Source organism: Paraburkholderia dipogonis (assembly GCF_042680985.1).
GTDB classification, from domain to species: domain Bacteria; phylum Pseudomonadota; class Gammaproteobacteria; order Burkholderiales; family Burkholderiaceae; genus Paraburkholderia; species Paraburkholderia phytofirmans.
Window position 1 is genome coordinate 57672 of sequence record NZ_JBHUFR010000018.1, and the last position, 57671, is coordinate 115342.

The following is a 57671-nucleotide window of genomic DNA, read 5'->3' on the forward strand; positions in this document are numbered from 1 at the left end:
TGGGTCAGCGTGACGACTTTCGGCTTCGGGTAATGGATGTCGGCGCGGCGCGTGACCACGGCTTCGATCGCATCCGGCGTGAGCTTGCCGCCGATGCCCGGCGCGGTCAGCAGTTTCGAGCCGTTCGAGAAAAACTCCGGGCCGCCGCATTCGTCGGTCTCGATGTGCGCGAGTTCGTGGCAAATCACGGAATGATACGACTGGCACAGCGACGCGAGCGCCAGCGAATTGGCCCCCGTGCCGTTGAACACGAAGAACACTTCGCAGTCGGTCTGGAACAGTTCGCGCAGACGGTCGCACACCTGGTTGGTCCAGGAATCGTCGCCGTAGGCCGGCTCGTGGCCGCTGTTGTTGGCGGCGATCAGCGCGTCGAGCGCTTCGGGACAGATACCGGCGTAGTTGTCGGACGCGAAATGTTGCATGGCGGGCGGCGCGTCCGGCGATGGGCGCGCTGGGATGACGGGAAAGCGGTCATTTTAGTGCGCGCTGCGGTTATTTGTTTTCCGGTGGGTGCAGCGTGGTCAGCGACGCCTTTATCGATGTGCGCTCAGTTGCAGCCGCAATCCGGCATGCGGCCCCGGCCGCGCGGGATGCGCGCGACGGCGATCAACCCGGCCGCGCCCACCAGTAACGCGCCCGCCGCCAGCCACAAGGCCGGCGAAAACGAGCCGGTCTGCTCGGCGATCGGCGCGGCGACCAGTGGGCCGACGATCTGGCCGACGCCGTAGGCCGCCGTCGCGTAGCCCATCAGACCGGCAGCGTCGTCGCCACGCAGACGCCGCGCCTCACGCATCGCGAACAGCGTGATCGCGGTGAACGGCAGGCCGATCAGGATGCTGCCGAACGAGAAACCGCCCGCTGTCGGCCAGACAATGCCGAGGGCGATGCCGCACGCCTGCAGCACATAGCAGCCGGCGAGCAGCGCGCGGTTGTCCCAATGCACCGGCAAACGCGCCGCCAGCAGCGCGCCGACGATCAGCGCCGCGCCGAACATCGGCCAGAACAGGTCGGGCCAAGATGAGCCGGGCAAGGCGTGACGTGCGATGACAGGCAGGAACGTGGCGGTGATGATGTAGCCGAAACCGGGGATGCCGTAGAGGAGAATGAGCCAGAGGGCGTCGGCGCGATGGGTGGTGGCGTGGGTGGTGGCGTGGTGGCTGGCGCGGGTGGCGGCGGGTCGGGCGGCGGCACCTGACGCCGCGCCAAACACCGGCCAAACCACAATCGACAGAACCGCCGCAATCAGCCCGAACCCGAGCCATCCCATCGTGGCCCCGTATCCGCCCGCCACGCTGACCAGCAGCCCCGTGCCGACGATGCCCACGCCCGGTCCCGTATAGATCACGCCGCCCCACCCGTGCGCACCGAGTTCGGCGAGCCGCCGTAAGCCCCACTGGGACGCGAATACGAACGTCCAGGCGCTAACCGCGCCCGCGATGAACCGTACCGCCGCCCAGATCCAGAACTGGCTCGTCACGCCCATCATCAACGTCAGCAACACGGTCGCGGCGAGCCCCGCGCGCACCATGCGCGCCGGCTCGATCCGCAGCGCCGCGCACGTGAGCGCGCCGACGAAATACCCCGCGTAATTGAACGACGCCAGCCAGCCGCCATGCTGAATATCGAGCTGCGGCTGACCGAACCCGTTGCCGTGAAGCATCAGCGGCAAAAGCGGCGTGAATGCGAATCGCCCGATACCGAGCGCGACGGCCAGTGTGACCATGCAGGCAAGCGCCGCGCGGCGGGCGATGTGGCGGTCGGCGAAGCCGCCGTGCGCGGTGGAGGCGAGGTCGTTCATTGGCAAGGGCAAGAAATGCAGTCAACGGGTCGGATGGCGTGTATCTATACTAGCTTGACCTTTCAATCACGAAAAATGAATAATTCGGATATCACTCATCGCTCAGAGAGAATCATGGATCTCGCCGCTTTGACCATTTTTCGCGCCGTCGTGCGGGAAAACGGCGTGACGCGCGCTGCCGCCAAGCTCAATCGCGTGCAATCGAACGTGACCACGCGCATCAAGCAGCTCGAGGAACAACTGGGCACGGACCTGTTCATCCGCGACGGCCGTCGTCTCGTGCTGACGCCGGCAGGCGAGACGCTGCTGCCGTATGCAGAGCGCCTGCTCGCGCTCGCGGATGAAGCGCGCCACGCAGTGCGTGAGGATCGCCCAAGCGGACGGTTGCGTTTGGGCACGATGGAGAGTGTCGCCGCGACGCGTCTTCCCGAACTGCTCGCGCGTTATCACCAGCAGTGGCCCGCCGTCGCGCTGGAACTCGAGATCGGCACGACCGGCAAACTGATCGAGCGAGTACGTGAATTCGAAGTGGATGCGGCCTTGGTGGCGACGCCGTTGGACCGCGCCACACTCGGCGATTTATTCGAGTCGGTGCCGGTGTTTCGGGAAGAGCTGGTGATGCTGACGCCGCGCGGGCATCGGCCGATTCGCGACGTTCGGGATATTGCGTTGTCGACGCTGATCGCGTTCGAGCGCGGCTGTGCGTACCGGTCTTATATCGAGAAATGGTATCTGGAGCACGGCGTGAGGCCGGCGCGCGTGCTGGAGCTGGGCTCGTATCACGCGATCGTGGCTTGCGTGGCCGCCGGCGCGGGGGTTGCGGTCGCGCCCCGGTCGGTGCTGGATCTGCAGACCGACGCCAGCAATATCGCGGTGCATGAACTGCCCGATATCGGCGTGATCGAGACATTGCTGGTGTGGCGGCGCGGACATTTTTCGTCCGCGCTGAACGCGCTGAAGCAGGCGCTGGTGATGCGGCAGGATGCCGTGAATTCGACCGGAATTGCGACCGTTGCGGAAGGCGCAGTCTGATCTTTGGCTGTGCCGCCGGCATCCGTCAAGATGAACACTGCGAGCAATCGAGGGTCAACCGCGCCGCCAATCCAAAACCCGGCGCACCTGACTCTGAAGAAAACTTAGGCCACGCCAGGCGCCCGAATTTCCGGCGCCCCGCGTGGCCCATCCAATCACATCAGCAGAATCAAAGCTGTCCTTCGACCCAACCCTTGACGCCAGCCAGCGCCGCCGGCAGATTCGCTGGCTCGGTGCCACCAGCCTGAGCCATGTCCGGACGGCCGCCGCCCTTGCCGCCGACTTGCTGCGCCACGAAGTTGACCAGCTCGCCTGCCTTGACCTTCCTGCTCGCGTCCGCCGTGACGCCGGCGATCAGGCTCACCTTGCCGCCTTCGACCGACGCCAGCACGATCGCCGCGCTCTTCAGCTTGTCCTTCAGCTTGTCGACGGTTTCGCGCAGCGTCTTGACGTCCGCGCCTTCGAGCGTGGCCGCCAGCACGTGTACGCCGCCGACTTCGATCGCCTGACCCGCCAGTTCGTCGCCCTGGCTCGACGCCATCTTCGACTTCAGCGCGCTCAGTTCCTTCTCCAGCGACTTCACCTGATCCTGGACCTGCGTGATCCGCTGCGTCAGTTCCGACGGTTGCGCCTTCAACACGGCCGCGGCCGCATTGATGCGCGCATCGAGGTCTTGCACGAAGCGCACGGCATTGTCGCCCGTGATCGCTTCCACGCGACGGATACCCGCCGCCACGCCGCCTTCCATCACGATTTTGAAGAGACCGATGTCGCCGGTGCGATGCACGTGCGTACCGCCGCACAATTCACGCGAGAAGCCCAAGTCGAGCACACGCACTTCGTCGCCGTACTTCTCGCCGAACAGCGCCATCGCGCCACCCTTCACCGCTTCGTCGAACGGCATGACGCGCACAATACCGGGCGCGTTCGCCAGCACTTCGGCGTTGACGATTTCCTCGACGCGGCGGATCTGCTCGTCCGTCATCGGCGCGTTGTGGGCGAAGTCGAAACGGGTCTTGTCCGCGTCGACGAGCGAGCCCTTCTGCTGCACGTGCGAACCGAGCACTTCACGCAGCGCCTTGTGCATCAAGTGCGTGGCCGAGTGGTTGCGTTGCGTGCGAGCGCGGCGCACCGCGTCGATCTCCGCCTTGACGACGTCGCCCACCTTCAGCGTGCCCTGTTCGAGCGTGCCGTGATGACCGACCACGTCAGCCTGGACCTTCAGCGTATCGCTCACCGCGAAGCGCACGCTCGCGTTGGCCAGCACGCCCTGGTCGCCGACCTGGCCGCCCGACTCCGCGTAGAACGGCGTGTGGTCCAGCACGGCGACAGCCTGCTGGCCGTCACGCACTTCCTTCACCGAGGCGCCGTCCACATACAACGCGATTACCTTTGCATCGTCGAAGACGATTTCTTCGTAGCCGTGGAACGTGGTCTTCGCGCCCGAATATTCGAGGCCTTGCGCCATCTTGAACTTGCCCGCCGCGCGAGCCTGCTCGCGCTGACGCGCCATGGCTTCGTCGAAGGCGGCTTCGTCGACCGTCACTTCGCGCTCGCGGCACACGTCTGCCGTCAGATCCAGCGGGAAGCCATACGTGTCGTGCAGCTTGAATGCGAGTTCGCCGTCGAGCGTCTTGCCGCCCCTGGCTTCGAGGTCGGCCAACGCGCTCTCGAGAATCGACATGCCGTGTTCGATGGTCTCGAAGAAGCGCTCTTCTTCCTGACGCAGCACGTCGGTCACGCGTTGTTCGGCTTCCTTCAGTTCCGGGTACGCGCCGCCCATTTGCGCGACGAGGTCGGCCACCATGCGATGGAAGAACGAACCCTTCTTGCCCAGCTTGTAGCCATGGCGGATCGCGCGGCGCACGATACGGCGCAGCACGTAGCCGCGGCCCTCGTTGCCCGGAATCACACCGTCGACGATCAGGAACGAGCACGCGCGGATGTGATCGGCGATCACCTTCAGCGAGTTGTTGGTCAGGTCGCTCACACCAGTTTCGCGGCCGGCGGCCTTGATCAGCGCCTGGAACAGATCGATCTCGTAGTTGCTGTGCACGTGCTGCAGCACGGCGGCGATACGCTCCAGACCCATGCCGGTGTCGACGCACTGCTTGGGCAGCGGCGTCATGTTGCCTTGCGCGTCGCGGCTGAACTGCATGAACACGAGATTCCAGATCTCGATGTAACGGTCGCCGTCTTCCTCGGGCGATCCCGGCGGGCCGCCCCAAACGTCCGGGCCATGGTCGTAGAAGATTTCCGAGCACGGGCCGCACGGACCGACATCGGCCATTTGCCAGAAGTTGTCCGACGCGTAGCGCGCGCCCTTGTTGTCGCCGATGCGGATGATGCGCTCGACCGGCACGCCCACTTCTTTCGCCCAGATGTCGTGCGCTTCGTCGTCTTCGTGATAGACGGTGACCCACAGCTTGTCTTTCGGCAGCTGGTACACGCCCGTGAGCAGCTCCCACGCATAGTGGATCGCGTCGCGCTTGAAGTAGTCGCCGAACGAGAAGTTGCCCAGCATTTCGAAGAACGTATGGTGACGCGCGGTGTAGCCGACGTTTTCCAGATCGTTATGCTTGCCGCCGGCGCGCACGCTGCGCTGCGCGGTCGTGGCACGCGAATACGGGCGCGATTCCGCGCCGAGGAACACATCTTTGAACTGCACCATTCCCGAATTGGTAAAGAGCAATGTCGGATCGTTGCCGGGCACAAGGCTCGACGAGCGAACGATCGTATGGCCCTTCGATTCGAAGAACTTGAGGAATTTCTCGCGGATTTCGGCGGCTTTCATAGCGGGCGGGGGACGGGTTTGCCAGTTCCCTGGCTGTTACCGGCGGCATCGTGGGATGCGCCAACTGTTTGTTTCTTAAACGACTGATTATACGGGATCGGCGCCCGTGCGCGGCGGGGCGGGCTGCATGGTTGGCCGTTCGGCCAGGTTTAAGCGGGCGGCGCGGGACATAACGGCGCTTTGCGCGGCCCGTCATTCGTCCTATGCCGTTCGGCCGACTGCGCCTGCGCGCGGGAATCGCTTAAGATTGCCTCCATCCTGCGGCGCCTCGCGCGCCGCCCGGCTACTCGCAACTACGTGCATGGGACCAGACTAAAGCGCTGAAGCGCTAACTCTGGTCGACAAAGGAGACATCGAACAATATGGGCGCTCTCAGTCATATCCGCGTGCTGGATCTCACACGCGTACTCGCCGGCCCCTGGTGCGCGCAGACTCTCGCCGATTTCGGCGCCGACGTGATCAAGATCGAACGCCCCGAGGTGGGCGACGACACCCGCCACTGGGGCCCGCCGTACCTCAAGACGCCGGAAGGCGAGGACACGCGCGAGGCCGCGTACTACCTTGCGGCAAACCGCAACAAGCGCTCGGTCACCGTGGACATCGCCTCGCCCGAAGGTCAGCGGATCATCCGCGAACTGGCCGCGCAGAGCGACGTGGTGCTGGAGAACTACAAGGTCGGCCAGTTGAAGAAGTACGGCCTGGACTACGCGTCGCTCAAGGAAGTGAAGCCGGACATCGTCTATTGCTCGGTGACCGGCTTCGGGCAGACCGGGCCGTATGCGCAGCGCGCCGGGTACGACTTCATCGTGCAAGGCATCGGCGGCTTCATGAGCATTACCGGCGAGCGCGACGGCCAGCCGGGCGGCGGCCCGCAGAAGGCGGGCGTCGCGATCGCCGACCTCATGACCGGCATGTATTCGACCATCGCCGTGCTCACCGCCCTCACCCACCGTGACCGGACGGGCGAAGGCCAGTACATCGACATGGCGCTGCTCGACGTGCAGGTCGCGATGCTTGCCAACATGAACTCGAACTACCTGGCGAGCGGCCAGCCGCCGGTGCGCTGGGGCAATGCGCATCCGAACATCGTGCCGTACCAGACCTTCCAGACGAGCGACGGCTGGATCATCGTCGCGGTCGGCAACGACGGGCAGTTCCGCAAGTTCGTCGAAGCGGGCGGCCGCCCGGAATTAGCGGACGACGAACGCTTTGCCACCAACCCGGCGCGGGTGCGCAACCGCGACATCCTCGTGCCGATTCTCGCGGAGATGGTCCGCCTGCAGGGCAAGCAGCAATGGATCGCCGCGCTCGAGGCGGCGGGTGTGCCGTGCGGGCCGATCAACGATCTCGGCGAAGTCTTCGAGAACGAGCAGGTGGTGGCACGCGGGCTGCAGGTGAATCTGCCGCATCCGTCGGGCGGAACGGTCAAGCTGGTGCGCAATCCGATCAATATGACCGGCACACCGCCTGAAGCGCTCGCCCATCCGCCGACCCTCGGGGAGCACACGGAAAGCATCTTGCGCGACGTGCTGGGCTATGACGACGCGACGATTGCGGCGTTGCGGAGCCAGTCCGTGATTTGAGTCCGCAGGCAAGCCGCCGCGCGGTTAGAAGATGCGACGTGTGCAGAGCCGTGCCGCACCGGGGTGAACACAGCGCAGAAACGGACTTCCAGATCGGCTGCGCGGGCGGCTAGCGCGGCCCGAACGACTCCAGCCACTCACGCCCTTCGTCCCAATCTCCGAGCCCGCTGTCCGCGTTGATATGGCCGCGCGCGCCGAGGTCGATCCAGCGGCTGCCCCACGCGTTCGCACAGGTCTGCGAAAACGGCACGCCGCCGTAGGGATCATCGCTGCTGGCAACGACAATGGTCGGAAACGGCAACCGTTCGAGCGGCACAGGCGCGAAACCGCACGCGTCGTGCGGAAAATGCGCCTCGCCCGGATCGGGCAGCGCAACCAGCAACGCGCCCGCCACCTTCGCAAGCTGCGCGGCGCTCGCATATTGCGCCGCCCAGAAAGCCGCCGTCAGGCACCCGAGGCTGTGCGCGGCGAAGACCACGGGCGCGTCGGCGGCGGCCACGGCGGCGTCCAGCGTGCGGCACCAGGCGTCGCGCTCAGGGTGATCCCAGTCCGGCATCCGCACCCGCACAAATGCCGGATTCAGTTCTTCCCAACGAGTCTGCCAGTGGCCGGCGCCTGAGTTCTGGTAGCCCGGCAGAACCAGCGTGGTGGACTGTTTTCGTACGCTCATCCGCGTTCCCCGTGGAAGGTTGTCAAGCGCAGTTTATTGTTTTTGGCCTGCGTTTTTGCTCGCACGGGCGCAAGCCCGCATCGCCGCGTCAATGCATCACGCGCCCCACGCCCACGCCGCGCGGATCCGCCGCGGGCACGGGCGCCGTGCCTTCGATACGGATCATCTGCACGTCGCCGTTGAACGACTGCCCTTCGAGCGTGTAGCCCTTGGCCTGCAACTGCTCGGCCAGTTCCCCCGTGATCGGACGATACGGCTCGAAATAGATCGTCTTCTGCGGCAGCAACTGATGGTGAAAACGCATCGCGGCGAGCGCGTCGGCGGGCGACATGTTGAAGTCGTACAGGTCGGTCATCACCTGGAAAATCGAGGTCAAAATGCGCGAGCCGCCGGGCGTGCCGATCACGAGCGACACCTTGTTGTCCTTCAGCACAATGGTCGGCGTCATCGACGACAGCGGACGGCGTCCCGGCGCCACCGTGTTCACTTCGGCGCTGCTTGCGCCGGACGCGTTTGCGCCGGCGGGTTTCGTGACGAAGTCGTCCATGGCGTCGTTCAGCAGAAAGCCGGCGCCGTCCACCACCACGCCCGAACCGAAGTCCCCGTTCAGCGTGTAAGTGTTCGACACAGCGTTGCCCCACTTGTCGACCACGGAGAAATGCGTGGTTTGGGCCTTCTCCGGCGCGGCGTCGCCGAGGCCAGGCTTGACCGGCGTCGCGCCCGGCACTTCGTCGGGTTTGACTTCGTCGGCGCGCTGCGCGAGGTAGGCGTCGTCGATCAGTTTGGCGGCCGGCACCTTGTACGCATCCGGATCGCTCAGGTATTGCTGGCGATCGGCGAACACGCGGTCCTCGATCTGCGCGATCAGATGGATGTACGGCACGGAATTCAGCTCAAGGCCATCGAACGCCTGCTTCAGGTCGGCCTTCATCTTCAACATCTGGATCAGACCCACGCCGCCCGAACTCGGCGGCGGCGCGGTAACGACCTGATAGCCGTTCCAGTCGGCGGTAAGCGGCTGGCGCCACACGGCTTTGTATTGAATCAGATCCTGTTTCGTGACCAGGCCGTGGCCGTACATCTGCTGGGCGATCAGGTCAGCGGTGCGGCCTTCATAGAATTCGCGCCCGCCGTCGCTTGCAATGCGCGACAGGGTCTGCGCCAGTTCAGGCTGGCGATACGTCACGCCCGCCTTGAGATTGGAGAAGTAGGCGTCGAAGTTGGTCCTCCCGGCGAAACTTTTCGCCGCCGCGTCGTGGCGGTGCTGCAACCACGATTCGACCTGGAAGCCGTCGGTGGCGTAGCGAATCGCGGGCGCGAGCACCTGCTTCCACTTCAGTTTGCCGAAACGCTGCTGCGCCTCCCACATGCCCTCGACGGTGCCCGGCACCCCCACCGCGCGATGCCCGACGGCGCTCATGCCCGGCAGCAGATTGCCCTTGTCGTCGAGATACATGTCGCGGGTCGCCTGTTGCGGCGCGCTCTCGCGATAGTCGAGAAAGTACGGCTTGCCGTCCATGAACACGGTCATGAACCCGCCGCCGCCGAGGTTGCCCGCATCCGGCGCGGTCACGGCCAGGGTGAAGGCGACGGCGACTGCGGCATCCACCGCGTTGCCGCCGGCGGCGAAGATCTGCTGCGCCGTGTCCGCGCTGTAGCGGTCCGGCACGGCCACCGCCGAGGCGTCGAACACGGCCTTGGGCGGCGGCGTTTTCGCCAGCGCGACCGCGGGTGCGGCCACGCCGCCCGCAAAACCGGCGAGCGCAGCCGACACGGTCAGGATCCGGGTCAGGGAAAGAAAGGTGAAAGGCGCGCGAGGCGCGCCGTGCGTCGGGACAGACATCCGAGAAACTCCGGCAACTGAGGGCGCCATGATGCACGAACGACAGGAAATCGTGCGAGGCGACAAAGGGCGGTGCGGCCTGCGTGGACGGCTGCGACGAGTGCACGCGCTGCGCGTTCTGGCGCAAGCTGCACTGCCCCGGGGAAAAATCGGGCGGCGGCATGTAAGGCGAGACGGCTCATGGGCCGCTCAATGCGCGTTGGTTGCCCGTCCATGGACTCACACCGCACGAAATACAGCGTGACTGCCTGCTCGATGTGGCGGGCAGAAAGCGGGAGCATACGGCCCATTGCGGCGCCAAAACACGCCAAGGACACTTCACCCGCACACCTCGCGCAGCCCTCGCGGGCGAACCCGCGCCGCTCGCATCCTAAGTCGGCCGCGCTCGCGTGAACAAAACGTTTTACCTCCTGTTACAGCGCCGGGCCGACCCCTGAATGACGGTCAAAATGGCTCAAACGTTGGCGGCACGCCGCACTCGCCTGCCGCGAAGGGACGCGTCAGGTAGAATTGTCGGATAAGAGGGCGCATTGCGCGCCCCCGACAGACTCTCACCATCTCGCATGAATACCGAACGCAACGACGCGCCAGCGGCATCCAATTTCATCCGCAACATCATTGACGACGACAACCGCACCGGCAAGTGGGGTCAGCGCGTCGAAACGCGCTTTCCGCCCGAGCCGAACGGCTATCTGCATATCGGGCACGCCAAGAGCATTTGCCTGAACTTCGGCGTGGCGCGCAACTACGGCGGCGTATGCCATCTGCGCTTCGACGACACCAACCCGGAAAAGGAAAGCGTCGAATACGTCGACTCGATCATCGACGCCGTGCGCTGGCTCGGCTTCGAGTGGGAAAAAGACGGCAAGGCCGAGCTTTACTACGCGAGCGACTACTACGACAAGCTGTACGAATTCGCCGAACTGCTGATCGAGCGCGGCAAGGCCTACGTTGACAGCCAGTCGGCCGAAGAAATGCGCGCGAACCGCGGCTCGGCCACGGAAGTCGGCACGCCGTCGCGCTTTCGCGAGCGTTCGGTGCAGGAGAACCTCGACCTGTTCCGCCGCATGAAGGCCGGCGAGTTCCAGGAAGGCGAGCACGTGCTGCGCGCGAAGATCGACATGTCGTCGCCGAACTTCAACATGCGCGATCCGGTGATCTACCGCATCCGCTTTGCGCATCACTACCGCACCGGCGACAAATGGTGCGTGTACCCGATGTACGACTACACGCACTGCATCTCGGACGCGCTGGAAAATATCACGCATTCGCTGTGCACGCTGGAGTTCGAAGACCATCGTCCGCTGTACGACTGGATTCTGAACGAGCTCGCCGAGGCCGGCATTTTCACGCGCCCGCTGCCGCAGCAAATCGAGTTTTCACGCCTGAACCTGACCTACGCGATCACCAGCAAGCGCAAGCTGCTGCAACTCGTGACCGAAGGCCATGTGGACGGCTGGGACGATCCGCGTATGCCGACTATCGTCGGCGTGCGCCGGCGCGGCTTCACGCCGGAATCGATCCAGTTGTTCTGCGAACGCATCGGCGTGACCAAGGTCGATTCGTGGATCGACATGAGCGTGTTCGAAGGCGCGCTGCGCGACGATCTGGACGACAAGGCGCCGCGCACCGCCGCCGTGCTCGATCCGGTCAAGCTGATCATCGACAACTTTCCGGAAGGCGTCACCGAGCCGTGCAATGCGCCGGTCCACCCGCATCATCCGGAAATGGGCGTGCGCGAGTTTCCGATTTCGCGCGAACTGTGGATCGAACGCGACGATTACAACGAAACGCCGCCGAAGGGCTACTTCCGCCTGTTCCCGGGCAATAAGGTGCGCCTGCGTTACGGCTACGTGATCGAATGCATCGGCGCGGACAAGGACGAGAACGGCAACATCGTCGCGGTCCATTGCAACTATTTCCCGGACAGCAAATCGGGCACCGAAGGCGCGAACAACTACAAGGTCAAGGGCAACATCCACTGGGTCAGCGCGGCAGCCGCGTGCCCGGCCGAAGTGCGCATCTACGACCGCCTGTTCAAGGAGCCGCAACCGGACGCCGGCGGCCGCGATTTCCTCGAAGCGCTGAATCCGGATTCGAAGCGCGTGGTCAACGCCTACCTCGAGCCCGGCGCGCGCGAAGCGCTGCCGGAACAGCGCTATCAGTTCGAGCGTCACGGCTATTTCGTCGCCGACCGCGTCGATTCGAAGCCGGGTAAGCCCGTATTCAATCGCATCGTCAGTCTGCGCGACAGTTGGGGCAAGCCGGCGTAAGCTGGAACGCACCCTTTTGCCGCGCATCTGAGGTTGGATTCGGCGTGCGTCTTGATCGAAAGATGCACGCCGTTTTGTTGCACCATGTTCCATCGACAGTGACGGCGCGGCATCCGCAAACGCCAGTCCGGGAGGTCCGATGAAAGTTTCAGGCCGCCGCAGGGCCAGTACCCGGCACGCGACGGGGCACACGGCATACGCCGCGCGTTTCGTCCACGGCACACGTTGCGCGCTCGTGGCGCTGACTACTTTCGGCGCGGCGTCGCTCGCCTGCTCCGCTCAGACGGACGAACTCACCGGTACGCTGAGAAAAATTCACGACGACGGCGTGGTCGTGCTCGGCGTGCGTGAAGCGTCGATTCCTTTTTCCTACTTCGACGGCAAGGGCACGGTCGGTTACTCACAGACCATCGCGCTGCAGATCGTCGAAGAGATCAAGAAAACGCTCGGCATGCCGCAGCTGAAGGTGCACGAGATCACGGTGACCTCGTCGAACCGCACGCCGATGCTGCTGAACAACCAGATCGATCTGGAATGCGGCTCGACCACCCACACGGTGGAACGCGAAAACGTGGCCGCGTTCTCGAACAGTTTTTTCCAGTATGCGGTGCGCATGATCGCGCGCAAGAACGCCGGCATCACGGATTTTCAGGATCTGGCCGGCAAAGCGGTCGTGACGACCGCGGGCACTTCGGATGAACGTCTGCTGCGCCGCCTGAACACCGACAAGCTCCTGAACATGCGCATCACCAGCGCGCGCGACCATTCGGAGGCATTCAACACGCTCAAGGACGGACGCGCCGTGGCCTTCGTGATGGACGAGCCGATCGTGTACGGATTCAAATCGACCGATCCGCGTCCCGACGATTTCGTGGTGACCGGCACGCCGCTGGGCTACGAAGTCTACGCGTGCATGTTCCGCAAAGGCGACGAGCCGTTCCGCACGCTCGTCAACGGCGTGATCGCGCGCGGCCAGACTTCCGGCGAAGCGGAGCGTCTGTACAAGCAGTGGTTCACGCAACCCATTCCGCCGCACGGCATCAATCTGAATTTTCCGCTGTCGGAGCAGAACCGCGCCCTGTTCGCGCATCCGAACGACCGCGCGCTCGACTGAAGCGTCGCGCGGTCGCGGCCTCACCGCTACAGCGACCGATGCAGTTCCGCGAGCGACAGCGTGGTCTGAAAGAGCCGTGTGAGACTGCGGCTCGCATACTTGTCCACCTCGTCCGGCGCGGCCCAGCGGTAGGCGTCCATTTCGGGAATCAGCGTGCCGTCGGAGCGGCGCGGAAAGAGCGACGTGCAGGTGCACACGCTCAGATCGAGTTCATCGACGGTGGCACGCGCGCCGAACAGATGCAGATCCTTGTCGCGCCGATAAACGAACAGGCCGAGGTCTTTCAGACGCTCGGGCTCGATCGCGATACCGGTCTCCTCGACCATCTCGCGCAGCGCCGTGACATGCGGCGCCTCGCCTTCTTCGCCGTGTCCTTTCGGAATGTCCCAGTGCGACGTTTCGGTGGCGTGCGCAAGCAGCACGCGGCCGTCCGGGTCGAGCAAGACGATGCCGCACGAAATAATCCGTGTGCTCATCGCGGCACCATGTTCAGCAAACGCACAGATCCGCCGACACGCACGCGCACGGCTTCGGGCCGCGTCGGATGCCAACCGGCGCGCGCCGCCGTCAAGGCCGGCATGCTCAGTGTTTTTTCTGCAATTGCCAGGTGCCACTGCCCTGCTTGCAGAACTGCGGACGCAGGTTCATCGATTGTCCCTTGGCATTCAGCACGACGCCGACGTCGCGGCAGGTGCGATCGCCGTCTTTGGCCGTGCTGGCCATTGTGATCGCGGCGTCGATCTTCACGCTATTACCTGTGCCTTCGTTGACCCAGGTCGCGGTTTCACCGTCCTGCTTGTCGTTCAATGCGGTGAAGACCGCCTTTTTGACGGAGTCGATGTCGCGTTGCTTCATGTAGCTGATCGGCGTGTCGTTCAGAAAGCCAAGATTCGCAGCGTGCGCGCCGATCGCGGCACCCAGCAACAGGCTACCGGCGGTCAGTTGAGACAGGACACGGGTTCGCATCGACATGAAGGGTTCTCCTCGAAAGTGTTCGGCGGTCTTGAGCGCGCATGGCGTCTCGTGATCTGGACCCCAAAAGCATAGCATGTCGCCCTCGGAGGAACCGCGAGAAACGGCCGCGCGCCGAAGCGGACGAAACGAGCGCCAGCCCGGCACACGACGCGCCTCATTCCCAGAATCGCGAGCCAGTGCACACAGTGAGCGCCCTCAATTTTAGGACAGCTCCCATTCCTGGCACCAGGACACCTTCTTAAGATTGATCGGTTGCGCCCCCCCCGCGCCAATCAGAATCTAAGACGCCCCGCCATGTACACCCTCTCCACCCTCGAAATCATTGCTATCGCGCTTGCGCTGCTGTGCGTCGCACTCGTGCCAATTGCCATCGGCCACGATCCCGGACTCGCGCGACGCGTCGTTCGGATGGACGCACTGCCCCGCGCTCGCTGGCCCAATCTGCTGACGCGCGTCGGCGTCGCCTGCCTGTTGCTGTCCTTCGCGTTGCTGCTCGCCGATTGCTATTACATGTTGGCGAGCGTCGGCAACTAATCTTTGCCCGAGCGATCGACTACGCCAGCGGCAATCGCATCGCTCACGTCACTTCGCGGCCACCGAATCGGCCGCCCCGCTTCCCACCTTGTACCCGTCCGTCAGCGTATTCAAAAACGCGACTACGTCCTTGATTTCAGCCTCGTCGAGCGCGGGCTTGTCGCCCGGCTTGCGGTCGAACGGCGGATCGGTATTCAGATTGGCCCAGTACTGCTGAGGCAGATCGTCGAACTTCCGCACTTTGCCTCTCGCCACTGGATAGAACTTCTCCGGGTTCGTGTCGCGCTCTGCATAGAAGCGCACCACCTGATCGAGCGAATGGTAGATGCCGTTGTGGAAGAAGCTTTTCTTCAGTGCCACATTGCGCAGCGTCGGCGTGCGGAAGATCCCGCAAAACTCGGCGTGTCCCTTCAGATCGGTGCGCTCCGGGCCGCATGCTCCGAGATCGTAGAAATGCGGATCGCGATTCACGGACAGCGAGCGATTGCGCGGCACGCCGATCGCGATCAGACCGAAATCGCTGAATTGCGGCGGCGCGCCGTCCATGCTGCGCTGGCTGATGTGACAGCTCGCGCAATTGCCTTTTTTCTCATCGTTGAAGAGTTGCAGCCCGCGCAGTTCGGCCTGCGTCAACTGCGCCTTGCCTGCCAGATAGGCGTCGTATTTGCTGGTGTAGGGATAAAAAGTTTCCGGCGTCTGCTCGAAGGTTTCGAGCGCTTGCAGCACCGCTTTGAAGGTAGCGTCGTCGCTATCGAAAATGTGTGCGCCGAAGGCCGCGCGGAAAGCGTCGGCGTACGGCGCGGCCTTGACCGCCGCAGTGACCTTGGCTGGCGTGCTGCCCATTTCGAACGACGACAGCAGTGGAATGCGCGCCTGGTCGCCGCCCCGGTCGACGCGGCCATCCCAGGTCAGGCCGCCGGTGGGTCCGGCATCCACGCTTTCGTCGCCTTCGTCGTCCGACTCGTGATAGTGCTCGGCGAACGCCGGCACCGATTGCAGATACTTTAGCGTCGGCGCGGCGCGCATGCCGGTGCGGTGCATATCGTTGCCGCCCAGTTGCACCGACAACGCATTGGCCGGCGAGAACCCATGGTCCGGACTGTGACACGACGCGCAAGCGAGCTTGCCCGAACCGGAGAGCGATGCGTCGAAAAATAGTTGTTTGCCGAGCGCGGTCATCTGCCGCACGGATTCGTAGACCTGCGCGCGAGACTGGCCTGCGTCATGAGCGGCAACTTGCACAACCGACGCCGCCAATGGCGCGGACGAAGGCGACACGCCCGCGCCCGTGCTCGCGACAGCGCCCGTGCCCGGCGCGCCTGCATCGCACGCGGCAAGCGTCAAGGTCAGGGCCGTCAGCGCGAACGCCGTCGCTTGCCGCAGGCGCTTCTTCGCGAGCCCGGCGTCATGCCGTGCGTCGACCCGAGCCATTATTTTCCGAATCCCCGTCAGACCTGGCCGCATATGAAAGATGTGAGTTGGCGATAGTGAAGTCCGCGAGCGTATTTCATCTGCATGTCGTTTAAATGACATACAGCCGACGTTATTTTTCAATCAGAAGCGATTCGTAATTAATTACATCTTTCTGTCAAATTGCCTTGCCAAACTTTCGCCCGCGGCCATCCGTGTAAGGAGTTCAGATGGCCCGTCCCCAACGCGAGAGAGAGAAACCACATCAAATGAACAAGAAACTGATCTGCGCGACGCCCATCGCGATCGCAGCAGCGTTGAGCCTGTATGCGTGCGGCGGGAATAAGGTCAACGAACCGGACATCACGTCGATCAAGAACGTCGTGGTGATCTACGCGGAAAACCGCAGCTTCGACAATCTGTACGGCAACTTTCCGGGCGCCAACGGTCTGCAGAACGTGACGGCGGCGAGCGCCACGCAGGTGGATCGCAACGACACCGTGCTCGCGACGCTGCCGCAAGTGTGGAACGGTCTGACGCAAACCGGCGTGACGCCGGTGGTCACGCAGGCCATGACGGCGAATCTGCCGAACAGCCCGTTCGCCATCGACGATCCGAAGGGTTTTAACACGCCGATCACGGCGACGACGCGCGACCTGTACCACCGCTTCTACGAGAACCAGATGCAGATCAACGGCGGCAAGAACGACAAGTTCGCCGCGTGGGCGGATTCGGGCGGCCTCGTGATGGGCCACTACACGCTCGACGCCGACAAGCTGCCGCTGTGGAAAATCGCCCAGCAGTACACGCTCGCCGACAACTTCTTCATGGGCGCGTTCGGCGGCTCGTTCCTGAACCACCAGTGGCTGATTTGCGCGTGCACGCCGACCTATCCGAACGCGGACAAGAGCGTGGCGGCCGGCTCGATCTCGTCCGTGGAAAGCGACGGTGTCACGCTCAAGGTCGCGTCCAACTCGCCGGCTTCGGCGCTGAGCGGGCCGCCCAAATACGTGAATTCGGGCAACCTCACACCTGACTTCTACGCGATCAACACGATGCAGCCACCGTATCAGCCGAGCGGCAACAAGCCGGCGAGCGGCGGCGATGCGAACTTCGCCGATCCGACCCAGGCCACCACGTTGCCGGCGCAGTCGCAGCAGCACATCGGCGATCTGTTGAACAACGCGAAGGTGTCGTGGGCATGGTACGGCGGCGCCTGGGGCGCGGCGGTGTCGGCGGCGCAGAACGGCACGTCGAACGTGATTTACGGCGCGAATCTGACGGCGCCGAATTTCCAGCCGCATCATCAGCCGTTCAACTATTTCGCCGACCTCGCACCGGGCACCGCGAATCGTTCGCAGCATCTGCTCGACGGCGGTCTGGCCGGCTCGGAGTTCATCAAGGCGATCGATAGCGGCACGCTGCCGCAAGTGTCGTTCTACAAGCCGCAGGGTAACCTGAACGAACACCCGGGCTACACCGACGTGGCGTCGGGCGACCAGCACATCGCGGACGTCATCTCGCATCTGCAGAAGAGCCCGCAGTGGAACAACATGGTGGTGGTCGTGACGTACGACGAAAACGGCGGCTTCTGGGATCACGTGTCGCCGCCGAAGGCCGACCGCTGGGGTCCGGGCACGCGTATTCCGGCGCTGATCATCTCGCCGTACGCGAAGAAGGGTTACGTCGATCACACGCAGTACGACACCACGTCGATCCTGCGCTTCATCACGCACCGCTTCTCGCTGCCGACACTGCCGGGTATCGCGGCGCGCGACGCGGCGCTGGTCAGCAACGGCAGCAAGCCGATGGGCGACCTCACGGCTGCGTTGAACATCAAGCAGTGAGCGAAAAGCACGACTCGTTCGAGATCGGACGGAAGATGTTGAGCGTTAAGCAACAGTCCGCCTGAAGGCGAGACTTTGACAGGGCAGCTTCTTCGGCTGCCCTTTTTTATGGCCGCCTCGTGACCGCCGAGTCCGACGTGTTTTTCATGAGCGGCGTATGCTTCGAACCAGCACGCGATCGTCTCGTCGGACGCGGCTCGATATCTTCCGCCACACGTTGCAGATCTGCCCACATTCAGGAGTTCGACAGCATGACTGAAAAAACCATCAAGGTGCCCGGCCCCGATCATCCGATCACGGTGAAGCCGTCCAACGCGCGCGTCGTGGTGACCGTCGGCGGCAAGGCGATCGCGGATACGCTCAAGGCACTCGTTCTGCGCGAAGCGTCGTATCCGCCGGTGTATTACATTCCGCGCAACGACGTGGAAATGACGCTGCTGGAGCGCACCGATCACGCAACCTACTGTCCATACAAGGGCGATTGCGCGTACTACAGCATTCCGTCGGGCGGTGAAAAGACAGTCAATGCGGTGTGGACTTATGAGTCGCCGTATGCGGCCGTGAAGGAGATCGCGCAACATCTGGCGTTCTATCCGAACCGCGTCGACTCGATCGATGTGAAACCGGCGCAGTGACAGTTGCGAGCGGCGTAGCGCGGCGGTTTGGCGCTTCGTGCGCTGTCGCCGCGGTTGCCGACGGGCTCCTTAAAGGTGCAATGACCACAACGATGGATGCTCTCCGAGATGGCCCACAACATACAGCGTTACTCTCACTTGCTGGAACGGCCACGGGAGACGGACTACCGCCTGTCCCACATCATGAAGTCAGCCCTTGTCCCGGGTTTCGATCAGTACCGCACAGGGCGACCGGTCGATGACTTCTCCGCTGGTCGAAGGGTTGGCCCAGCGGCGCAGCCGTGACAGATGGTGATGTCCCATCACGATGACCTCCGCGGCCAGTAGTCGGGCTTGTTCGATGACGACGTCGGCCGGACTATTTCCCGTGCACAGGTGTTGTTCCACCGTGAAATTCCGGTCGGCAAGCTGTGCGCCTGCGGCAGTCAGGACGGATTGCGCGATAGATGTCTGCGCGTATGCGGACGGATAGTTCTGGCCATCGGGCGCGACATCGCTTTCGCTACCGGGAGGCAACAAATAGGATGGGTCGACCACGCACAGAAGGTGCACAGTTGCGGTACCCGGCGCCGCGACGCGGCTGACCAGGTCGATGACGCGGGCACTCTGGGGCGAGCCGTCCAGCGGAACGAGGAGGATATTGAACATGGCTGGCGATAAAGTCTGAAACGGGGATGCGACACGTGTCGCCTTCCGCCGCGCGCATAGCCTAATAACAGTAGGCGAAAAGCCTCAAACTTTAAATTGATAAGAAACAAATTTGGCAGCTCGACAGGGCGCACACTGCCCCGCGAACAGATTTGATCTGATTGGTACGGCAGGAGGGACTCGAACCCCCCACCCTCGGCTTAGAAGGCCGATGCTCTATCCAGCTGAGCTACTGCCGTATTGAAGTGAGGCGATGCAACTCTGTACAACGTGCATCGCCCGCAATGAGAACCTGCTTTCTGGCATTGGAACCTGTGCCTCTGCAAGCCACGGGGTCCGCAGGATACTGAAATTCTAACTGACCGTGCCGTAGACGGGAAATCTACCCGAACGCCAAGCAAGCGATCCGCGCCTCACACCGGCTGTCGCAAGTCGCGAAACAAACGGGCCCGGCAAGTTGAGCCGGGCCCGGATTATAACCGATCGTCCCCTGCCCGCCGGCGCTCGCTAGCGGACAAAGTGAACGCCATCAAACCGGTTGCGGATGCAGCATGAACCAGCCGAGGAACACAATGCCGGCGATCACGCAATACACGCCGAACGACGCCAGACGTCCGCGGCCCTCGAAATAGCGCATCAGGAAACGCACGCTGAGGTATGCGGCGATCGCGGTGAGCACGCCGCCGAGCAATGCATCGGCGAGTTGGCCGGGCGCGTGGAACAGTTTGGGCAACTCGAGCACGCCGGCCGCGAAGATAATCGGCGTGCCGAGCAGGAACGAGAATTCCGCCGACTTCTCCGCCGTCAGACCCGCGGCATTGCCGGCGATCATCGTCAGGCCGCTGCGGGAGAAACCCGGAATCAACGCGCCGATCTGCGCGAGACCGACAAAAAACGCCTGACCGAAACTCAGCTTCTCCGGCGCCTGATGCGCGCGCGAACGCTGCAGGCGGTCGCCGAACCACAGCAGCACGCCGTTCACGATCAGCGCGATCGCCACGATCCGCAAGTCGTGAAAAAGCCGCTCGAGCCGTTTTTCCAGCAGCAGCCCAACCAGACCGGCCGGAATCGTGCCAATGATGAGCGCCCACATCATGTGCGCGTCGTCGTTGCGGCGGCCGCCGAACGAAGCGAAGAAACCGCGCACCAGCGCGCACCAGCGTTTGCGGAAGTACCACAGCAGCGCGAGCGCGGTGCCGAGATGCAACGCGACGAGGAACGGCAGCAATTGCGGCGCGTGTTTGTCGATATGCATGCCGAACAGTGCGGGCACCAGCAACGTATGGCCGAGGCTGCTCACCGGAAACAGTTCGGTGACGCCTTGCAGCACGCTCAGGAAGATGAGAAACGACAGGTTCACGCGGGGCGTCCTTGTAAGGAAAATGTCGGGGACAAGCGCGCCGGATAAGGAATCCACGGGCGCCTCAAAAGCGCACCGATTATGCCTGGCTGCAATGTCAGCGCCAAGCGTTTGAACCGCATTCGGGGAAATATTGTGCGTCGCGTCACAACTCGAAACCGTTGTTACGGCGCAGAAAAAGAAACGGGCCGCCGTGAATGGCCGCCCTATGGGATCAGCAGAATGACGTGAAGCGAACCGCGTAGTGCCCGGCAGGAGAATCGCTCAACAGGCCAGACGCCTTTGTTGAGCAGAGCAAGCCGCGCGGACGCCCGGATCAGCGTTCGAGCTTGTAAAAGAAGTAGACCGTGCTTGCCGCGAACATGCCGAACAAAGTGACAGCCATTGCCATTGCGAGATCCATACAGCCTCCTGAGGCAGTCTCGCCCGGTCGTCGAAGTTACCGGGCAGTCAGACGAATTATCAGCAAGGATGGCCTTGCGGCGACACCCGCAATTTCCCGAGAAGGGTTTCCCCGTAGCGGAAAGCAGCGCAAAATCATTCTCTCGCGAGGCGCCGCGCGGCAAATTCCGACGCGTACGCCAGGATGCCGCCGCCTGCGGGCCACCCTGTATCTGCCTTCAACCTCTCACTCATCCATCCATCGACCATGCCCCTCTCTCCGCAACAGGACATTCTCGAGATCGCTCAGGACGCCTCCGTGCTCCGTTTCGCGCCGCAAGCCGGCGGCCGTCTGATGTCGTGGACGATCGACGGCGAAGAAGTCATCCATTGGCCGGAGCATGCCGACTGGAGCCAGCCCGCGCGGATTCGCGGCGGCAATCCGTTGCTGTTTCCGTTTCTCGGCCGGCATCGCGTCGACGGCAAGATCGGCTATTGGCGTGACGCTCATGGCACGGTGCGCGAACTGCCGATGCACGGCTTCGCCCGCGACCTGCCGTTCGAAGCCCACGCCGACGTGCACGGCGCCGGCCTGCGCATGATCCTGACCGACAGCGAGGCGACCCGCGGCGGCTATCCATTCGGCTTCCGTTTCGAGGCCGCGTACGACCTCGTGGATGCGCATACGCTCGACGTCACGTTCACCACCACCAATACCGGCCACCCGCGTCTGCCCTACTACGCCGGCCATCATTTCTACTTCACGCTGCCGCACACGCAGCGCGGCGAGACCTCGCTGGAACTGCCACGCACACAGCGCTGCTATCAACAGGATGACGGTTCGATCAGCGCCGCGGAGCCGGGCGAAGCCCGCTATACGCTCGACGAAGCGCGCATCCATGATCGTTTCCATTGCCTCGTCGGTACGCCGGATCAGCCGGTGCGGCTCGTCGCGCCGGGTCTCGACCGGCTCATCACCATCGACCTGCAACGGCCGGGCTCGGTGCCCTGGTACGCCGTGACCACGTGGACCGAAGCCGCGGAGTCGGACTTCTACTGTGTCGAACCGTGGCTCGGATTGCCCGACGCGATTCACAACGGCAGGGGTCTGCGTTGGCTCGAAGCCGGGCAGACCGAGGTCGCCGCGCTGCGCATCAGCGTGGGCAGGCTGGGTTGATTGCCGGCGTTCCAGACAGAGCGGCGTGGTCGGCTGTCAGGCGAATTTCGCTGCATTTCGCCGCATCTCGCGCCGCGCGAGTCTGCCGCGCTGTCCGCTTTTCGCGTACTGCAGCGCAAAACCGTTAGAATCGAGCGCTTTGTATCTACCTGCCGCGTGATCGGGATCGGCGCGCGGCAGCGCTTTGCGAGGTCCAATGGTAAGCACGACAAGAATGATGAAACGGCTCGCCTGCGCGTCGTTGGTGGCACTGCTCGCCGCGTGCGGGTCGGCGCCGGTGGGGCCGGGCTTTTATCGGGTGGAACGGGGCGATACGCTGTCGAAGATCGCGCGCAGTAGCCGGCAGTCGGTGCCAAGCATCGTGCGCTGGAACAACCTGACCAATCCGGACAGCATCGAGGTCGGCCAGGTGCTGCGCGTTGCGCCGCCGGGCGGCACGGCATCGACCAGTGGCGCGGTACGCAGCAGCGGAAGCGGCAGCGCTTCAGCCACGCCGCGTCCGGCGCCCGCGGACAGCGCGCCGTCCGCGGCGCCGGCTTCGACCATCTCGCTGGTGTGGCCGGCCGACGGCACGGTCATCCGGCGTTTCGACGGCGGCAATTCGAAGGGCATCGATATCTCGTCGGCAGCGGGCACGCCCGTCGTCGCCGCGGCGCCCGGCACGGTCGTGTACGCCGGCAACGGCTTGCGCGGCTACGGCAATCTGCTGATTCTCAAGCACAACGCCGAGTATCTGACCGCCTACGCACACAACCGCACGCTGCTGGTGAAAGAAGGCCAGTCGGTCACACGCGGCGAGAAAATTGCCGAGATGGGCGACACCGATACCGATCGCGTGATGCTGCACTTCGAACTGCGCTATCAGGGCCGCTCAATCGATCCGTCGCGGGCGCTGCCGCCCCGCTAGCGGCTGGCTGAGGCGTGAGTACTGGCTCGCGCCAGCGGGCGCGCCTGGCCTGGCCTGCGCGGTCCGCGTGCTGTCCCGCCGCCCGCGCCGTCCATTGCGAGCAGGCGCCCTGCAACTGCGGCCGAGGGAACCCGGCGTGTTATAAAACGCTCAATCAGGACACGACGTGGCTTCGCGTCACGTCTTTCTCCGTCTATCTGTAAGGAATCTGTATGAAGAGCGCATTTGCGTCCGTCGCGACGGCCGCGGCGATCGGTCTCGGCCTGCTGACGCTGGGCAGCCTCGGCGGCTGCTCCAGCACCACCACCATGACCTACCTGCCGAGCGGCGACACCGGCTTTGCGATCAACTGCAGCGGCAGTGACGCAAGTTCGAGCTGGGCAGAGTGCTATAAGCGCGCGGGCGAAGTCTGCGGCAACTACGGCTACGACGTGGTATCGAAAGACGTCGACAACGGCGCGACCTCGGGTGGAACGGTCGGCGGTATTTTCGGTGCGAACGTGAAGAACCGGTCGATGGTGGTTCGCTGCAAGCAATAACGGCAACGCCACGCGCGCCGCCGTGCGGACTAGCGGCGGCGCCAGCGTCCTGAGCGCGGATCGATGCGCGCGGCGAAGGCGACCAGCACGCCGAGCGCGACCGGGCAAATGCCGAGAAAAATGATTAGCGCGGTCATGCTCGAGGAAGGAAAGGTAAGTTTTCATGATCCACTGCACATATGAATCGGCGGTGACTCGAACGTGGCGCGGCAAAAAAAAAGCCCGGCACGAGGCCGGGCTAACGGGGGTTCGGCGCATATCGGCAAAGGACCGGTTCACCATGCGCCAGAACGAAATCTAACAATCCGCTTTTACAAGCGCAATATATTAATTTCGCGGTCAGTGTGATGCGGCGTACTGATTCCGCGTTACGTGAAGCGGAAAAGTCGGAAACAAACAGGCCGAATTCGCCCGCCGTTTCAACATGAAACGCTTTAAATGGCGCGACTCGAAACCCGATATTGCCCACTGGGCCGGGCGAGGCGAGGAGCGCGCCTGAAACGGCCGGAAAAGCCTGAAGAATGGCGGCTGGCGGATTTCTGCTAACTCATCCCGCCTGATTCGGACGCTTTACATACTGCGTAGCTTTAGTGCGCCACCGCACCTTCTCGCATTAATATCCGATATTGACCGACTTAATCAAAGAGACCGGCTTCTTCACAACAATTCGCAAATAGCGGAAATATTAAATAGATTAAATCCGCCGACAAATTTGCATCACTGAAAATCCAGCGACTTAATTGATTCGACCAATTGAATGATAAGCATCGGCATGGGATCGTTCAAGCTGGCCGAACGGCTAAAATCGGCCAGCTTGAGCGCACGCTCACATGACCCGCAAACCCAGTTCAGTGACGAGCACGGCCGCCTGGGCATGCGAGATCGTCGCACCCTTGAAGAGCGCCGCATCCACCAGCCGCACGCCGCTGAGGTCGGCTTCGCGCAGGTCCGCGCCGTCGAAGCGCGCGCCCTTGAGGTGCGCATCCTTCAGGCTGCCGCCGTCGAAAATCGCTTCACGGAAGTCCACGCCGGCCAGATCGGCATCCGAAAAATCCAGTTGTTGCAGCGTGGCTTTGCGAAACGACAGGCCGCGCAGGTGCGCGCCGACCAGCAGCGTTTCGACGAAGCTCAAACCCAGCGCCGTGCATGCTTCGAAATTGGCGCCGGTCAGCTTGCAGCTATGAAACGACGCGGAAGCCAGCTTGGCGCGCCGCCAACTGGTGTTGTTCAGGTCGCTCGACTGAAACGCCGCGTCGACTAGATCGGCCGATGCGAAGTCCGCCTCGCGGCCGCGGCAACGGACCCAGCGGGTATGCGAGAGCGCCGCGCCGAAAAACGATGTCTCGACGATCGTGCAGCGGTGAAACTCGGCGCCGCGCAGATCGAGTCGCGAGAGGTCGGCGCCTTCGAAATCGCAGTCGGTGAAATGCAGCGGCGGCTTATTGCCGGCGAGGCTGGCCGCGACGAGCCGCTCCACCTCGGTGCGCGTGAGCGCGGCGTCGGTCACGACATGAGCTTGCGCGCCCGAAGCCGGCGCCGTTGAATCCAGTGACATGAAGGTTCAGAATGAATTTCGCAGGACCCATAGCCTACCGGAACGCGCACCACGCTGACGGTTTGCACCGATGGTTTATAGTAACGGCCCCGCCGGAACCCGCTTACGATGACTTCCAACGACGCCACCCATAGCCCGCTGTACGCCAAGCTGCTCGCCGAAACCGCCAAGATCGGCTGGATCGAGCTCGAACGTTTCTTCGCCCGCGGCATTCTGCTGCGCGTCGCGCGCGACCTCGATCTGGTGAGCGTTGCCGAAGCCATCGCCAGCGACGACACCACGCAGGTCACGCAATGGCTGTCTGCCGGGCTCGTCGAGCGCGTGCAGGCGGAAACCGCCGCCGACTTCGCCGCGCGCGACCCGGATCTGTGGGCCGTCGTCGTCTCGCCCTGGGTTTGCGTGCAGGAACGCAGTTGAGCGAAGCCGCGCGCGACGCCGGCACGTCGGCAGCGGCACCCGCCGTTCCCGTGCATTGGCACCGCAGGGTGCTCGCGCTGGCGTTTCCCATCGTTCTCGCCAATCTGACGCAACCGATTCTCGGCGCGGTCGACACCGCCGTCGCGGGCCATCTGGATGGCGCTTCGTATCTCGGCGGCGTGGCGCTCGGCGGCCTGTTCTTCAACTTCGTGTTCTGGGGCTTCGGCTTTCTACGCATGGGCACGACCGGACTGGTCGCGCAAGCGCACGGCGCGCGCGACCAGTCCGAGTTGCGCAATACCGTCGTACGCGCGCTGTTGCTGGCGGCCGCGATCGGCGCCGTAGTGCTGGCGCTGCAGATGCCGCTGATCGATTACGCAGTACGCGTGATCGGCGGCAGCGACGCGGTGCAGCGCAACGCGCGGCTCTATTGTCACGCGCGCATCTGGGCCGCCCCGGTCGCCCTCGGCAATTACGTCGTGCTCGGCTGGCTGCTCGGCACGCAGCAGGTGCGGCTCGCGCTGCTCTCGCAGGTGTTCATCAACAGCGTGAACATCGTGGCCGTGCTCCTGTATGTGTATGGCTTCGATTGGGGCGTGGCCGGCATCGGCGCGGCCACGGCGACCGCCGACGCGCTCGGTTTCGTGCTCGGCGCCGCCCTGCTATGGCACGGCAGGCCACGCGGCCTGCCTGGGCTTAACCGCGCCGCCCTGTTCGACGCGGCGGCGCTCAAGCGGCTCGTGGTGCTCAATCGCGACATCTTCGTGCGCACTTTGTGCCTGCTCTCGTCGTTCGGCTGGTTTGCGCACCTGGGCGCGAAGCAAGGCGACGCCACGCTCGCCGCCAACGCGCTGCTGCTCAATTTTCAGACGTTCATGGCCTACGGACTCGACGGTTTCGCGCACGCCGCCGAAGCGCTCGTCGGTGCGGCGATCGGCGCGCGCGACCGGCACGCTTTCGCGCAGGCGATCAAGGTGACGGCGTTGTGGTCCACGCTTGGCGCGTTGGCATTTTCGCTGGTGTACTGGGGCGCGGGCGCGTGGATCGTCGAACGTCTGACGGATCAGGCCGCCGTACGCGCCACCGCCGAAATGTATCTGCCGTGGGCCGCACTCTCGCCGGTGGTGTCCGTGCTGGGCTTTCTGCTCGACGGCGTGTTCATCGGCGCGACTCGCACGCGCGAACTCATGATGTCGATGGTGGTGTCGTTCGCGTTGTTCGTCGTGGCGTCGTGGGCCTTGCTGGCGCTGTACGGCAATCACGGCTTATGGGCCGCGATGCTGCTCTTCATGGCGCTGCGTGGTCTCACGCTTGCGCGTTATGTGCCGGGCGTCGTACGCGGCATGGCGAGCGCGGCGGCTTGAGCCCGCAGGCTTGCCCATTTCGCATCGCGGCAACCGGTTACGGCTTGAAACAAGCGCATACATGTCACGCGCGACGCTCGCCCTAGAATGACTTCAGCCCGCGCTCTCCGCGCGAACAGTCTGCGCGGGTCAGAAGCGCCGGCGTGCCCGCGCCGGTGCTTCGCTTGCGCTATTCGTCACCGTGGCCGCGCCCGTAACCCGCCGACGCTCACGGCGTAACCGGTGCAGGCACCATTGCGGGCGGACGGCTGTCGGTCGGCACGCCATGGTAGTCGGCCGGATCTTGCGGCGGCGGCCCGCCGTGATGGCCGGACGGACCATTCGCACAACCGGCAACGCCGGCGACCAGCAGCAATGCAATCATCGAAACGCGGATCATAAACGGAATCTCTCGAAGCGGAATGAAAGAGTGGCTGCACGGCGGTGAGCGGGCAGCGCGAGCGCCGAGAGTCTAACCGCAAAGCGCATTCCACGACGCCGCGTGCCCCCTCCCATTTCGTTGCGCGTGACCTACTATAAAGTCACGGCCGCATCTCACAGGAGACTGCCATGGACGCTGAAACGATCGCGGGTCTGGTTGGACTTGCAATAGGTCTGCTCGTGCTGCTCGTGTTGTCGATCTACGAATCGAGAACCTATCGGCATGAACATGATGGCGAAGGCATGGTGCACCACTGGCTGACTCATCAGCACATGCCGCACTGGATGCGCCGCCGGCACTGAACGGACAACCGCGAGTACCAACTGCGCAAGCGCACATTCCGTCCGAATAATTGAACGGTTGATGCGTTGCATTGCACGTGCGAGTTCGCGCTCGCACGTCGGCTGTTTGCGCGGTGACTCCGATGGCATGTCCACCGTAACCCGCGCAAGTTTTTCCGGTCTGCCCTTTCCCCTGATCCGTCGCCTCGTCACAGCTGGAGCGTCCAGCGGCCCGCCATTTCCCCTCCGGCCTCATTTCGCGTTTGGGCACATGCCTTGCTGCATGGAAGCGTGCAAGGAGCGCGTAGCTTGCGCGTCGAGCGTCCCGGCGTGAATGCGCCGAACCAACCAGACTAACTGGCTCATGCCAGACAGGGAGAACTCGAATGACCATCGGAACCATACTGCTTATCGTGCTGATTCTTCTGCTGATCGGCGCGTTACCGAGCTGGCCGTACAGCAGTGGCTGGGGCTATCGGCCGACCGGCGTGGTGGGCGTCGTGCTGATCATCGTGATCGTGTTGCTGCTGATGGGCCGCATATAAACGCAGCCAACTGGCGCTTTCGAGCCTGCGTTTCCCTCCGATGCAATTCGTGATTGACTCTGGCACCCAATGCCACGTAGAATCTCGGATTCGTCGGAGCGTAGCGCAGCCTGGTAGCGCATCTGATTTGGGATCAGAGGGTCGAAGGTTCGAATCCTTTCGCTCCGACCACGAAAAGCAACACGAAACCCGCGTAGCCTCCGGCTTCGCGGGTTTTTGCTTTTGGGCTTTGTTCGGTCTGGCTTTGTTCGGTCTGGCTTTGTTCGGTCTGGCTTTGTTCGGTCTGGCTTTGTTCGGTCTGGCTTTGTTCGGTCTGGCTTTGTTCGGTCTGGCTTTGTTCGGGCTGGCTTTGTTCGGGCTGGCTTTGTTCGGGCTGGCTTTGTTCGGGCTTTCAGACTCTCGCCTGCGATACACCCGCTCGCTGATACGGTCGGCCCGAGCCCTTGCCTTGCGGCATGACGGGCCCGCGTGCGACAGTGACTAAAACCTGGCGCAGGCCTCATCGGGCTTAAGCGCCGCAAGCAGAGTCAAGGAGACACGCATGGATCTGATTCTCTGGCGTCACGCCGAAGCCGAAGACATCGCCAGCACGGACCTCGCGCGGGCGCTCACCACCCGCGGCCGCAAGCAGGCGCAAAACGTCGCCAAATGGCTGCGCACCCGCCTGCCCGACGACGCCGTCGTGCTCGCGAGCCCCGCTGTGCGCACCATCCAGACCGCCGAGACGCTGAGCGATCAATACCGCGTAGTGCGCGAACTCGCGCCCAACGCGAGCGCCGACGACGTGCTCGACGCCGCGGGCTGGCCCAAAGGCGTCGCGCAGACGGTGGTGATCGTCGGCCATCAGCCGACGCTAGGCCACGTCGCCGCACGGCTGCTCGGCAATAGCGACGCGAGCTGGCCGCTGAAGAAAGCGGGCGTGTGGTGGATCGCGAGCCGCGAGCGCGACGGCGACGATCAGGCCGTGCTGCGCGCCGCGATGACGCCTGATCTGGTCTGAGCCGGATTCGCTTCGACGAGGCGAGGCGAGGCGAGGCGAGGCGAGCCGCGCCCATAAAAACCCACGCGCCACGCGAGACGGCGCCAAACTATCAAACCAATCACCCGCTTCACCCATATCGCCGGGACCTCACCGTCCCGGCGCGTTAATTACTCCCACCCGTCTCCTCGACTCCCCACGTTTCGCGCGGAAACAACACTCGCCGTCCCCACTCGCAACATTACAAGCCGCGGGCACGCAGCTTACGGGCAGTCATCCAATCGTCATGGGTTTGCCATGCGAGCGTCACCAGGCGTTACTACATTGGCGAAAAAAGAAATCTCCCTTTTTTCGACCAGGACCCCCCATGCGAGAACTGCCGACGCCTACCCTGCCCCTCGCTTCGATCTTCGAGTCGCGCCGTCTGCCGCGCGCCGAGGAAACGGTCACCGCCCAGCATCGCCTGCAAGTCACGTGGGCTCGCACCGACGAAGAACTGCGCGAAGCGCAGCGTCTGCGCTACCGCGTGTTCGCCGACGAAATGGGCGCGCGTCTGACGGGCCCTGCGGGTCTCGACGTCGATTCGTTCGACTCCTACTGCGATCACCTGCTGGTGCGCGATCTCGACACGTTGAAAGTGGTCGGCACGTATCGCGCGTTGCCGCCGCATCAGGCCGCGCGTATCGGCCGCCTGTATGCGGAAAGCGAATTCGACGTGTCGCGTCTCACGCACCTGCGCGCCAAGATGGTCGAAGTGGGCCGTTCTTGCGTGCACCCCGACTATCGCAGCGGCTCGGTGATCATGTCGCTGTGGGCGGGCCTTGCCGCCTACATGAAACACAACGGCTACGAGACGATGCTCGGCTGCGCGAGCGTGGCGATGGTCGACGGCGGCCACTACGCGGCGAATCTGTATTGCTCGCTGCGCGACAGCGCGCTGACCGCGCCGGAATATCGCGCGTTTGCGCATACACCGCTGCCGGTCGATGAACTGCAAACGGGCGCCGAGGTGGCACCGCCGCCGTTGGTGAAGGGTTATCTGCGGCTCGGCGCGAAGATTTGCGGCGCACCGGCATGGGATCCCGACTTCAATACCGCGGACTTTCTGACGCTGTTCCGCTTGTCCGATATCAATGCACGTTACGCTCGCCACTTCCTCGGCGACGCGCTGCCGCGCTAAGCGGATTCGCACGCAAGACGCGCTGTGACGCGCGTCGGCGAAACAAAACAAGCGGCCACGAAAAAACCCGGCAACATGCCGGGCTTTTTCGTTCATCCGCAACGCGCCATGCGCAAGCTTCAATCGTCCGTATAGACCACGCGATACGGAATGCCGACCTTCTCCCACTCCGCGGCTTCCTGAATCAGGCTGTAGTCGGTGAGCGGGTTGTTGGCCACCCACTCGTTCGGCAAACGCACCTCGTAACCGCCGTTGACCTGCGCCACCGCGATACCCGGCAGGCCGACGTCCGCACGCCGGCGGCAGAGCAGCGCCGCGAGCCGCAGACAGAACAGCAGCGGCCACTCCACTTCGCGTGTTTGCGACAGCTTGCCGAGCTTGCCCGCGTGACCGAGCACGAGCGCGGCAAGCCGCGCCTGATCGGTGCGCGAAAAGCCCGGCATGTCCGCGTTGCTCGCGATATAAGCCGAATGCTTGTGATACGCGCTATGCGAGATCGACAGACCGATTTCGTGCAACGCCGCCGCCCAGCCGAGAAACATGCGATTTTCCGCGCGGCGTTCTTCGTCGGGTTCCGCGAACTGTTCGTAGAAGCGCACCGCGAGTTCGCCGATGCGCCCCGCCTGCGCGCGATCCACGCCATAGCGGCGCATGAAACCTTCCACCGTGACCGTACGCATGTCCTCGTGCTGCGAACGGCCTAGCAGGTCGTATAGCACGCCGAGGCGCAAGGCGCCGTCCGTCGTATCGACGTAATCGACACCGAGTTCGTCGAACACCGCGATCATGATCGACAGACCGCCGGCCAGCACCGGAATACGATCGCCCTTCAACGCGACGAGCTTCAGCCGGTTGACGTTCTCCGCCTTGATCAGCGCGCGCTTGAGCCGCTCGAGCCCGCCGCGCGAGATGCCGTGCGTGACGCCCGGATCGTTGAAGTTATTTGCCTCCACCAATTCGGCCAACGCGCGCGCGGTGCCCGACGAGCCGATTGCCTGCTCCCAGCCGGTCTTCTTGTACTCGGCGGAGATGATCTGGATTTCGCGGCCCGCGGCGAGTTCGGCCTGACGCATCGTGTATTCGTCGACGTTGCCGGCGGGGAAAAACGCGCGGCTATGACTCACGCAGCCGATATACAGGCTCTCCATCTTGATGGGCGTGTAATGCGAGCCAATGATGAATTCCGTCGAGCCGCCGCCGATGTCGACCACGAGACGCTTACCCGGACTCGCGGGCACAGAGTGTGCTGCGCCCGCATAGATCAGGCGCGCTTCTTCACGCCCCGCGATCACTTCGATCGGGAAGCCGAGCGCGGCTTGCGCCTCGCCGAGAAATTCGCCGGCATTCTTGGCGATGCGCAATGTATTGGTTGCGACCGCGCGAACGTGATCGGGATGAAAGTCGCGCAGACGCTCGCCGAAACGCTTGAGCGCGTCCCAGCCGCGCACTTGCGAGGCACGGTCGAGCATCTTGTCGCGCGACAGACCGGCAGCGAGACGCACCGGTTCGCGCAAGGCATCGACTTGATAGATCTGGCTGCCCGCGTCGGTTTCCTCGACCCGGCCCACGATCAGCCGAAAGCTGTTCGAGCCGAGATCGACGGCGGCGAGGAGTTGCGGAGTATTGACCATCGGGTAAGCGGACTCCATGCGCGCGAGCGCGGCGGCGTTGGATGCGGGGAACGCTCCGTGTCCGTCGGGTGCCCTGGGCGCCTCATGCACCTTCCGGCCGGCCGCGCTGTTCAAAGACGCCATTCTAAGCGTACCGGGCCTCACGATGTCACCTCGCAGCAATGGGGGTGCCCAATGGTCCCATACGGACTGCGTCATATTGACGACATGCGGCGATTACGGCGTAGAATAAAAAATCGAGAATGTCATAACAACGTCATCATACTGTGAGAATTTCCGAGCGTCTTTCCGCCTCTCTTCCTGACATTCCATTCTCGCTGCCGATGTCCATCCGCTACCCCTTATTGAATCGCGAGCTGGGCATTCTGGGTTTCAACGAGCGTGTGTTGGCACAAGCTGCCGACCCAGCCGTCCCTTTGCTCGAACGCCTGCGCTTCATCTGCATCACCAGCAGCAATCTCGACGAATTCTTCGAAGTCCGCATGGCCGGACTGCAGGAACAGATGCGCGACAACCCCGGCGCGCTATCGCCGGACGGCATGTCGCTGCAGCACGTGTACGACCTCGTGGTCGAACGCGCGCAGAAGCTCGTGCATCGCCAATACACCATGCTGCACGACACGGTGCTCACCGCGCTCGAAGCAGAAGGCATCTATTTTCACGGCACGGAAGCGTGGAACGAAGCGCAGACCGAGTGGGCGCGCAACTATTTCTTCGACGAACTGTTGCCCGTGCTCACGCCGATCGGCCTCGATCCGGCGCATCCGTTTCCACGCGTGCTCAACAAGAGCCTGAACTTCGTCGTCGAACTCGAGGGCAAGGACGCGTTCGGCCGCCAGGCGATGATGGGCATCGTGCAGGCGCCGCGCGCGCTGCCGCGGCTCGTGCGCATGCCGCAGGAACTGTCGGGCTATCCGCACGGCTTCGTGCTGTTGAGCTCGCTGTTGCAACGCTTTGTCGGCGAGCTGTTTCCGAACCTCGTGGTGCGCAGTTGCAATCAGTTTCGCATCACGCGCAATAGCGAACTGTTCGTCGACGAAGATGAAATCACCAATCTGCGCGTCGCGTTGCAGGGCGAATTGCCGGCGCGGCATCTGGGCAATGCGGTGCGCCTCGAAGTGTCGGCGGAAACGCCCACGCATGTCGTGCGCCGCCTGCTCGACGAAAGCGGCCTGTCCGACAAGGACTGCTATTACGCCGACGGCCCCGTCAATCTGGTGCGGCTGATGCAATTGCCGGAGATGGTGGACCGCCCCGATCTCAAGTTCGTGCCGCACATCCCCGCGATTCCGCCGCAGGTGGCCAACAGCGCCAGCATGTTCGACGTGATCGATCAGGGCGACGTGCTGCTGCATCATCCGTACGAGAGCTTTCAGCCGGTGCTCGAACTGCTGCTGCAGGCGGCCAAAGATCCGAACGTGGTCGCGATCAAGCAGACCATCTATCGCACCGGCACCGATTCACCGCTGATGGACGCGCTCATGCAAGCCGCGCGCAACGGCAAGGAAGTCACGGTAGTGGTCGAACTGCTCGCGCGCTTCGACGAAGAAACCAACATCAACTGGGCCTCGCAGCTCGAAGCGGTCGGCGCGCACGTGGTGTACGGCGTGGTGGGCCACAAGTGCCACGCGAAGATGATGCTGATCGTGCGGCGCGTGTCGGTGGGCGGCAAGACCACGCTCAAGCGCTACGTGCACCTCGGCACCGGCAACTATCATCCGCGTACCGCGCGTCTGTACACCGACTTCGGTTTGATGACCGCCGATCAGAAAATCTGCGAAGACGTGCATCACGTGTTCCAGCAACTGACCGGTATTGGCGGCGAACTGAAGCTGCACGAGTTGTGGCAATCGCCGTTCACGCTGCATCCTAAACTGGTCGAGGCGATTCGCGCCGAAGCCGAGCATGCGCGCGCGGGTAAGAAAGCACGCATCGTCGCGAAGATGAATGCGCTGCTCGAACCCACGGTGATCGCCGAACTGTACGAAGCCGCGCAGGCGGGCGTGAAAATCGATCTGATCGTGCGTGGCGTGTGCTCGTTGCAGCCGGGCGTGGCAGGGCTTTCGGAGAACATTACGGTACGCTCGATCGTCGGGCGCTTTCTGGAACACCATCGCATCTTTTACTTTTACGACGGCGGCAAGGAACAGGTCTATCTGTCGAGCGCCGACTGGATGGACCGCAATTTCTTCCGGCGCGTTGAAGTGGCGTTCCCGATCAACAACCGCCGTTTGAAGCGGCGTGTGATCGCCGAAGGCCTGTCGGCATTCCTCGGCGACAATCAATCCGCGTGGCTGATGCAAAGCGACGGGCACTATCGGCGCCGCCGGCCGGGCAAGTCCTCGCGCAATGCGCAGATGAGTCTGCTGGGGAAATTCTGTTCGTAACGTTAGCGAATGCGCTTGCTTCGGCGAGCCATCAACAAACGTGAGACGCGTAAAAAAGCCCGCTACGTGCGGGCTTTCTTCATTCCGATGCGGCTACGTTCAAACCGGCGCCGGTTGCCGGCGCGCCGTGCGATACACCGGGAAGCGCACGGTGAACGTGCTTCCGCGCCCCTCTTCGCTCTTCACGTCGAGTTGCGCATCGTGACGCTGCAGCACATGTTTGACGATCGCGAGCCCGAGACCCGTGCCGCCGGTGTCGCGCGAACGGCTGCGATCGACGCGGTAGAAACGCTCCGTCAACCGTGGAATGTCCGCAGCCGGAATGCCGAGTCCGCTGTCCGTGACGGAAAATATCGCACTGCCGCCTTGCGCATGCCAAGCCACTTTGATCGCGCCGCCGTCTGGCGTGTAGCGGATCGCGTTCGTGACGAGATTGCCGAACGCACTGAGTATTTCTGTTTCGACGCCGGTGACCGTGAGTCCTTCGTCGGCATCGAACACGATCTTGTGATGATCGCTCGACAGATTTTCCGCGTCGTCGCGCAGATGCCGCAACACCGCGCGCATATCGATCATCTGATCGCTCGGCGGCTTGTTGTCGCCTTCGAGTTTGGCGAGCACCAGCAGATCGTTGACGATATGGCGCATGCGCGAAGCCTGCTGCTCCATCAGTTCGAGATAGCGCGAACGTTCGGCTTCGCTCAGCGGCAACTCGCGCATGGTTTCCAGAAAACCCGAGAGCACCGTGAGCGGCGTTTTCAGTTCATGCGAAACATTGGCGACGAAGTCGCGCCGCATCGCATCGGTGCGTTCAAGTTCAGTGATGTCTTGCGAGAGCACCAGCTTGCGATTCTCGCCGTACGGAAACACCTGCACCGACAGCACGTTCTGGCGCTTGTCGCCCATGCCGCGCATGATCAGCATTTCTTCGTAGCGGGACGAATTCAGATAGCGAACGAAGTCCGGCTGACGCACCAGATGCGTAATGTGCTGGCGCAGATCGCGCTTCGCATCCAGACCGAAATGAAGTTCGGAGATCGCGTTGCACCACTCAATCTGGTCGTGATCGTCGAGCATCGCCACGCCGTTCGGCGAGGCCTGGATAGCCTGAATGAAGCGCGAATGCTGCTGCTCGACCGAGCGCACCTGGGCGTGCCAGCGCTTCGCGAGCTTATGCAGACGGTAGTAGATTTCGCCCCAGATGCCGGGGGCGCTCGGCACTTCGCCGTAAACCGGCGCATCGAGCAAGCGCCACAGGCGCTGTTTATGGAAGGTGCTGAAAAGGCTCTGCGCGAGCAGCATGACGATCGCGAGGACGAGCCCTGCCTTGACGTTCACGAGTGCGCCGACCACCACGCACAGAACAGCCAGCAGCACGACCGACACGATGGAGCGCGCCCAGATGATGTTCATGGTCTAGCGATCGAAGAGGAAAACTTAAGCGCCGGGATGGCAATCGCGGCGCCTGTCATGGCGAAAAAAACGTACCCGACGCGGGCGGCTCGACCACCGCTACCGCGGAAGCCTCAGGCGCTCTTCGCAAGCCGGTAGCCGCTGCCGCGTACCGTCTCAATCATAGCATCGCACCCGGCCGGCTTGAGGGCCGCGCGCAAGCGCTTGATATGCACGTCCACCGTGCGCTCTTCGACGAACACGTGATCGCCCCACACCTGATCGAGCAGTTGCGTGCGGCTGTGCACGCGCTCCGGGTGCGTCATGAAGAAGTGCAGCAGACGGAATTCGGTCGGGCCGAGATCGAGCTTGATCTCACTGCCGTCGCCATTCGCGGCCACGCGGTGAGTGGCCGGATCGAGCTTGAGACCGTTGATCGCGACCACGTCTTCGGTCAACTGCGGCGCGCGGCGGCGCAACACCGCCTTGATGCGCGCCATGAGTTCTTTCGGCGAGAACGGCTTGGTGACGTAGTCGTCGGCGCCGATTTCGAGGCCGAGCACCTTGTCCTGCTCGTCGCCACGCGCGGTCAGCATGATGATCGGGATATGTTTCGTGCGCTCGTTGTTGCGCAGATCGCGAGCGAACGCGATGCCCGATTTACCCGGCAACATCCAGTCGAGCAGGACGAGGTCGGGCAGTACGTCGCTGATCAGGTTTTGCGCCTGCTCCGCGTTGTACGCGCGAATCGGGCAGTGTCCGGCGTGTTGAAGATTGACCGAAATCAGTTCGGAAATGGCGGGCTCATCTTCAATGACGAGAATGCTGCTGGGCATCGGCACCTCTGGTCCTTATGTCGGGATTAACTGAGTGCTTCGCGTTCGAGCGCGTCGCGCGACTTGTGCCGCACATCCGTGCCCTTGACGATGTAGATGATGAATTCCGCGATGTTCTTCGCGTGGTCGCCGATCCGCTCGATCGCCTTGGCGATAAAGAGGAAGTCGAGGCCCACGGAGATCGAACGCGGATCTTCGGTCATGTACGAAATCAGCTTGCGCACGAAGGCGCGGAATTCTTCGTCGATCGCTTTATCGTCGCGCACGATCTGCGCGGCGGCGACCGTATCGAGACGCGCGAACGCGTCGAGCGCGCGGCGCAGAATCGACACCGCCATTTCACCCGACAGCTTGATTTCGGCGATATTGATGGTGCGCGAGGCGCCGTCTTCCATCAACCGCTTGGTGCGCTTGGCGATTTTTTCGGCTTCGTCGCCGGCGCGCTCGAGATTCGTGATGGTCTTCGAAATCGCGATCAGGAGGCGCAAATCACGCGCGGCCGGCTGACGGCGCGCGATGATGTTGCTGCACTCTTCGTCGATTTCCACTTCCATCTTGTTCAGACGGTCTTCCGCGGCGATCACCTGTTCGGCGATGTCGAGATCGAATTCGTTGAGCGCCTGCATAGCCTTGACGATCTGCGATTCGACCAGGCCACCCATTTCGAGCACCTTGGAAGAAACCAGATTCAGGTCGGCGTCGAACTGGCTGGACAGGTGTTTATCGGACATGTCGTACTCCCTTGTGTGGCTCGGCGTGTTAACCGAAGCGGCCAGTGATGTAGTCCTCGGTTTCCTTGCGGACCGGCTTGATGAAGATCTTTTCGGTATCGCCGAATTCGATCAACTCGCCGAGGTACATATAGGCAGTGTAGTCCGAACAGCGGGCCGCCTGTTGCATGTTGTGCGTGACGATCACCACCGTGTAATCGCTCTTCAGTTCGGCGATCAGTTCTTCGATACGGCCCGTCGAAATCGGGTCGAGCGCTGAACACGGCTCGTCGAGCAGGAGCACTTCCGGACGGATCGCGATACCGCGCGCGATACACAAACGCTGCTGCTGGCCGCCCGACAAACCGTAGCCGCTCTGGCCGAGCTTGTCCTTCACTTCGTTCCACAACGCAGCCTTGGTCAGCGCCCATTCGACGCGGTCGTCCATCTCCGAGCGCGGCAGCGTTTCGAACATCTTCACGCCGAACGCGATGTTGTCGTAGATCGACATCGGAAACGGCGTCGGCTTCTGGAACACCATGCCGATCCGTGCGCGCAAGAGCGAGATATCGCGCTTGGAGGTCAGCAGATTTTCGCCGTCCATCAGGATCTCGCCTTCGGCGCGCTGCTCCGGATAGAGCGCGTACATCTTGTTCAAAGTGCGCAGCAGCGTGGACTTGCCGCAACCCGACGGGCCGATGAACGCGGTCACCTTGCCTTCGGGAATCGCCAGATTGATGTTCTTCAACGCGTGATACTTGCCGTAGAAGAAGTTCAGGTCGTTGATCTCGATCTTCGGGCGCGACGGCGCCTGCGACTGGCCGCTCTGGGCGGGATCGAAACCGGCGGGCGCCGTGGGACGCGCGATCGGATTGAGTTGAGTTTCTGCCATATTCATCGGATTACACTCCGCCCTTACTTGTTCGAGAAGATCGTGCGCGCGAGGATGTTCAATCCCAGCACCGCGAGCGTGATCAGGAAGACGCCGGCCCACGCGAGCGATTGCCACTGCGCGAACGGGCTCATCGCAAACTTGTAGATCGTGACCGGCAGGTTCGCGACCGGCTGGCCCATGTCCACCGAGAAGAACTGATTCGACAACGCCGTGAACAGCAGCGGCGCGGTTTCGCCTGCGATACGCGCGACGCCGAGCAGCACGCCGGTGACGATACCCGCGATCGATGCCTTCAGCGTGATCGACAGCACCATCTTCCACTTCGGCGTACCGAGCGCGAAAGCGGCTTCGCGCAGTGCGTTCGGCACCAGTTTCAGCATGTTTTCCGTGGTGCGGATCACGATCGGAATCTGCAGCAACGCAAGCGCGAAGACGCCGGCCCAGCCGCTGAAGTGACCCATCTTCGCGACGACCAGCGCGTACACGAAGAGACCGACCACGATCGAGGGCGCCGACAACAGAATGTCGTTGATAAAACGCGTGACGCTCGCGAGCCAGCCCTTCTGACCGTATTCGGCGAGATAGACGCCCGCCAGAATACCGATCGGCGTGCCGACGAAAGTCGCGAGTCCGACCAGCATCAGACTGCCGACGATCGCGTTGGCGAGACCGCCGCCATCGGTGTTCGGCGGCGGCGTCGATTGCGTGAACAGTTCGACCGACAAGCCGCCGATACCGAGACGCAAGGTCGTGTACAGAATCCAGACAAGCCAGATCAGACCGAACGCCATGGCAGCGAGCGACATGGTCAGCGCGATCGCGTTCTTGGTGCGGCGGCGGCCTTGCAGACGCACGCGCATCGCTTCGAGCGCGGCGGCGTCGTTCGAACCCGGCATATTCAAAGTGGGCTGGCTCATTTCGCGCCCTCCGCTTTCTGAAGACGCAGCAGCATGATCTTGGAGATCGCCAGCACGATAAAAGTAATCACGAACAGAATGAGGCCGAGTTCCATCAGCGCCGACGTGTGCAGGCCCGGATCCGCTTCGGCGAATTCATTGGCGAGCGCCGACGTAATGCTGTTGCCCGGCGAAAAGAGCGACACGTTGTCGAGCAGATTGGTGTTGCCGATCACGAACGTGACCGCCATGGTCTCGCCGAGCGCGCGGCCCAGACCCAGCATCACGCCGCCGATCACGCCGCTCTTCGTAAAGGGCAGCACGATCTTCCACATCACTTCCCACGTCGTGCAGCCGATGCCGTACGCCGATTCCTTCAGCAGGACCGGCGTGACTTCGAACACGTCGCGCATCACCGAGGCGATGTACGGAATGATCATGATCGCGAGAATCACACCCGCGCACAAAATGCCGATGCCGATCGGCGCGCCCTGAAACAGCGCTCCGACCACCGGAATACCGCCGAGCACCGCGCCGAGCGGCTTCTCGAACCAGGTCGCGAAGATCGGCGCGAACACCAGCAGACCCCACATGCCGTACACGATCGACGGAATCGCGGCGAGCAGTTCGATCGCGATGCCGAGCGGGCGGCGCAGCCAGGCGGGCGAGAGTTCAGTCAGGAATAGCGCGATGCCGAAGCTGACGGGCACCGCGATGATGAGTGCAATGATCGAGGTGGCGATCGTGCCGTAGATCGGCACCAGCGCGCCGAATTGCTTGCTGGGTGGATCCCAGTCGGCGGTCCACAGGAAGCTGAGGCCGAATTGCTTGATCGACGGCATGGACGCGACGATCAGCGAGACGATGATGCCGCCGAGCAGCAGCAAAGTAACGATGGCGGAGAGGCGCGCGAGACCGCCGAAGATCACGTCGCCGGCGCGGCTGGGCGCTTTCTGCTGCGACGCGCTGCCGGGCGGGGTCGACCTGCTCGCGCCGGGCGCTAATTGGATATCGGACATGAGAGCCTGATGGACCTGTTTCCAGTTGCCGTACGACACGTGTCATGCGGCCGGTAGTGCCGGGGGTTAAAGCCATTGGCCGTCCTCACATGAGGACGGCCAACGTGTTACACACTGCGGATGCCGAGCGCTATGCCCGATGCGTCCCTTACTCGGCGATTGCCTTGCCCGAAGCGTCCTTCACCTTCGACTTCCATTGCGTGCGGATTTCCGACACGACCGAATCCGGCAGCGAGATGTAGTCCAGATCGTTTGCGGCTTGGGTGCCGTTCTTGAACGCCCAGTCGAAGAACTTCAGCGTTTCGCTGCCTTGCGGCGCCTTCTCTTGCGTCGTGTGAACCAGCACGAACGTCGCGCCGACGATCGGCCATGCGTTCTTGCCCGGCTCGTTCGTCAGGATCTGGTAGAACGACTTCGACCAGTCCGCGCCCGCTGCCGCTGCCTTGAAGGTGTCCGTCTTCGGCTCGACCACCGCGCCCGACGAGTTCTTCAGCGCGACATACGTCATGTGGTTCTGCTTCGCGTACGCCCATTCCACGTAGCCGATTGCGCCCGGCAGACGTTGCACGAAGGCCGCGACTCCGTCGTTGCCCTTGCCGCCCGTGCCCGTCGGCCAGTTGACCGTCGAACCTTCACCGACCTTCGACTTCCAGTCCGCGTTGACCTTCGACAGATAGTTCGTCCAGATGAAGCTGGTGCCCGAACCGTCGGCGCGGCGAACCACGGCGATGTCGGTATCCGGCAGCTTGACCTTCGGGTTCAGCGCAACGATCGCCGGATCGTTCCACTTCTTGATCTTACCCAGGTAGATGTCGCCGAGCACTTCGCCCGACAGCGTCAGTTCAGCCGGCTTCACGCCCGGCACGTTGACGACCGGCACCACACCGCCCACCACCGTCGGGAACTGGAACAGGCCTTCCTTGGCGAGTTCGTCGTCCTTCAGCGGAGCGTCCGAACCGGCGAAGTCGACGGTCTTCGCGACGATCTGCTTCACGCCGCCCGACGAGCCGATGCCTTGATAGTTCACCTTGCCGCCGCCGGACTTCTGATACGAGTCGGCCCACTTCGTGTAAATCGGTGCTGCGAAGGTGCTGCCCGCGCCGGTGATGTCTGCGGCTTGCGCTGCGATCGCGAAAAGCGCGCCAGCGACGCCAGCGAACACGGTTTGCATCAATTTCATGAGACCTCCAAAGGTGTGAGCGGTGTGAGCGTGTAAGACGAACACCGCGAAGCTTAGGGTCTCTTTGTGACAGTAACGTGACTTAACGTGAAACGGATGTGACAGTGGGATTACACGGCTGAAAGGCGCTTCGTCAGGGAAAACGCTGAGCTTCCGGCGAAGTTGGTGCCGCTCTTTAGATTAGACGAAGAAAGATGGGGCGCGAACGTTTGCGAGTGCGCGTTTGGGAAAAGATGCGGTGTGGGTGGTGTGGGATGCGGCGGCGGGTGAGATGGTGGTTGGAGTGTCGCTAGAGCGTTGGAATTGTTTTTTGGGGCGCCGGTTTTTGCGGCTCCGCGTTTTGGGGTGGCGCCTCTTGGTGCTGCGCGTTTGGACGCCGGTTTACCTGGCGATGTGCTTTCTTTTGTGGCGATGTGTCTTTTGCGCGGTTCGCTTTCTGAGTTCGCGACACTTGGTCGCGTGAAGCGTGAAGCGTGAAGCGCTGCGGGCGGTACGGACCAATTGCCGCGTGGTGATTGTGAGCTGAATTGCAGATTGCGGGCAGCAAGAGAGCGTCGGGACGATACGCTCGCCGTCCCGACGCCCTCTCGCCGCAACAGCGTGCGGCTTACGCCGTTGCCTCTTTCACGGCTCCGGCAATCGACTCCGCGTGCTGAAGCGCGTCGGCGGCATTTTCTGCTTCCACCATCACGCGCAGCACCGGCTCGGTGCCGGACGCGCGGATCAGCACGCGGCCGCGACCGTTCAGCGCGCTCTCGGCCTTGGCGATGGCGCGGCGGATCACATCGCTGCTCTTCCAGTCCGCGTCGGGCTTCATGCGCACGTTGATCAGCTTCTGCGGGAACAACGTGACGCCGTCGAGCAGGTCCGCGAGAGTCTTGTCGCTGCGCTTCATGGCCGCCAGCACCAGCAACGCGGAGACAATGCCGTCGCCCGTGGAATGGCGGTCGAGCGAAAGAATATGGCCGGAGCCCTCGGCCCCGAGTTGCCAGCCGTGCTCGCGCAACTGCTCGAGCACGTAGCGGTCGCCGACCGCCGCGCGGACGAACTTCACGCCGGCTTCCTGCAGCGCCACTTCCACCGCCATATTCGTCATCAAGGTGCCGACGGCGCCGTCCACTTTGCCGTCGGTCGCGACTCGATCCTTGACCAGGATGTACAGCAGTTCGTCGCCGTTGTAGAGGCGACCTGCCGCGTCGACCACCTGCAGACGGTCGGCGTCGCCATCGAGCGCGATGCCCAGATCCGCATGATTCGCGCGCACCGCACGCACCAGCGCATCCGGTGCGGTCGCGCCGACGCCGTCGTTGATGTTGAAGCCGTTCGGCGCGACGCCGATCGGAATCACTTCGGCGCCCAGTTCGTGGAACACGTGCGGTGCGACGTCATAAGCGGCGCCATGCGCGCAGTCGACCACCAGCTTCAGGCCGTGCAGATCGAACGCCGCCGGGAACGTGCTCTTGCAGAACTCGATGTAGCGCCCTGCGGCGTCGTCGAGACGCCGCGCCTTGCCGAGTTGCTCGGATGCCGCGCAGGCGAGAGGCAGATCGAGTTGCTCCTCGATCTGCGACTCCACTTCGTCCGGCAACTTGTTGCCGTCGGCGGAGAAAAATTTGATGCCGTTGTCGTAGTACGGGTTATGCGATGCACTGATGACCACGCCCGCGGCGAGCCGCAGCGCGCGCGTCAGGTAGGCGATGCCGGGAGTCGGCATCGGGCCGGCCAGCATCACGTCCACACCCGCCGCGGAAAAACCCGACTCGAGCGCGGCTTCGAGCATGTAGCCCGACACCCGCGTGTCTTTGCCGATCAACACGGTTGGCCGCGTGCCCGATTTGGCCCAGCGGTCCGCGCCTGCCAGCACCTTGCCGGCCGCGTAGCCGAGCCGCAATACAAACTCCGGCGTGATAGGCCCTTCGCCGACTTTGCCCCGAATGCCGTCCGTTCCGAAATAACGACGTGCCATGTTTTATCTTCCTCCTTGGCTTGTGGGTTCAACCGCGCGCGCGGCTGTGATTCGCCGCGTCGCGCATGGCTGCCCATACTTTCAATGCATCTACTGTTTGCGCGACGTCGTGCACGCGCAGAATCGCAGCGCCCCGTTCAGCGGCGCATACCGCCGCCGCAATACTGCCCGCGACGCGTTCCGGCGCCGGGCGTCCCACCACCGCGCCGACCATCGACTTGCGCGACATGCCGGCAAGAATCGGATACGGCCGCTCGGCTCGCGGCGCCGTATCCGGCAGATGCGCGAGCAGCGTGTAATTATGCTCGACTACGGTCTTGCCGAAGCCGAAACCTGGATCCACGCTGATACGAGCACGCGCAATGCCTGCCTGCTCGAGTGCAGCGATGCGCTCCTCTAGAAAATCGCGAACTTCGCTCACGACATCGTCGTAGACCGGCTCACCGAGCTGCATGGTCTGCGGCTCACCGAGCATGTGCATCACGCACAGGCCGCACGCGCTGTCGCGCACCGCGCCGATTGCGCCGGGCATCCGGAAACCCCAGATGTCGTTGATCAGATCCGCGCCGGCGGCCAGCGTGTGGCGCATCACTTCGGGCTTGTAGGTGTCGATCGACAAGGGCACGTTCGCGCCGCGCAATTGCTCGACGAGCGGGATCACCCGCTCCAGCTCTTCGTCGAGCGGCACCGGCGGCGCGCCCGGGCGCGTCGATTCGCCACCGATATCGATGATGTCCGCGCCGTCGAGCATCATACGCTCGGCCTGGCGCAATGCATCGCCGCGCATCGCGTATTTGCCGCCGTCGGAAAAAGAATCGGGAGTGACGTTCAGAATGCCCATGACCAACGGGCGTTCAAACGTCAACTTGAAGCGGCCGCATTGCAACGGCTCGGGAATGGGCAACAAAGGAAATTCGACTTTCGACACGGGGTAGTGCTTCGCGCAAACGGATAAATGCAAAACGGGCCGGTGTGAAACACACCGGCCCGCACTTTCTACTGGTCGCCTATCAGGCCGGCGCCGTTGCGCTGCCCGGCTTGACCTCGGTGCCCGGGCTGCCGCCCGACGAGGCGTCGGTTGCCGACGGCGGCGAGCTCTTCGGTGAACGCGGCGGACGGCCTGCCATGATGTCGTTGATCTGATCGGCGTCGATCGTTTCCCACTCCATCAGCGCGGCGGTCATCGCTTCGACCTTATCGCGGTTCTCGTCCAGCAAGCGCTTCGCGAGGTTGTACTGCTCATCCAGCACGCGACGGATTTCGGCATCAACCTTCTGCTGCGTCGCTTCCGAAATGGTGCGCGTGAAGCCGCGGCCAAACGGCGTAGCGTCGTTTTCGTCGTCGACGTAGACCATCGGTCCGAGTGCGTCCGTCATGCCGAAGCGAGCCACCATGGCGCGCGCGGTTTGCGTCGCCTTGTTGAAGTCATCCGACGCGCCGGTGCTGAGCAGGTTGAGGAACAGCTCTTCCGCGACGCGGCCACCGAACAGGATTGCGAGACGATCCAACAGGTAATCCTTCGAATACGTTTCGTTGTCATGCTCCGGCAACTGCCACGTCACGCCCAATGCACGGCCACGCGGAATGATCGTGACCTTGTGCACCGGATCGGCCTTCGGCAACAGCTTCGCGATCACCGCATGACCCGACTCGTGGTACGCCGTAGCGCGCTTCGATTCTTCGCGGATCACGGCTGACTTGCGCTCCGGGCCCATGAAGATCTTGTCCTTCGCGTCTTCGAAATCCGTCATTTCGACGATGCGCTTGCCGCGGCGAGCCGCGAACAAAGCTGCTTCGTTCACGAGATTCGCGAGATCGGCGCCGGAGAAGCCCGGCGTGCCGCGTGCGATGACCGCTGCGTCGACGTCGTTCGAGATCGGCACCTTGCGCAGGTGAACCTTCATGATGTGCTCGCGGCCGCGAATATCGGGCAGACCGACATACACCTGACGGTCGAAACGGCCCGGACGCAGCAGCGCCTTGTCCAGCACGTCCGAACGGTTCGTTGCAGCGATCACGATCACGCCCGAGTTCGCTTCGAAGCCGTCCATCTCGACCAGCATCTGGTTCAAGGTCTGTTCGCGCTCGTCGTTACCGCCGCCCATGCCGGCGCCACGATGACGGCCAACCGCGTCGATTTCGTCGATGAACACGATGCACGGCGCGTGCTTCTTGGCCTGCTCGAACATGTCGCGCACACGAGCCGCGCCGACACCGACGAACATTTCGACGAAGTCCGAACCCGAGATGCTGAAGAACGGCACTTTCGCCTCGCCGGCGATGGCGCGCGCCAGCAGCGTCTTACCCGTTCCCGGCGGGCCGACCAGCAGCACGCCGCGCGGAATGCGACCACCCAGCTTCTGGAATTTCTGCGGATCGCGCAGGAAGTCGACCAGTTCGGAGACTTCTTCCTTGGCTTCGTCGCAACCGGCGACGTCGGTGAAATTGATTGCGTTGTTGTTTTCGTCGATCAGACGTGCACGGGATTTACCGAACGAGAACGCACCACCTTTCCCGCCCCCCTGCATCTGTCGCATCATGTAGAACCAGAAACCGATGATCAGGATCGTCGGCCCGAGGTAGTACAGCGCGGACACCAGCGCGTTGGGTTCGTCATCAGCCTTGCCGCTCACCTGAACGCCATACTTCATCAGATCGCCGACCATCCAGATGTCGCCTGGCGACACGATCTGGTACTTCTGGCCGTCTGCTGGAGTGACCGTGAGGTTCCGCCCCTGGACAATGACGTTCTTGACTTTGCCGTTCTTCGCGTCGTCCATGAACTGCGAATAGGAAACGCCTTCCTGGACACGGGGCTTGTCGAACTGCTTGAACACCGTAAACAGCACCAGTGCGATAACCAGCCACACTGCTGCTTTCGAAAACATATTGTTGTTCAAAGCACCACTCCTTCACTTAGACGGGCGCCTACATTTGCCTTGCGGCACCACGAAAGCATTCTAATCCAGTCCGCAGACCCCTGCCATAAGGTTTCACTACCACAGAAATAGGACAGCGGGCCATTGCCGCACCCATTTCCGAGGCCATGATCGCATTATCGGCAGATGCGGGACCTTCCTGCAGCGTCCTATGCGGGCCGCTTGAGATGCTTACCCAAAATAAACGTTTCTGACGACTTGTCCCGCGAGGCTTTCGGCTTGCGGGCCGCCACCACCTTAAATTGATGCTTGAACTTTTCGACAATCTGGCTGTAACCGCTGCCGTGAAAGCATTTGACTAAAAGGGCACCATCCTGCTTCAGGTGATTCTGTGAGAATTCCAGCGCGAGATCGCACAGATGCTCGATTCGCGCGGCATCCGCCACCGCCACTCCCGACAGGTTGGGCGCCATATCCGAAATTACAAGATCAACCTGGCGTTCGCCGACCAATTCTTCCAGTTGACCGAGCACGGTGTCCTCGCGGAAGTCACCCTGAATGAATGTGACGTCGGCAATCGGTTCCATCGGGAGGATGTCCAGCGCGATGATCGTGCCGTCGATGCCACCTTCGCGCTCGGCGTCGCGCTGCGAACCCTTGGCAAGCTTGTTACGCGCGTACTGGCTCCAGCTGCCCGGCACCGAACCGAGGTCGACGATCACCTGGCCGGGACGGATCAGCTTGTCCTGCTCGTCGATTTCTTTGAGCTTGTAGGCTGCGCGGGCACGATAGCCTTCCCGCTGCGCCATTTTTACGTACGGGTCGTTGATGTGATCATGCAACCACGCCGTGTTGAATTTGTTTTTTGCCATTAAGCGTTGAACTCTTGCTGCGTTATGACACGCTTTAGGGGATAATACGCGGTTAATTCGCGCGGACGCCGCCAAAACTGGCAGTCATCCGCGATTCTGTTGTTCTGACGCGCCGCCCTGCGCAATTGGCCGAATCTCTCGGAAATGCAGGTGCCGCCATTTTAGTCGAGTCTCCCACTTTCCATGCCCGCCCTCAAAGTCTCTTCCGACCAACGCGCCGAGTTGCGCTCCCAGGCACATGCGCTCAAACCGGTCGTGCTCGTCGGCGCCGAAGGCTTGACCGACGCTGTGCTCTCCGAGATCAAGGTCCACCTTGGCGCGCATCAGCTCATCAAGATCCGCGTGTTCGGCGACGAACGCGAAGAGCGCATCGCGATCTATGAAGAAATCTGCGACAAGCTGAACGCCGCGCCGATCCAGCATATCGGCAAGCTGCTGGTGATCTGGAAGCCTGAAGCCGCACAGCCGGCCGTGAAGACCAAACGCGGCGCCCTGCCGAGCGCCCGCGAAGCCGCGGTGGAAGCCAAACCGGGTAAGGGCCGCGCGCCGCGCGTCGTGACCGTCGTGAAGCCCAGCGAAATCCCGATGCGCAAACCCAAGGCCAAAGCAGTCGTGGTGCGCGGCAATGAACGCGTGACGCAAGGCGGCAACATCAAGCGCGCCAAGAAGCGCCAGACCAGCGCGAAGCGCTCGCATCAGTCGTCGAAATAAGCGGATGATGAGCGGTGCGGGCGGTGTCCGCACCTTGACGTGGGCTGCTTGATCACGACCACAAAGCTCAACGTTGCTCACTCAGCAAGCGCGTCGCGCTCCAGCCTGCATACTCAGCGCCTGAACACAGCCATGGCCGCTCGTGTCAGCCGGCCACTTTCCCTGCCGTATCGCGACCGCTCTGCTCCGCCGCCGCGACACTCGCACCTGCAGGCAGCTTCCACACGAGCGCCACACCCAGCAGGCTTTCGATCAGATAGAACAGACTCGAGACGCCGTGCAGGATGCCGAAGCGCGTCGCATAAGCCGAATGCCCGACATCGCTGCCCGCCTCGAGCGCGGCAATGCGCATTGCATTCATAAAAGGCTGCAACGCAAAGTAACCAACCAGTACGCACACCAGCATGCCGGCGATTAGCCAGCGCAGCCGGCGATACGCATCGCCGCCGCGCCGAACCAGCACGTTCGCGAGACCGAGCAGCAAAATGCCGCACACTGCGCCCAGCACGCCTTCAATGCGAAACAGTTGCGCGGCCACCGCGCCGGCCGTCATCCGGTCGAGCGAGGTGAACAGCACGGGCGCGACGGCATAGCCGATAGTCAGCAGACTACCGACCCACACCACCGTCAATAACCGGAAAAATCGATGCGGCATCTGGGACACCGGAACCGCCTTCAAACGTAGCTAACCGCGATGATTTCGTATTCGCGCACGCCGCCCGGCGCCTGCACCGACGCAACGTCGCCTTCCGACTTGCCGATCAGGGCACGCGCAATCGGCGAGCTGATCGAGATCAAGCCATGGTCGATGTCCGCTTCGTCGTCGCCGACGATCTGATACTTGACCGACGCGCCCGAATCCAGGTCTTCCAGTTCCACCGTCGCACCGAACACCACGCGCCCGTCCGCTTCCACAGCCGCCGGATCGATGACTTGCGCGCCGGCCAGCTTAGATTCGATTTCGGCAATCCGGCCTTCGATAAAGCCTTGCTTTTCCTTCGCAGCGTCGTATTCCGCGTTTTCCGACAGATCGCCCTGGGCACGCGCTTCCGCAATCGAATTGATCACCGAAGGACGCTCAACCGATTTCAGGCGCTGCAATTCATCGCGCAACATTTCCGCGCCGCGCTTAGTCAATGGAACAGTGCTCATAAACAACTCTATGCAAAAAACAGCCGTAAAAAAAATCACCGCGGTTAAGTGCATTCCGCGGGGGCCGGAGCGCCGGGGCAAAGCCCGGCGTCAAGCACCTGCGGAACGCCGCTTAACCGCGGCACTTACATCTTGGACAGGTATTCGAAGCCTTAGTTTAGGCGAGCGTGCAGGCCTTGTAAATCATAGACTTCCAGGTCCTTCAAATAGCGCAAACCTTCCACAGCGGCGCGCGCACCGGACATGGTCGTGTAGTACGTGACCTTGTTCGCCTGCGCGCTCATGCGGATCGAACGCGAGTCGGCAATCGCGGCGCGGGTCTCGTCGACGGTCGTGAAGACCAGCGCGATCTCGCCGTTCTTGATCATGTCGACGATGTGCGGACGGCCGTCCTTCACCTTGTTGACGACCTTCACCGGCACGCCGGCCGCTTCGATCGCGGCGGCCGTGCCCTTGGTCGCGACGATCGGATAACCGAGTTCGTGCAGCATGCGCGCGACTTCGACGGCCTTCGGCTTGTCGGCGTCCATCACGGTCAACAGCACCGTGCCGGATTCCGGCAGACGCGAACCTGCCGCGAGTTGCGACTTGAACAGCGCCTCGCCGAAAGTCTGGCCCACGCCCATCACTTCGCCGGTCGAGCGCATTTCCGGTCCGAGCACCGGATCGACTGCCGGGAACTTGACGAACGGGAACACGGCTTCCTTCACGCTGAAGTACGGTGGATCGATTTCCTTCGTCACGCCCTGATCGGCGAGCTTCTGGCCGACCATGGCACGCGCCGCGATCTTCGCGAGCGGCAGGCTGGTCGCCTTCGACACGTACGGCACCGTGCGCGAGGCGCGTGGGTTCACTTCGAGCACGTAGATAACGTCTTCCTTCGAGCCGTCCGCTTGCGGCACCTGCTGAATCGCGAACTGCACGTTCATCAGGCCGATCACGTTCAGCGCCTTCGCCATCGCGCCGGTCTGGCGCTTCAACTCAGCGACGGTTTCCTTCGACAGCGAATACGGCGGCAGCGAGCACGCCGAGTCGCCCGAGTGCACGCCGGCCTGTTCGATGTGCTCCATCACGCCGCCGATAAACACGGCTTCACCGTCCGAAATGCAATCCACGTCGCATTCGATCGCGTCGTTCAGGAAGCGGTCGAGCAGCACCGGCGAATCGTTCGACACCTTCACGGCCTCGCGCATATAGCGCTCGAGGTCGCGCGGCTCGTGGACGATTTCCATCGCGCGGCCGCCCAGCACGTACGACGGGCGCACCACCAGCGGGTAGCCGATTTCGTCGGCGAGCTTGAGCGCCTCGTCTTCGGCGCGCGCCGTACGGTTCGGCGGTTGACGCAGGCCGAGGTCCTGCAGCAGCTTCTGGAAACGCTCGCGGTCTTCCGCGGCGTCGATCATGTCCGGCGACGTGCCGACGATCGGCACACCGTTCGCTTCGAGATCCAGTGCGAGTTTCAGCGGCGTTTGACCGCCGTATTGCACGATCACGCCGACCGGCTTTTCCTTGTCGACGATTTCGAGCACGTCTTCGAGCGTCAGCGATTCGAAGTACAGACGGTCGGATGTGTCGTAGTCGGTCGAAACGGTTTCAGGGTTGCAGTTGACCATGATCGTTTCGTAGCCGTCTTCGCGCATGGCGAGCGCGGCGTGCACGCAGCAGTAGTCGAACTCGATGCCCTGGCCGATCCGGTTCGGGCCGCCGCCCAGCACCATGATCTTCTTGTTGTTCGTCGGGTTTGCTTCGCACTCTTCCTCGTAGGTCGAGTACATGTAGGCGGTTTTCGTGGCGAACTCGGCCGCGCACGTATCGACGCGCTTGTACACCGGACGCACGTTCAACTCGATACGGCGCGCGCGCACTTCCATCGGCTTCGCGCCGAGCAGCTTCGCGAGACGCCGGTCCGAGAAACCGCTTTGCTTCAGATACTTCAGTTCTTCCTTGGAGAGGCTCGCGAGCGTGCGACCGGCCAGCGCCTTTTCCTTCAGGATGATCTGTTCGATCTGCGCGAGGAACCACGGGTCGATCGAGGTTTCTTCGAAAATCTCTTCGGCCGTCATGCCGACACGGAACGCGTCGCCCACGTACCAGATGCGATCCGGGCCGGCTTCGCCGATCTCGCGGATGATCTCGTCGCGGTTATCGGTCTTTTCGTCCAGACCGTCCACGCCAACTTCCAGGCCGCGCAACGCCTTCTGGAACGATTCCTGGAAGGTGCGGCCAATCGCCATCACTTCGCCGACCGACTTCATCTGCGTGGTCAGGCGCGAATCGGCTTCGCGGAATTTTTCGAACGCGAAACGCGGAATCTTGGTGACGACGTAATCGATGGTCGGTTCGAACGACGCCGGAGTCTGGCCGCCGGTGATTTCGTTCTTCAGTTCGTCGAGCGAGTAGCCGACTGCCAGTTTCGCCGCGATCTTCGCGATCGGGAAACCGGTCGCCTTCGACGCCAGCGCCGACGAGCGCGACACACGCGGATTCATCTCGATCACGACCATGCGGCCGTCTTTCGGATTGATCGAGAACTGCACGTTCGAACCGCCGGTGTCGACACCGATCTCGCGCAGCACCGCGAGCGATGCGTTACGCAGGATCTGATATTCCTTGTCCGTTAGCGTTTGCGCCGGCGCGACGGTGATCGAGTCGCCGGTGTGGATGCCCATCGGGTCCAGGTTTTCGATCGAGCAGACGATGATGCAGTTGTCCTTCTTGTCGCGGACCACTTCCATCTCGTACTCTTTCCAGCCGAGCAGCGACTCTTCGATCAGCAACTCGCGCGTGGGCGACAAATCGAGACCGCGCTTGCAGATCTCTTCGAACTCGTCGCGGTTATATGCGATGCCGCCGCCCGAACCGCCCAGCGTGAACGACGGGCGAATCACGACCGGATAACCGCCGCTGCCGGTTTGCGAAGCAATGTCCGCTTGTACCGCCAGCGCTTCTTCCATGGAATGCGCGGTGCCCGATTTGGCCGAACCGAGGCCGATCTTGGTCATCGCGTCCTTGAACTTCTGGCGGTCTTCCGCCTTGTCGATGGCTTCCGGCGACGCGCCGATCAGCTCGACCTTGTATTTTTCCAGCACGCCGTGCGCGTGCAGATCGAGCGCGCAATTCAGCGCGGTCTGGCCGCCCATCGTCGGCAGGATCGCGTCGGGGCGTTCCTTGGCGATGATGCGCTCGACCACTTCCCACGTGATCGGCTCGATGTAGGTCACGTCGGCCGTGTTCGGGTCGGTCATGATCGTCGCCGGATTGCTGTTGACGAGGATGACCTTGTAGCCTTCCTCACGCAGCGCCTTGCATGCCTGCGCGCCCGAGTAATCGAACTCGCACGCCTGGCCGATGATGATCGGACCCGCGCCGATGATGAGGATGCTCTTGATGTCTGTCCGCTTGGGCATAACGCTCTCGCTAAATATTCCTGTGTTCTTGCCAGATTCTGGCTATTCGCGCGCCGGCGGTATGCCGTCCGATTCCGTGATGCTGTCGAACGGCGTCGCCAGGCTCGCGTGTTCCGATGCTGCTGTCGCGTTTATGCCGCCGCGCTCTTGCCGGCCTTCTTCGTGTCCATCAACGCCGTGAAGCGGTCGAACAGATAGGCGATGTCGTGCGGACCCGGCGACGCTTCCGGGTGACCCTGGAAGCAGAACGCCGGCTTGTCGGTTAGCGCAAAGCCCTGCAACGTGCCGTCGAACAGCGACACGTGCGTGGCGCGGGCGTTGGCGGGCAGCGTGTCGGCATCGACCGCGAAGCCGTGGTTTTGCGACGTGATCACCACGCGGCCGTCGTCCAGATCTTTCACCGGATGGTTCGCGCCGTGGTGGCCCGTCTTCATCTTCATGGTTTTGGCGCCGACCGCGAGGCCCATGATCTGATGGCCGAGACAGATGCCGAAGGTCGGGATGCCGCGCTCGATCAGTTCTTTGGTAGCCGTGATCGCGTAGTCGCACGGCTCCGGGTCGCCAGGGCCGTTCGACAGGAAAATGCCGTCCGGATTCAGCGCGAGCGCGTCAGCCGCGCTGGCTTGCGCCGGCAGCACGGTGACGTGGCAGCCGCGTTCGGCCAGCATGCGCAGGATGTTGTACTTGACGCCGTAGTCGAACGCCACGACGCGATACTTCGGCGCCTTTTGCGTGCCGTAGCCTTCGCCCAGACGCCATTCGGTCTGAGCCCACTCGTAGGTTTCCTTCGTCGACACGACCTTCGCGAGGTCCATGCCCGAGAGGCCTGGGAACGAGCGCGCGAGTTCGATTGCCTTGGCTTCGTCGTCCGAACCGGCGAGGATCGCGCCGTTCTGCGCGCCCTTGTCGCGCAGAACGCGGGTCAGCATGCGGGTGTCGAGACCGGCGATGGCGACCACGCCTTCATCCTTCAGGTATTGCGGGAGCGTCCGCTCCATGCGGAAGTTCGACGCGAGAACCGGCAGATCGCGGATGATCAGGCCGGCGGCATGGACTTTCGTAGCTTCGACGTCTTCGGCGTTCACGCCGACGTTACCGATATGCGGATACGTGAGGGTCACGATCTGGCGCGCGTAGCTCGGGTCAGTCAGGATTTCCTGATAGCCGGTGATAGCGGTGTTGAACACGACTTCGCCGATGGTGTGCCCGGGGGCGCCGATCGAGTAACCACGAAAGACCGTGCCGTCGGCGAGCGCGAGCAGAGCGGGAGAAAATGACGGCAACACGGGAGACTCCTTGGGGGAACACCCTGTTGCCGACCTGTCTATCCGACTGCGAGCCGCAGCGAAACGCATCCGGGATGCGCGCGCAGACTCGCTCGCGAACTGCCGTTGACGTTGCAAGGGGCGCGATGGGTCCATTGTGTGGACGGATCGGCTGGGGGCGAAGCCCTGCTTGCTACGCCTGTGGCGCGCGGCGGATGAACGGTATGGGAGAGGTAGGCGCTAGGGTGCGGGTTGATAAGCTCAAACCTTGGAATTATAGCGTGAAAATGCCCTTCTCTCCAAATCCGAGATGGCGTCGACCCGTGAAACAGTGCGACTCGAAACCGCTGAAAGCCCCGCCGCGCCTCACGCGGACGGTGCTCTGGAAAGTTTCCGCCGACGCGAATTGGGACAGCGCCGGGAGATGGGGCACGACCGGCGAATTACCGGTCGCGAGCGCCGTGACGGCAGCACACGGGCGTGCCCGGCGGCAGACTACGGATTCGATTCGGCCTCAAGCATCCTGCTCGGCGTGAACCTCGGCCGGATGAACCAGCTTACGGCCCGGCAACACGTACCAGATCGCGCTCGCCACCTGCAGGGCCACGAGAATGCCCCACGCCGTCAGATGTGCGGCCGCCGGATAGTGGCCGCCGCTCGCCGGCCAATGCGACAGCACGGCGCCCACGCCGATCTGGAAACCGAAAATCAGCAGAAAGATGATCAACGTCAGCGTGGTATTCACGCGGCCGATCATCTGCGCCGGGAAGTGCCGGGCCATAACGGCGTAACTGAGAATGCCGGTGCCGCCAAAGATCCCATACGCCGCCCACAACAGGCTCGCGGGCAGCGGCGCCTTGAACATGATCAGCAGCTGTGTCACGACGTACAGCGCCATGCCGATGCCGCAGAACGCATAGAGCGAGATACCGCGCCGTTCGAGACCGCGCGCGGCTGCGCCGAAGCCCACGCAGCCGGCCATCATCGCGAAACCGAGAATCGAAACAAGCGCGGCGGCTTCGCGTGGCTCGAAGCCTTGCACGTCACGCAGCCACGCGCCGACCCAAAGCGACTGCATCGCGTAAAAGACGCCTTGCGTGACGACCGAAAACGACGCGATCTTCCAGAACGCCGCGCTACGCAAGATATGCAGCGTGCCTTTGAACTGGGCACCCAGACTCGCCTGATGATGCGATTCCTTCGTGTCCGGCGCGAGCGTCCACTGTGCCAGCGCGACCAGCACCGTCAGCACACCCAGCCCGACGCAGACGGTGCGCCAGCTGGCGAACGTCAGCGCCCACGTCAGCGGCGAGCCGACCATCACGCCGCCGAAGCCGCCGATCGCCATCACCAGTCCGTTCATCAGCGGCAGGCGCGCGGCGGCGAAGTGCTGCGCCAATGCCTTGAACGCGGCGCCAAGGCACACGGAGACGCCGACGCCGATCAGCAGGCGCCCCACCATCATCACGCCGACGCTATGGGCCGCGCCGAACACCCAGATGCCGAGCGCCGCGAATAGCAGCGTGACGGCCGTGACACGCCGCGCGCCGAAGTGATCGAGCAGGACGCCAGCCGGAATCTGCGCACCCGCAAAGCCGAGAAAATAGAGACTGGTGAGCAGGCCCAGATCCGCGGCCGACAACCCGAGATCGTGCGTGATGAACGGTGCAAAGCCGAGGTTGACGCCGCGGAACACGTAGGAAACGAAGTAACCGGCGGAGAACAGCAGGAAGACGCGCAACTGGGTCGACGACATGAGTTTTGAGTTAGACGGCTGGCCGATAGAGTTTGACCGAAGCACGAAAGATAAAGGAAAAGCGCCGACTTTGCGCGAGATGATCCGCACAATGAAAAACGCCGTCACCACAGGTGACGGCGTTGGAAAAAGCACGGTGCGTGATCGGAGCGCAATTCATGCGCTGCCCCCGCAACGCATGTGGTCACTACCGTGTGAGCCGCTATTGGTCTACTTACCCTTCTTCGCGCTGGCCGCGGTCTTCGGGCGGCTCTCTGCCGCAGCCTTCGACGCCTTGCTGGACGTGGAAGCCGACACCTTGGTCACCTTGCCCTTGCTGGCGCTGGATGCCGTCGGCTTGACGACCTTACCTACCGGCTCGGAAACCTTCACCACCTCTGCCCGGCCACGACCCTTCTTCTTATCGTAGCGCGATTCGCTTCTGGTGTCTGCGACGCGGGTGCCGATCTTCTCGACGCCGCCGCCTTGCACATCGGTCGCGATGCGTTCCGGACCCGGCTCGCTCGGCATGGCTTTGCCGACCGGCACGTGCAGCACGATCACCTGACCGCGCGAAACGGCGTCGCGATGCGTACGGTTCCAGGCCTTCAACTGGCCGACCGATACGCCGTAGCGCACGGCAATGGCCGCCATCGACTGATTGCGGCGCACGCGGATCAGCATCTTGCGCGTATCGGGGACGTCGGGCTCCATGGCGAGCACGGCGCTTTCGGCGACGTCGGCGCTGATGTCCTCGTCGTCGTCCGAACCGCGCGGCACCACGATCGTGGAGCCGGGTTTCAAACGCATGCCGACCGGAATCTTGTTCACTTCCATCAGCGTGTCGGCGTCGACGCTGATCTTCTGCGCGATGGCCGCGGGTGTCGCGCGTTCGGTGACCGTGTACGTGGTCCACGACGACAGCGAGCCGGAGTAGGTTTTCAGATTCCGCTCGAAGGCGCTGGCGTTGTCGAACGGCAGCAGGATTTGCGGCTGCGTGGCGCCCAAAATCACCGGCTTCCTGAATGACGGGTTCAGCGCGCGGAATTCGTCGGCGGACAGGTTCGAGAGCTTGGCGGCCATATCCACGTCGATGTCGTGCGAGGTGGTTACCGTCACGAAATACGGGTGGTTCGGAATGGTCGGCAGCGTGAGCCCGTACATTTGCGGGTTCATCACGATGTTCTTGACCGCCTGCAGCTTCGGCACGTAGTTACGCGTCTCGTTCGGCATGCGCAGGCTGAGGTAGTCGGTCGGCAGGCCCGCCGCTTCATTGCGCGCAATTGCGCGCTGCACGTTGCCCTCACCCCAGTTGTACGCCGCGAGCGCCAATTGCCAGTCGCCGAACATGTCATGCAGACGCGACAGATAGTCGAGCGCGGCGCTGGTCGACGCCAGCACATCGCGCCGCTCGTCCTGCCACATGTTCTGCTTGAGGTTGTAGGTGCGACCCGTGCCCGGCATGAACTGCCACATGCCGGCCGCCTTCGCCACCGACAAGGCCTGCGGGCTATACGCCGATTCGATGAACGGCAGCAACGCGAGCTCGGTCGGCATGTGGCGCGCCTCGAGCTCTTCGACGATGTGATACAGGTATTTCTGCGAGCGCTCGGTCATGCGCTGCACGTAGTCAGGCCGTTGCGCATACCAGTTGACCTGCATGTCGACGAGGTCGGTTTGCAGGTCCGGCATCTGGAAACCACGGCGAATACGGCCCCAAAGGTCTGCGTCGGCGCTCGTCAACTGAGTGACGGAGCCTTGGTCGACGTTGATCGTCTCTTTGGCGGTGGCTGACTTGCGAAGGGCGTCTGCTACGGCTTGCTGACTGGCGGGGTTGGTTGCGGTGTTCGAAATGCTCGTCGTCGGTCCTTGGCTCGCGCAGGCGGCGAGCGTCAGGACCAGCAACGCACTAAAGATAAATCGCATGAAAATCTCGGCTTCCACAAGGGCTGGAATTTGCAGCCGATAGTACGAAACGGCAACGTTTACGTCAATCGGAAAATTACGAAAAAATCAAGTAAATCTTGGGCTTGGCGAATTTTTCCGATTCTTCGCGTGAGGATTACCCTGCCCGGGGGCGGGTCAACGGAAGCGGTTCTTCCATTCGCGCATCAAGGTAAAGGCCGTCAATCGATCCGGCACTGCCTCGTGCAACTGCTCCCGCAAGCTCGCCTGCACCGCCGGGTCGCCGGCGCGTAAAAACGGATTCACTGCGCGCTCATGGGCGATCGTGGTGGGCAACGTGGGCACGTCGCGCGCGCGCAGTTCGCTCGCTTTGTCCCGCCAGGCTTGCAGTTCGGCGTTGCCCGGCTCGCAGGCGAGCGCGAAGCGGATATTCGACAGCGTGTACTCGTGCGCGCAGTGGACCTCGGTCGCGCCGGGCAGCGCGGCCAGCGAATCCAGCGAGGCGAGCATCTGTTTCGGCGTGCCTTCGAACAGCCGGCCGCAACCGCAGGCGAACAGCGTGTCGCCGCAA

The 57671-nt window shown here is 62.9% G+C and carries 49 protein-coding genes and 2 tRNA genes (2 of these 51 cut by a window edge); 19 read left to right on the plus strand and 32 right to left on the minus strand.

From position 1 onward, the window contains the following. Both ACFSNN_RS23855 and ACFSNN_RS23860 read right to left on the minus strand, forming a co-directional pair. Nucleotides 1–422 carry the 5' portion of a threonine aldolase family protein gene (locus tag ACFSNN_RS23855; protein WP_134458358.1) on the minus strand. Its footprint begins 610 nt before the window's first position, so only the first 422 of its 1032 coding nucleotides appear in the window; the start codon lies at nucleotides 420–422; its stop codon lies off the left edge, out of view. A 125-nt stretch (nucleotides 423–547) separates the two neighbouring features. Further along, a complete protein-coding gene (locus ACFSNN_RS23860; protein WP_134458356.1) occupies nucleotides 548–1798 on the minus strand; it encodes a YbfB/YjiJ family MFS transporter in 1251 nt (416 codons plus the stop codon). 114 nt (nucleotides 1799–1912) lie between these two features. Between ACFSNN_RS23860 and ACFSNN_RS23865 the strand changes: the two genes are divergently transcribed. Next, nucleotides 1913–2830 (plus strand): LysR family transcriptional regulator, encoded by a 918-nt coding sequence (locus ACFSNN_RS23865; protein WP_134458354.1) that lies wholly within the window; start codon nucleotides 1913–1915, stop codon nucleotides 2828–2830. Between the two features lie 169 nt (nucleotides 2831–2999). Here ACFSNN_RS23865 and alaS read toward each other — a convergent pair whose 3' ends face one another. Further along, nucleotides 3000–5624 (minus strand): alanine--tRNA ligase, encoded by a 2625-nt coding sequence (gene alaS, locus ACFSNN_RS23870; protein ID WP_134458352.1) that lies wholly within the window; start codon nucleotides 5622–5624, stop codon nucleotides 3000–3002. 362 nt (nucleotides 5625–5986) lie between these two features. On the opposite strand from alaS, the gene ACFSNN_RS23875 reads away from it, so the two are divergent. Then, entirely contained in the window at nucleotides 5987–7207 is a 1221-nt protein-coding gene (locus ACFSNN_RS23875) for a CaiB/BaiF CoA transferase family protein (protein WP_134458350.1), read from the plus strand. A 109-nt stretch (nucleotides 7208–7316) separates the two neighbouring features. Here the strand turns inward: ACFSNN_RS23875 and ACFSNN_RS23880 are convergent, their stop codons facing one another. Both ACFSNN_RS23880 and ggt read right to left on the minus strand, forming a co-directional pair. Further along, entirely contained in the window at nucleotides 7317–7877 is a 561-nt protein-coding gene (locus ACFSNN_RS23880) for an RBBP9/YdeN family alpha/beta hydrolase (RefSeq protein ID WP_134458348.1), read from the minus strand. Nucleotides 7878–7965: 88 nt separating this feature from the next. Further along, nucleotides 7966–9720: a gamma-glutamyltransferase gene (ggt, locus tag ACFSNN_RS23885; protein ID WP_377747343.1), complete on the minus strand. Its 1755-nt coding sequence runs from the start codon at nucleotides 9718–9720 to the stop codon at nucleotides 7966–7968. 563 nt (nucleotides 9721–10283) lie between these two features. Here ggt and ACFSNN_RS23890 point away from each other — a divergent pair. Together ACFSNN_RS23890 and ACFSNN_RS23895 are read left to right on the plus strand one after the other, a co-directional pair. Then, nucleotides 10284–11993: a glutamine--tRNA ligase/YqeY domain fusion protein gene (locus ACFSNN_RS23890; RefSeq protein ID WP_134458346.1), complete on the plus strand. Its 1710-nt coding sequence runs from the start codon at nucleotides 10284–10286 to the stop codon at nucleotides 11991–11993. Nucleotides 11994–12132: 139 nt separating this feature from the next. Continuing rightward, nucleotides 12133–13107, plus strand: a complete 975-nt coding sequence (locus tag ACFSNN_RS23895; protein WP_244322818.1) for a transporter substrate-binding domain-containing protein — start codon at nucleotides 12133–12135, stop codon at nucleotides 13105–13107. A 26-nt stretch (nucleotides 13108–13133) separates the two neighbouring features. On the opposite strand, the gene ACFSNN_RS23900 is transcribed toward ACFSNN_RS23895, so the two are convergent. After that, nucleotides 13134–13583 carry an NUDIX hydrolase gene (locus tag ACFSNN_RS23900; RefSeq protein ID WP_134458344.1) on the minus strand — a complete coding sequence of 150 codons (450 nt, stop codon included), beginning with the start codon at nucleotides 13581–13583 and terminating at the stop codon, nucleotides 13134–13136. A 106-nt stretch (nucleotides 13584–13689) separates the two neighbouring features. Further along, nucleotides 13690–14079 carry an RT0821/Lpp0805 family surface protein gene (locus ACFSNN_RS23905; RefSeq protein WP_134458342.1) on the minus strand — a complete coding sequence of 130 codons (390 nt, stop codon included), beginning with the start codon at nucleotides 14077–14079 and terminating at the stop codon, nucleotides 13690–13692. A gap of 297 nt (nucleotides 14080–14376) precedes the next feature. Between ACFSNN_RS23905 and ACFSNN_RS23910 the strand changes: the two genes are divergently transcribed. Continuing rightward, on the plus strand, nucleotides 14377–14616 hold the full coding sequence (locus ACFSNN_RS23910) for a hypothetical protein (RefSeq protein ID WP_134458340.1): 240 nt from the start codon (nucleotides 14377–14379) through the stop codon (nucleotides 14614–14616). 48 nt (nucleotides 14617–14664) lie between these two features. Here ACFSNN_RS23910 and ACFSNN_RS23915 read toward each other — a convergent pair whose 3' ends face one another. Beyond that, complete coding sequence (locus ACFSNN_RS23915; RefSeq protein WP_134458338.1) at nucleotides 14665–16047, minus strand: cytochrome-c peroxidase; 1383 nt, start codon at nucleotides 16045–16047, stop codon at nucleotides 14665–14667. A gap of 248 nt (nucleotides 16048–16295) precedes the next feature. Between ACFSNN_RS23915 and ACFSNN_RS23920 the strand changes: the two genes are divergently transcribed. Then, nucleotides 16296–17873, plus strand: coding sequence for an acid phosphatase (locus ACFSNN_RS23920; RefSeq protein ID WP_134458336.1), 1578 nt, complete (start codon nucleotides 16296–16298; stop codon nucleotides 17871–17873). A 251-nt stretch (nucleotides 17874–18124) separates the two neighbouring features. Further along, entirely contained in the window at nucleotides 18125–18508 is a 384-nt protein-coding gene (locus ACFSNN_RS23925) for a DUF427 domain-containing protein (RefSeq protein WP_134458334.1), read from the plus strand. A gap of 189 nt (nucleotides 18509–18697) precedes the next feature. Here the strand turns inward: ACFSNN_RS23925 and ACFSNN_RS23930 are convergent, their stop codons facing one another. The 3 genes from ACFSNN_RS23930 to ACFSNN_RS23940 all read right to left on the minus strand — a co-directional run bounded on the left by ACFSNN_RS23930 (nucleotide 18698) and on the right by ACFSNN_RS23940 (nucleotide 20516). After that, nucleotides 18698–19156, minus strand: a complete 459-nt coding sequence (locus tag ACFSNN_RS23930) for a universal stress protein (RefSeq protein ID WP_134458332.1) — start codon at nucleotides 19154–19156, stop codon at nucleotides 18698–18700. Nucleotides 19157–19318: 162 nt separating this feature from the next. Then, a tRNA-Arg gene (locus ACFSNN_RS23935) sits at nucleotides 19319–19395 on the minus strand. Nucleotides 19396–19685: 290 nt separating this feature from the next. After that, entirely contained in the window at nucleotides 19686–20516 is an 831-nt protein-coding gene (locus ACFSNN_RS23940; protein ID WP_134458330.1) for an undecaprenyl-diphosphate phosphatase, read from the minus strand. Nucleotides 20517–21165: 649 nt separating this feature from the next. Between ACFSNN_RS23940 and ACFSNN_RS23945 the strand changes: the two genes are divergently transcribed. The 3 genes from ACFSNN_RS23945 (at nucleotide 21166) to ACFSNN_RS23955 (ending at nucleotide 23520) form a co-directional block, all read left to right on the plus strand. Then, nucleotides 21166–22074 (plus strand): aldose epimerase family protein, encoded by a 909-nt coding sequence (locus ACFSNN_RS23945; RefSeq protein ID WP_134458328.1) that lies wholly within the window; start codon nucleotides 21166–21168, stop codon nucleotides 22072–22074. Nucleotides 22075–22270: 196 nt separating this feature from the next. Next, nucleotides 22271–22981, plus strand: coding sequence for a peptidoglycan DD-metalloendopeptidase family protein (locus ACFSNN_RS23950; protein ID WP_134458326.1), 711 nt, complete (start codon nucleotides 22271–22273; stop codon nucleotides 22979–22981). 212 nt (nucleotides 22982–23193) lie between these two features. Continuing rightward, nucleotides 23194–23520, plus strand: a complete 327-nt coding sequence (locus tag ACFSNN_RS23955) for a hypothetical protein (RefSeq protein WP_012433822.1) — start codon at nucleotides 23194–23196, stop codon at nucleotides 23518–23520. Between the two features lie 826 nt (nucleotides 23521–24346). Here the strand turns inward: ACFSNN_RS23955 and ACFSNN_RS23960 are convergent. Then, entirely contained in the window at nucleotides 24347–25075 is a 729-nt protein-coding gene (locus ACFSNN_RS23960; protein WP_134458324.1) for a pentapeptide repeat-containing protein, read from the minus strand. 108 nt (nucleotides 25076–25183) lie between these two features. On the opposite strand from ACFSNN_RS23960, the gene ACFSNN_RS23965 reads away from it, so the two are divergent. Together ACFSNN_RS23965 and ACFSNN_RS23970 are read left to right on the plus strand one after the other, a co-directional pair. After that, nucleotides 25184–25492: a DUF2288 domain-containing protein gene (locus ACFSNN_RS23965; protein WP_134458322.1), complete on the plus strand. Its 309-nt coding sequence runs from the start codon at nucleotides 25184–25186 to the stop codon at nucleotides 25490–25492. After that, nucleotides 25489–26856, plus strand: a complete 1368-nt coding sequence (locus tag ACFSNN_RS23970) for an MATE family efflux transporter (RefSeq protein ID WP_134458320.1) — start codon at nucleotides 25489–25491, stop codon at nucleotides 26854–26856. Before ACFSNN_RS23965 ends, ACFSNN_RS23970 begins: the two co-directional genes overlap by 4 nt. Nucleotides 26857–27064: 208 nt before the next feature. On the opposite strand, the gene ACFSNN_RS23975 is transcribed toward ACFSNN_RS23970, so the two are convergent. After that, nucleotides 27065–27235 carry a hypothetical protein gene (locus tag ACFSNN_RS23975; RefSeq protein ID WP_166799280.1) on the minus strand — a complete coding sequence of 57 codons (171 nt, stop codon included), beginning with the start codon at nucleotides 27233–27235 and terminating at the stop codon, nucleotides 27065–27067. A gap of 170 nt (nucleotides 27236–27405) precedes the next feature. On the opposite strand from ACFSNN_RS23975, the gene ACFSNN_RS23980 reads away from it, so the two are divergent. The 5 genes from ACFSNN_RS23980 (at nucleotide 27406) to ACFSNN_RS24000 (ending at nucleotide 30262) form a co-directional block, all read left to right on the plus strand. Then, nucleotides 27406–27579, plus strand: a complete 174-nt coding sequence (locus tag ACFSNN_RS23980; RefSeq protein ID WP_012433828.1) for a hypothetical protein — start codon at nucleotides 27406–27408, stop codon at nucleotides 27577–27579. Between the two features lie 365 nt (nucleotides 27580–27944). Next, nucleotides 27945–28103 (plus strand): DUF3309 family protein, encoded by a 159-nt coding sequence (locus ACFSNN_RS23985; RefSeq protein WP_106283697.1) that lies wholly within the window; start codon nucleotides 27945–27947, stop codon nucleotides 28101–28103. 94 nt (nucleotides 28104–28197) lie between these two features. Next, nucleotides 28198–28274 (plus strand) — tRNA-Pro (locus ACFSNN_RS23990). A gap of 370 nt (nucleotides 28275–28644) precedes the next feature. Beyond that, complete coding sequence (gene sixA, locus ACFSNN_RS23995) at nucleotides 28645–29103, plus strand: phosphohistidine phosphatase SixA (protein ID WP_134458316.1); 459 nt, start codon at nucleotides 28645–28647, stop codon at nucleotides 29101–29103. A gap of 346 nt (nucleotides 29104–29449) precedes the next feature. Next, nucleotides 29450–30262 carry a GNAT family N-acetyltransferase gene (locus ACFSNN_RS24000; RefSeq protein WP_012433830.1) on the plus strand — a complete coding sequence of 271 codons (813 nt, stop codon included), beginning with the start codon at nucleotides 29450–29452 and terminating at the stop codon, nucleotides 30260–30262. Nucleotides 30263–30381: 119 nt separating this feature from the next. On the opposite strand, the gene ppx is transcribed toward ACFSNN_RS24000, so the two are convergent. Continuing rightward, nucleotides 30382–32016: an exopolyphosphatase gene (ppx, locus tag ACFSNN_RS24005; RefSeq protein WP_134458314.1), complete on the minus strand. Its 1635-nt coding sequence runs from the start codon at nucleotides 32014–32016 to the stop codon at nucleotides 30382–30384. A gap of 200 nt (nucleotides 32017–32216) precedes the next feature. Between ppx and ppk1 the strand changes: the two genes are divergently transcribed. After that, nucleotides 32217–34280, plus strand: a complete 2064-nt coding sequence (gene ppk1 / locus ACFSNN_RS24010) for a polyphosphate kinase 1 (protein ID WP_106283718.1) — start codon at nucleotides 32217–32219, stop codon at nucleotides 34278–34280. Nucleotides 34281–34379: 99 nt separating this feature from the next. On the opposite strand, the gene phoR is transcribed toward ppk1, so the two are convergent. From phoR to ACFSNN_RS24065, 11 genes are all read right to left on the minus strand, one after another. Next, entirely contained in the window at nucleotides 34380–35693 is a 1314-nt protein-coding gene (gene phoR / locus ACFSNN_RS24015; RefSeq protein ID WP_134458312.1) for a phosphate regulon sensor histidine kinase PhoR, read from the minus strand. A 113-nt stretch (nucleotides 35694–35806) separates the two neighbouring features. Beyond that, nucleotides 35807–36508: a phosphate regulon transcriptional regulator PhoB gene (gene phoB, locus ACFSNN_RS24020; RefSeq protein WP_106309753.1), complete on the minus strand. Its 702-nt coding sequence runs from the start codon at nucleotides 36506–36508 to the stop codon at nucleotides 35807–35809. A 26-nt stretch (nucleotides 36509–36534) separates the two neighbouring features. Further along, nucleotides 36535–37239 carry a phosphate signaling complex protein PhoU gene (phoU, locus tag ACFSNN_RS24025; RefSeq protein WP_106309756.1) on the minus strand — a complete coding sequence of 235 codons (705 nt, stop codon included), beginning with the start codon at nucleotides 37237–37239 and terminating at the stop codon, nucleotides 36535–36537. A 28-nt stretch (nucleotides 37240–37267) separates the two neighbouring features. Beyond that, complete coding sequence (gene pstB / locus ACFSNN_RS24030) at nucleotides 37268–38116, minus strand: phosphate ABC transporter ATP-binding protein PstB (protein WP_134458310.1); 849 nt, start codon at nucleotides 38114–38116, stop codon at nucleotides 37268–37270. A 17-nt stretch (nucleotides 38117–38133) separates the two neighbouring features. After that, on the minus strand, nucleotides 38134–39030 hold the full coding sequence (pstA, locus tag ACFSNN_RS24035) for a phosphate ABC transporter permease PstA (protein ID WP_134458308.1): 897 nt from the start codon (nucleotides 39028–39030) through the stop codon (nucleotides 38134–38136). Beyond that, complete coding sequence (pstC, locus tag ACFSNN_RS24040) at nucleotides 39027–40028, minus strand: phosphate ABC transporter permease PstC (protein ID WP_134458306.1); 1002 nt, start codon at nucleotides 40026–40028, stop codon at nucleotides 39027–39029. The genes pstA and pstC overlap by 4 nt, the downstream gene beginning before the upstream one ends. Before the next feature lie 148 nt (nucleotides 40029–40176). Next, complete coding sequence (gene pstS, locus ACFSNN_RS24045; protein ID WP_134458304.1) at nucleotides 40177–41208, minus strand: phosphate ABC transporter substrate-binding protein PstS; 1032 nt, start codon at nucleotides 41206–41208, stop codon at nucleotides 40177–40179. A 607-nt stretch (nucleotides 41209–41815) separates the two neighbouring features. Beyond that, nucleotides 41816–43174, minus strand: coding sequence for a phosphoglucosamine mutase (glmM, locus tag ACFSNN_RS24050; RefSeq protein ID WP_134458302.1), 1359 nt, complete (start codon nucleotides 43172–43174; stop codon nucleotides 41816–41818). Nucleotides 43175–43202: 28 nt separating this feature from the next. Beyond that, complete coding sequence (gene folP / locus ACFSNN_RS24055; RefSeq protein WP_134458300.1) at nucleotides 43203–44102, minus strand: dihydropteroate synthase; 900 nt, start codon at nucleotides 44100–44102, stop codon at nucleotides 43203–43205. A gap of 82 nt (nucleotides 44103–44184) precedes the next feature. Continuing rightward, nucleotides 44185–46074: an ATP-dependent zinc metalloprotease FtsH gene (gene ftsH, locus ACFSNN_RS24060; RefSeq protein ID WP_134458298.1), complete on the minus strand. Its 1890-nt coding sequence runs from the start codon at nucleotides 46072–46074 to the stop codon at nucleotides 44185–44187. Between the two features lie 188 nt (nucleotides 46075–46262). Then, a complete protein-coding gene (locus ACFSNN_RS24065) occupies nucleotides 46263–46925 on the minus strand; it encodes an RlmE family RNA methyltransferase (protein WP_106309781.1) in 663 nt (220 codons plus the stop codon). A gap of 183 nt (nucleotides 46926–47108) precedes the next feature. On the opposite strand from ACFSNN_RS24065, the gene ACFSNN_RS24070 reads away from it, so the two are divergent. After that, a complete protein-coding gene (locus ACFSNN_RS24070) occupies nucleotides 47109–47636 on the plus strand; it encodes a YhbY family RNA-binding protein (RefSeq protein ID WP_012433844.1) in 528 nt (175 codons plus the stop codon). Nucleotides 47637–47781: 145 nt separating this feature from the next. Here the strand turns inward: ACFSNN_RS24070 and ACFSNN_RS24075 are convergent, their stop codons facing one another. The 7 genes from ACFSNN_RS24075 to gloB all read right to left on the minus strand — a co-directional run. Continuing rightward, nucleotides 47782–48291, minus strand: a complete 510-nt coding sequence (locus ACFSNN_RS24075; RefSeq protein ID WP_134458296.1) for a DUF4149 domain-containing protein — start codon at nucleotides 48289–48291, stop codon at nucleotides 47782–47784. A gap of 20 nt (nucleotides 48292–48311) precedes the next feature. After that, nucleotides 48312–48788: a transcription elongation factor GreA gene (gene greA / locus ACFSNN_RS24080; protein ID WP_012433846.1), complete on the minus strand. Its 477-nt coding sequence runs from the start codon at nucleotides 48786–48788 to the stop codon at nucleotides 48312–48314. Between the two features lie 152 nt (nucleotides 48789–48940). After that, entirely contained in the window at nucleotides 48941–52195 is a 3255-nt protein-coding gene (gene carB / locus ACFSNN_RS24085) for a carbamoyl-phosphate synthase large subunit (protein ID WP_134458294.1), read from the minus strand. Between the two features lie 131 nt (nucleotides 52196–52326). Then, nucleotides 52327–53481 (minus strand): glutamine-hydrolyzing carbamoyl-phosphate synthase small subunit, encoded by a 1155-nt coding sequence (gene carA, locus ACFSNN_RS24090; RefSeq protein ID WP_134458292.1) that lies wholly within the window; start codon nucleotides 53479–53481, stop codon nucleotides 52327–52329. A gap of 493 nt (nucleotides 53482–53974) precedes the next feature. Further along, nucleotides 53975–55216, minus strand: coding sequence for an MFS transporter (locus ACFSNN_RS24095; RefSeq protein ID WP_166799279.1), 1242 nt, complete (start codon nucleotides 55214–55216; stop codon nucleotides 53975–53977). A 210-nt stretch (nucleotides 55217–55426) separates the two neighbouring features. Beyond that, nucleotides 55427–57121, minus strand: coding sequence for a transglycosylase SLT domain-containing protein (locus ACFSNN_RS24100; RefSeq protein ID WP_134458288.1), 1695 nt, complete (start codon nucleotides 57119–57121; stop codon nucleotides 55427–55429). 156 nt (nucleotides 57122–57277) lie between these two features. Next, nucleotides 57278–57671 carry the end of a hydroxyacylglutathione hydrolase gene (gloB, locus tag ACFSNN_RS24105; protein WP_134458286.1) on the minus strand. The gene runs 398 nt beyond the window's last position, so 394 of the gene's 792 nt are visible here — the last part of the coding sequence; the start codon falls outside the window, past its right edge; it ends in the stop codon at nucleotides 57278–57280.

Excerpts from the sequence above, each read along its gene's own strand:
- ACFSNN_RS24075 (WP_134458296.1), bottom strand. The coding sequence starts at position 48,291 with ATGCCGCATCGATTTTTCCGGTTATTGACGGTGGTGTGGGTCGGTAGT.
- ACFSNN_RS23900 (WP_134458344.1), bottom strand. The coding sequence starts at position 13,583 with ATGAGCACACGGATTATTTCGTGCGGCATCGTCTTGCTCGACCCGGAC.
- pstC (WP_134458306.1), bottom strand. The coding sequence starts at position 40,028 with ATGTCCGATATCCAATTAGCGCCCGGCGCGAGCAGGTCGACCCCGCCC.
- ggt (WP_377747343.1), bottom strand. The coding sequence starts at position 9,720 with ATGTCTGTCCCGACGCACGGCGCGCCTCGCGCGCCTTTCACCTTTCTT.
- ACFSNN_RS23985 (WP_106283697.1), top strand. The coding sequence starts at position 27,945 with ATGACCATCGGAACCATACTGCTTATCGTGCTGATTCTTCTGCTGATC.
- ACFSNN_RS23920 (WP_134458336.1), top strand. The coding sequence starts at position 16,296 with ATGAACAAGAAACTGATCTGCGCGACGCCCATCGCGATCGCAGCAGCG.
- ACFSNN_RS23915 (WP_134458338.1), bottom strand. The coding sequence starts at position 16,047 with ATGGCTCGGGTCGACGCACGGCATGACGCCGGGCTCGCGAAGAAGCGC.
- pstS (WP_134458304.1), bottom strand. The coding sequence starts at position 41,208 with ATGAAATTGATGCAAACCGTGTTCGCTGGCGTCGCTGGCGCGCTTTTC.
- ACFSNN_RS24070 (WP_012433844.1), top strand. The coding sequence starts at position 47,109 with ATGCCCGCCCTCAAAGTCTCTTCCGACCAACGCGCCGAGTTGCGCTCC.
- ACFSNN_RS23960 (WP_134458324.1), bottom strand. The coding sequence starts at position 25,075 with ATGTCACTGGATTCAACGGCGCCGGCTTCGGGCGCGCAAGCTCATGTC.
- ACFSNN_RS23975 (WP_166799280.1), bottom strand. The coding sequence starts at position 27,235 with ATGATCCGCGTTTCGATGATTGCATTGCTGCTGGTCGCCGGCGTTGCC.
- carB (WP_134458294.1), bottom strand. The coding sequence starts at position 52,195 with ATGCCCAAGCGGACAGACATCAAGAGCATCCTCATCATCGGCGCGGGT.
- phoR (WP_134458312.1), bottom strand. The coding sequence starts at position 35,693 with ATGAACATCATCTGGGCGCGCTCCATCGTGTCGGTCGTGCTGCTGGCT.
- ACFSNN_RS23890 (WP_134458346.1), top strand. The coding sequence starts at position 10,284 with ATGAATACCGAACGCAACGACGCGCCAGCGGCATCCAATTTCATCCGC.
- phoU (WP_106309756.1), bottom strand. The coding sequence starts at position 37,239 with ATGTCCGATAAACACCTGTCCAGCCAGTTCGACGCCGACCTGAATCTG.
- ACFSNN_RS23945 (WP_134458328.1), top strand. The coding sequence starts at position 21,166 with ATGCCCCTCTCTCCGCAACAGGACATTCTCGAGATCGCTCAGGACGCC.
- ACFSNN_RS23860 (WP_134458356.1), bottom strand. The coding sequence starts at position 1,798 with ATGAACGACCTCGCCTCCACCGCGCACGGCGGCTTCGCCGACCGCCAC.
- ACFSNN_RS23865 (WP_134458354.1), top strand. The coding sequence starts at position 1,913 with ATGGATCTCGCCGCTTTGACCATTTTTCGCGCCGTCGTGCGGGAAAAC.
- glmM (WP_134458302.1), bottom strand. The coding sequence starts at position 43,174 with ATGGCACGTCGTTATTTCGGAACGGACGGCATTCGGGGCAAAGTCGGC.
- ACFSNN_RS24065 (WP_106309781.1), bottom strand. The coding sequence starts at position 46,925 with ATGGCAAAAAACAAATTCAACACGGCGTGGTTGCATGATCACATCAAC.
- ACFSNN_RS23965 (WP_134458322.1), top strand. The coding sequence starts at position 25,184 with ATGACTTCCAACGACGCCACCCATAGCCCGCTGTACGCCAAGCTGCTC.
- ACFSNN_RS23955 (WP_012433822.1), top strand. The coding sequence starts at position 23,194 with ATGAAGAGCGCATTTGCGTCCGTCGCGACGGCCGCGGCGATCGGTCTC.
- ACFSNN_RS23895 (WP_244322818.1), top strand. The coding sequence starts at position 12,133 with ATGAAAGTTTCAGGCCGCCGCAGGGCCAGTACCCGGCACGCGACGGGG.
- ACFSNN_RS23910 (WP_134458340.1), top strand. The coding sequence starts at position 14,377 with ATGTACACCCTCTCCACCCTCGAAATCATTGCTATCGCGCTTGCGCTG.
- ACFSNN_RS24100 (WP_134458288.1), bottom strand. The coding sequence starts at position 57,121 with ATGCGATTTATCTTTAGTGCGTTGCTGGTCCTGACGCTCGCCGCCTGC.
- ACFSNN_RS23980 (WP_012433828.1), top strand. The coding sequence starts at position 27,406 with ATGGACGCTGAAACGATCGCGGGTCTGGTTGGACTTGCAATAGGTCTG.
- ACFSNN_RS24000 (WP_012433830.1), top strand. The coding sequence starts at position 29,450 with ATGCGAGAACTGCCGACGCCTACCCTGCCCCTCGCTTCGATCTTCGAG.
- ACFSNN_RS23950 (WP_134458326.1), top strand. The coding sequence starts at position 22,271 with ATGGTAAGCACGACAAGAATGATGAAACGGCTCGCCTGCGCGTCGTTG.
- phoB (WP_106309753.1), bottom strand. The coding sequence starts at position 36,508 with ATGCCCAGCAGCATTCTCGTCATTGAAGATGAGCCCGCCATTTCCGAA.
- ACFSNN_RS23880 (WP_134458348.1), bottom strand. The coding sequence starts at position 7,877 with ATGAGCGTACGAAAACAGTCCACCACGCTGGTTCTGCCGGGCTACCAG.
- ACFSNN_RS23905 (WP_134458342.1), bottom strand. The coding sequence starts at position 14,079 with ATGTCGATGCGAACCCGTGTCCTGTCTCAACTGACCGCCGGTAGCCTG.
- ACFSNN_RS24095 (WP_166799279.1), bottom strand. The coding sequence starts at position 55,216 with ATGTCGTCGACCCAGTTGCGCGTCTTCCTGCTGTTCTCCGCCGGTTAC.
- greA (WP_012433846.1), bottom strand. The coding sequence starts at position 48,788 with ATGAGCACTGTTCCATTGACTAAGCGCGGCGCGGAAATGTTGCGCGAT.
- ACFSNN_RS23925 (WP_134458334.1), top strand. The coding sequence starts at position 18,125 with ATGACTGAAAAAACCATCAAGGTGCCCGGCCCCGATCATCCGATCACG.
- ppk1 (WP_106283718.1), top strand. The coding sequence starts at position 32,217 with ATGTCCATCCGCTACCCCTTATTGAATCGCGAGCTGGGCATTCTGGGT.
- sixA (WP_134458316.1), top strand. The coding sequence starts at position 28,645 with ATGGATCTGATTCTCTGGCGTCACGCCGAAGCCGAAGACATCGCCAGC.
- alaS (WP_134458352.1), bottom strand. The coding sequence starts at position 5,624 with ATGAAAGCCGCCGAAATCCGCGAGAAATTCCTCAAGTTCTTCGAATCG.
- pstA (WP_134458308.1), bottom strand. The coding sequence starts at position 39,030 with ATGAGCCAGCCCACTTTGAATATGCCGGGTTCGAACGACGCCGCCGCG.
- pstB (WP_134458310.1), bottom strand. The coding sequence starts at position 38,116 with ATGAATATGGCAGAAACTCAACTCAATCCGATCGCGCGTCCCACGGCG.
- ACFSNN_RS23930 (WP_134458332.1), bottom strand. The coding sequence starts at position 19,156 with ATGTTCAATATCCTCCTCGTTCCGCTGGACGGCTCGCCCCAGAGTGCC.
- ACFSNN_RS23875 (WP_134458350.1), top strand. The coding sequence starts at position 5,987 with ATGGGCGCTCTCAGTCATATCCGCGTGCTGGATCTCACACGCGTACTC.
- ppx (WP_134458314.1), bottom strand. The coding sequence starts at position 32,016 with ATGGCGTCTTTGAACAGCGCGGCCGGCCGGAAGGTGCATGAGGCGCCC.